Source organism: Terrabacter sp. 2TAF16 (assembly GCF_052115065.1).
In the GTDB taxonomy this organism is placed as follows: domain Bacteria; phylum Actinomycetota; class Actinomycetes; order Actinomycetales; family Dermatophilaceae; genus Terrabacter.
Genome location: NZ_JBFRFZ010000021.1, coordinates 1 through 43,386 on the forward strand (window position 1 = coordinate 1; position 43,386 = coordinate 43,386).

At 71.1% G+C, this 43,386-nt stretch carries 31 protein-coding genes and 1 pseudogene; 17 read left to right on the forward strand and 15 right to left on the reverse strand.

Translation table 11 applies throughout. The features are described 5' to 3' along the window. The first annotated feature begins 368 nt into the window (after window positions 1–368). Window positions 369–647, forward strand: a complete 279-nt coding sequence (locus AB4Z14_RS21045) for a hypothetical protein (RefSeq protein ID WP_442276931.1) — start codon at window positions 369–371, stop codon at window positions 645–647. Between the two features lie 202 nt (window positions 648–849). Here AB4Z14_RS21045 and AB4Z14_RS21050 read toward each other — a convergent pair whose 3' ends face one another. Then, the gene (locus tag AB4Z14_RS21050) at window positions 850–2,070 is read right to left on the reverse strand and encodes an amidohydrolase (RefSeq protein ID WP_442276932.1); all 1,221 of its coding nucleotides are present in this window, start codon (window positions 2,068–2,070) and stop codon (window positions 850–852) included. A gap of 434 nt (window positions 2,071–2,504) precedes the next feature. On the opposite strand from AB4Z14_RS21050, the gene AB4Z14_RS21055 reads away from it, so the two are divergent. Then, window positions 2,505–3,026 carry a hypothetical protein gene (locus tag AB4Z14_RS21055; RefSeq protein WP_442276933.1) on the forward strand — a complete coding sequence of 174 codons (522 nt, stop codon included), beginning with the start codon at window positions 2,505–2,507 and terminating at the stop codon, window positions 3,024–3,026. 655 nt (window positions 3,027–3,681) lie between these two features. On the opposite strand, the gene AB4Z14_RS21060 is transcribed toward AB4Z14_RS21055, so the two are convergent. The 6 genes from AB4Z14_RS21060 to AB4Z14_RS21085 all read right to left on the reverse strand — a co-directional run bounded on the left by AB4Z14_RS21060 (window position 3,682) and on the right by AB4Z14_RS21085 (window position 7,747). Continuing rightward, window positions 3,682–3,804, reverse strand: coding sequence for a hypothetical protein (locus AB4Z14_RS21060; protein ID WP_255358395.1), 123 nt, complete (start codon window positions 3,802–3,804; stop codon window positions 3,682–3,684). A gap of 52 nt (window positions 3,805–3,856) precedes the next feature. Then, window positions 3,857–4,939, reverse strand: a complete 1,083-nt coding sequence (locus tag AB4Z14_RS21065) for a cation diffusion facilitator family transporter (RefSeq protein WP_442276934.1) — start codon at window positions 4,937–4,939, stop codon at window positions 3,857–3,859. After that, a complete protein-coding gene (locus AB4Z14_RS21070) occupies window positions 4,936–5,322 on the reverse strand; it encodes an ArsR/SmtB family transcription factor (protein WP_442276935.1) in 387 nt (128 codons plus the stop codon). Before AB4Z14_RS21070 ends, AB4Z14_RS21065 begins: the two co-directional genes overlap by 4 nt. A 73-nt stretch (window positions 5,323–5,395) precedes the next feature. Next, the gene (locus AB4Z14_RS21075) at window positions 5,396–6,130 is read right to left on the reverse strand and encodes a GAF and ANTAR domain-containing protein (protein ID WP_442276936.1); all 735 of its coding nucleotides are present in this window, start codon (window positions 6,128–6,130) and stop codon (window positions 5,396–5,398) included. A gap of 64 nt (window positions 6,131–6,194) precedes the next feature. Continuing rightward, window positions 6,195–6,959 carry a GAF and ANTAR domain-containing protein gene (locus AB4Z14_RS21080; RefSeq protein WP_442276937.1) on the reverse strand — a complete coding sequence of 255 codons (765 nt, stop codon included), beginning with the start codon at window positions 6,957–6,959 and terminating at the stop codon, window positions 6,195–6,197. Window positions 6,960–7,279: 320 nt separating this feature from the next. After that, entirely contained in the window at window positions 7,280–7,747 is a 468-nt protein-coding gene (locus AB4Z14_RS21085) for a GNAT family N-acetyltransferase (RefSeq protein WP_442276938.1), read from the reverse strand. Between the two features lie 324 nt (window positions 7,748–8,071). Here AB4Z14_RS21085 and serA point away from each other — a divergent pair, with 324 nt between their 5' ends. The 5 genes from serA to AB4Z14_RS21110 all read left to right on the forward strand — a co-directional run bounded on the left by serA (window position 8,072) and on the right by AB4Z14_RS21110 (window position 18,863). Continuing rightward, window positions 8,072–9,274, forward strand: a complete 1,203-nt coding sequence (gene serA / locus AB4Z14_RS21090) for a phosphoglycerate dehydrogenase (RefSeq protein WP_442276939.1) — start codon at window positions 8,072–8,074, stop codon at window positions 9,272–9,274. Between the two features lie 195 nt (window positions 9,275–9,469). Continuing rightward, on the forward strand, window positions 9,470–10,141 hold the full coding sequence (locus AB4Z14_RS21095; protein WP_442276940.1) for a response regulator: 672 nt from the start codon (window positions 9,470–9,472) through the stop codon (window positions 10,139–10,141). Between the two features lie 29 nt (window positions 10,142–10,170). Continuing rightward, entirely contained in the window at window positions 10,171–11,487 is a 1,317-nt protein-coding gene (locus tag AB4Z14_RS21100) for a sensor histidine kinase (RefSeq protein WP_442276941.1), read from the forward strand. Window positions 11,488–12,019: 532 nt separating this feature from the next. Beyond that, window positions 12,020–13,051, forward strand: a complete 1,032-nt coding sequence (locus AB4Z14_RS21105) for an AfsR/SARP family transcriptional regulator (RefSeq protein WP_442276942.1) — start codon at window positions 12,020–12,022, stop codon at window positions 13,049–13,051. A 274-nt stretch (window positions 13,052–13,325) separates the two neighbouring features. Beyond that, complete coding sequence (locus AB4Z14_RS21110; protein WP_442276943.1) at window positions 13,326–18,863, forward strand: peroxidase family protein; 5,538 nt, start codon at window positions 13,326–13,328, stop codon at window positions 18,861–18,863. Between the two features lie 227 nt (window positions 18,864–19,090). On the opposite strand, the gene AB4Z14_RS21115 is transcribed toward AB4Z14_RS21110, so the two are convergent. Then, entirely contained in the window at window positions 19,091–20,842 is a 1,752-nt protein-coding gene (locus AB4Z14_RS21115; protein ID WP_442276944.1) for a copper resistance CopC/CopD family protein, read from the reverse strand. Between the two features lie 129 nt (window positions 20,843–20,971). On the opposite strand from AB4Z14_RS21115, the gene AB4Z14_RS21120 reads away from it, so the two are divergent. Beyond that, complete coding sequence (locus AB4Z14_RS21120; RefSeq protein ID WP_056772848.1) at window positions 20,972–21,541, forward strand: hypothetical protein; 570 nt, start codon at window positions 20,972–20,974, stop codon at window positions 21,539–21,541. A 2-nt stretch (window positions 21,542–21,543) separates the two neighbouring features. After that, window positions 21,544–26,235, forward strand: coding sequence for a multicopper oxidase domain-containing protein (locus tag AB4Z14_RS21125; protein ID WP_442276945.1), 4,692 nt, complete (start codon window positions 21,544–21,546; stop codon window positions 26,233–26,235). Window positions 26,236–26,242: 7 nt separating this feature from the next. Here the strand turns inward: AB4Z14_RS21125 and AB4Z14_RS21130 are convergent, their stop codons facing one another. Continuing rightward, complete coding sequence (locus tag AB4Z14_RS21130; protein WP_442276946.1) at window positions 26,243–27,478, reverse strand: helix-turn-helix domain-containing protein; 1,236 nt, start codon at window positions 27,476–27,478, stop codon at window positions 26,243–26,245. A gap of 86 nt (window positions 27,479–27,564) precedes the next feature. On the opposite strand from AB4Z14_RS21130, the gene AB4Z14_RS21135 reads away from it, so the two are divergent. From AB4Z14_RS21135 to AB4Z14_RS21150, 4 genes are all read left to right on the forward strand, one after another. Further along, entirely contained in the window at window positions 27,565–28,704 is a 1,140-nt protein-coding gene (locus AB4Z14_RS21135) for a ferredoxin reductase (protein ID WP_442276947.1), read from the forward strand. Window positions 28,705–28,746: 42 nt separating this feature from the next. Continuing rightward, window positions 28,747–29,910, forward strand: a complete 1,164-nt coding sequence (locus AB4Z14_RS21140; protein WP_442276948.1) for a fatty acid desaturase family protein — start codon at window positions 28,747–28,749, stop codon at window positions 29,908–29,910. A 234-nt stretch (window positions 29,911–30,144) separates the two neighbouring features. Then, window positions 30,145–31,446 carry a COG4705 family protein gene (locus tag AB4Z14_RS21145; protein ID WP_442276949.1) on the forward strand — a complete coding sequence of 434 codons (1,302 nt, stop codon included), beginning with the start codon at window positions 30,145–30,147 and terminating at the stop codon, window positions 31,444–31,446. Window positions 31,447–31,508: 62 nt separating this feature from the next. Further along, window positions 31,509–32,981 (forward strand): sensor histidine kinase, encoded by a 1,473-nt coding sequence (locus AB4Z14_RS21150; RefSeq protein ID WP_442276950.1) that lies wholly within the window; start codon window positions 31,509–31,511, stop codon window positions 32,979–32,981. Here AB4Z14_RS21150 and AB4Z14_RS21155 read toward each other — a convergent pair. Further along, complete coding sequence (locus tag AB4Z14_RS21155) at window positions 32,924–33,631, reverse strand: response regulator transcription factor (RefSeq protein ID WP_442276951.1); 708 nt, start codon at window positions 33,629–33,631, stop codon at window positions 32,924–32,926. The genes AB4Z14_RS21150 and AB4Z14_RS21155 overlap by 58 nt on opposite strands. 171 nt (window positions 33,632–33,802) lie before the next feature. Here AB4Z14_RS21155 and asnB point away from each other — a divergent pair, with 171 nt between their 5' ends. From asnB to AB4Z14_RS21175, 4 genes are read left to right on the forward strand one after another with little or no spacing between them, the layout of a single operon-like run. Continuing rightward, on the forward strand, window positions 33,803–36,766 hold the full coding sequence (gene asnB, locus AB4Z14_RS21160; RefSeq protein ID WP_442276952.1) for an asparagine synthase (glutamine-hydrolyzing): 2,964 nt from the start codon (window positions 33,803–33,805) through the stop codon (window positions 36,764–36,766). Further along, window positions 36,763–37,482 carry a phosphatase PAP2 family protein gene (locus AB4Z14_RS21165; RefSeq protein ID WP_442276953.1) on the forward strand — a complete coding sequence of 240 codons (720 nt, stop codon included), beginning with the start codon at window positions 36,763–36,765 and terminating at the stop codon, window positions 37,480–37,482. The genes asnB and AB4Z14_RS21165 overlap by 4 nt, the downstream gene beginning before the upstream one ends. Beyond that, the gene (locus AB4Z14_RS21170) at window positions 37,479–38,366 is read left to right on the forward strand and encodes a polysaccharide deacetylase family protein (protein ID WP_442276954.1); all 888 of its coding nucleotides are present in this window, start codon (window positions 37,479–37,481) and stop codon (window positions 38,364–38,366) included. The genes AB4Z14_RS21165 and AB4Z14_RS21170 overlap by 4 nt, the downstream gene beginning before the upstream one ends. 23 nt (window positions 38,367–38,389) lie before the next feature. Then, on the forward strand, window positions 38,390–39,703 hold the full coding sequence (locus AB4Z14_RS21175; RefSeq protein ID WP_442276955.1) for a YncE family protein: 1,314 nt from the start codon (window positions 38,390–38,392) through the stop codon (window positions 39,701–39,703). Between the two features lie 268 nt (window positions 39,704–39,971). Here AB4Z14_RS21175 and AB4Z14_RS21180 read toward each other — a convergent pair whose 3' ends face one another. From AB4Z14_RS21180 to AB4Z14_RS21200, 5 genes and pseudogenes are all read right to left on the reverse strand, one after another. Then, complete coding sequence (locus tag AB4Z14_RS21180) at window positions 39,972–40,586, reverse strand: maleylpyruvate isomerase N-terminal domain-containing protein (protein WP_442276956.1); 615 nt, start codon at window positions 40,584–40,586, stop codon at window positions 39,972–39,974. A 52-nt stretch (window positions 40,587–40,638) separates the two neighbouring features. Continuing rightward, window positions 40,639–41,136 (reverse strand): pyridoxamine 5'-phosphate oxidase family protein, encoded by a 498-nt coding sequence (locus tag AB4Z14_RS21185; RefSeq protein ID WP_442276957.1) that lies wholly within the window; start codon window positions 41,134–41,136, stop codon window positions 40,639–40,641. A 105-nt stretch (window positions 41,137–41,241) separates the two neighbouring features. Continuing rightward, the gene (locus AB4Z14_RS21190; RefSeq protein ID WP_442276958.1) at window positions 41,242–42,321 is read right to left on the reverse strand and encodes a fatty acid desaturase family protein; all 1,080 of its coding nucleotides are present in this window, start codon (window positions 42,319–42,321) and stop codon (window positions 41,242–41,244) included. 261 nt (window positions 42,322–42,582) lie between these two features. Further along, window positions 42,583–43,002 carry a DUF7144 family membrane protein gene (locus AB4Z14_RS21195; RefSeq protein ID WP_442276959.1) on the reverse strand — a complete coding sequence of 140 codons (420 nt, stop codon included), beginning with the start codon at window positions 43,000–43,002 and terminating at the stop codon, window positions 42,583–42,585. A 148-nt stretch (window positions 43,003–43,150) separates the two neighbouring features. Further along, window positions 43,151–43,386 (reverse strand): annotated as a pseudogene (locus tag AB4Z14_RS21200) (hemerythrin domain-containing protein); the annotation flags it as partial.

Consider the following 43,386-nt stretch of genomic DNA (forward strand, 5'->3'; position numbering starts at 1 on the left):
TCACCTGGATCGAAAGGACCTACCACCGCCGACGCCGACAACGACCCCTCGGCAAACTAACGCCCATCGAGTTTGAGACCATCTACGCAGCCGCACACGCGGCCTGAAACCCCACACCACGCCTGTCAACCAGAGCGTCAGCAGTCCCGTGCCAGTAGCACGTTTGCTCAGGTCAGAGGTTTGGGGCACCACGGTCAGCACGAAGCGACGGAGCCGGTTCCATCCCTGGCGTATCGGCCGACTCATCCACTTTCAGGCCTCTGACCTGCGATACGTCTCCGCAGATAGCAGAGGACTGCGCCCGTGACTGTCGCCTCCCGACAGGGCAAACGACATCCGTCCCCGGGCTGCGGTCGGTACGTTGGCGTATGGCCACCTTCTACAGGTACAGCGACCGCATCAGCGAGATCACCGGCTACGCCATCTGGGCCCCGGCCTACCGACCCGCATTGGAGGTCGACGCCGGGGCCGCCGCCAACGCGCTGGACCTCGTCATCGGATCAGATCCCAGCGGTCTCTGCGCCATCTCCCCGAGCACGTTCCCGGGCTCGGCGCACGGCGAATGGGGCATCTGGGTGCCCGAGCAACTGCACCCAGCGTTCGAGACCGAGCTGGCGAAACACGGGCACGACGTCGTGGACGGCTGACACTGAGGGAGCGGCTCTGCGGTTGGGCCAGGGGTTTGCAAGCCGCGCCTCGGCCTGGAGGGTGGGCGCGCCGCCGTGGCTCACTCCGAAGTGGCTGTGAAGGCGTGATCTGTCAGGGTGGCCAGCCGGTCACCCAGGGCCGCCAGCGTCTGTCGGCTCGCTCGGTGTGCGGCTGCTCCCTCTGGGTCGTGGAAGCCTTGGTTCAGCCGGGCTCCTTGGCGAGGTAGGTCAGGGTCGCGACGACGAGCGCCGACGTGCCCGTGTCGAGCGTGGGCTGGATCAAGGGTGCGAAGTAGGGGGAGTGGTTCGGTGGTGCTGCGGAGGCGTCGGCGAACCCACCGACGCCCCAGTAGGCATACGGCGTCCCGAAGGCGTCCGGGATCCGGCTGAAGTCCTCACTGGCCGTCACCCGGCCGAGGTCGACCACCCGGTCGGCGAAGTGCTGCTCGAAGGCGCTGCGCACCGTCGCACCGACCTCGCGGTCGTTGGTCGTGAGGGGGTACTGGTCGTAGTAGTCGAACGTCGGTGCCTGCGGTGATCCGGCAGCGTCGCACTCCGCCCGCACGATGCGTTCGATCGCCGCAAGCACCTGGGCGCGGACGTCGTCGTCGTACGTGCGGACGTTGAGCAGCAGCACGGCTCGGTCGGCGATGACGTTGCTCTTCGTGCCGGCGACGCTGCTTCCGACGGTCACGACGGCGAACTCTCCGGGTTTGGTCTCACGGGCCACGATGGTCTGCAGCCTGACCACGATGGATGCTGCGAGCACGACGGGGTCGACGCTCAGGTGTGGCATCGAGCCGTGTGAGCCGATCCCGGAGACGGTGATCCGGATGCTGTCGCCTGCTGACATCACGGGACCGATGGTCGTTGCGACGGTCCCGGCCGGGAGGCCCAGGACGTGCTGGGCGAAAGCGACGTCGGGTCGTGGGATACGTCCGGTCAAGCCGGCATCGAGCATTCCTTGCGCGCCCGAGGCCGTCTCCTCGGCCGGCTGGAACAGGGCGACGAAGGTGCCGTGCCACAGGTCGCGTCGACTCGCGAGCAGCTGGGCGGCACCGAGGAGGCACGTGACGTGGACGTCGTGTCCGCAGGCGTGTGAGACCCCGACCGTCGCTCCGGTCTCGTCCGTGGCTTTGGCCGTGGACGCATACGGAAGGCCGGTCAGCTCGGTGACCGGCAGCGCGTCCATGTCGGCCCGGCACAGCACCGTCTGTCCGGACCCGTTCGGGAGTACGCCGACCACGCCACCACCCAGCTCGTGGATCTCGAACCCCCACCCGGTGAGCCGCTGGGCGACGGCCGCGGCTGTCTCGGACTCGCGTCCGCTCAGCTCCGGATGGGCATGCAGGTCGCGGTAGAAATCCTCTTGCCAGGCACATGTGTGGTGCAGCCCGGCCAGCACCTCGTCGGCGGATGTCATTCGGCGTCACCCCTCGTGGAGTTCGAAGAGCCGGTCTCACGGCGTGGTGACCGTACCCACCCAGGCTGTGAGATGGCTCCGAGGGCCACCTGCCCGCTGAGAGCGGCCGGCTGTCTCCGACGGTTCCACAGACCACCTGGGCGCGGGTACTTCCTCGGTCCGGCCACGACTTTCATCCCTCCGCGGAACGCGACTGACCGTCCTCGGGACCTGACCAGCGGCCATGCGGCGTCGACCTCTAGAACCCTTGGCCCGTAAGGGAATTCACGGGCGCGCGTCCCGTGCGGGCGCCTCTGACCGCCTGGGCGCCTACGTGCCCGGGATGGCCGAAAAACAGAGCTTCCCGAGTCATTGACAGCCGACTGTGCCGTCGAAAGGATGACCTCGTCGCCGCGCCCGGTCAGGGCGTCGGGACAACAAGACGGGGAGAAGCTGTGGACGTTATCAGTGGTTCACGCAAGGGCCTGATGGCCAAGGGGCTCACCCTGCTGCTCGCGGTTCCCGCGGCAGCCGTGGTGACGGCTCCGTCCAGCTACGCCGCCTGCGCGGAGGTGGGCAATGTCTATTACACGACGACTCAGTCGCCGACCTACCGCGGCGACTCGGACACCCGGACGTACGGGCGGAGTGGCGGCACCCTGACCATCGCTCTCGGCGAGTCGGTGACCACCGGGGGATCCATCACCGGAACCACGTCGGCAGAGGCCGGCGTCATCTTCGCGAAGGCAAGCGTGTCGGTTGGCGTCACCATCAAGAAGGACTGGACGAGTTCGGTGACCCGTTCGTACTCCTGGAAGGTCCCCTCGACGCAGTCGACCGGCTGGATCGAGGCGGGGCACCACGCCTACAAGGTCAGCTACACGAAGAAGACCCTCGTCGCTCCGTGCAACCTCCGCACCGACAAGACCGGCACGATCGTGGGCAACACCAGCGCCATCGAGTTCACCCACTCCTGAGTCGTCTCGGTGGTCCAGGCACACATCACCACTGCAGCCCCGGCCGGACCGGCTGGGGCTGCAGTGCCTTCGTCACGACCCCAGCGAGGACGGACACGGCGCGGGGGATGCCTCTCGGTTCTCGTGGCTGTCCTCGTCGCCTCGACCTCGGCCTGCTCGACCGGCCCCACGGCAGCCACAGACCACGGATCGGCTCGGGCTTCCGTCGGGGCAACGAGCGTTGCCCCGGTCTCGAGCGGCGCGTCGACCCCCGGCCCGCCGACCGTCGCCGCGGCGCCTACTGACCCGATGAATGATCTGAGGGCCAAGCACGGTCCCGCGGTGGGCCCCAGCCCCCTGTTGTCCGAGCGCGGGACGACGGCGGCGACGTACTCGTTGACGGCGACCTCGGGCTCCGAGGCCTTCGTCTCAGTGAGCTGCCCGGGTCCGGGTCGCTACACCGTCACTGGTGACGACGAGGTCCTCATCAGCAGCGTGTGCGCAGGAGCAGCCGCGGCAGACATCAGACTGCCGCTCGGGAGCATCGGCACGACGATCTCTGTGCAGGCTCCGGGACCCTATTGGCTGGTCATCGCACCTGTCGCCTGATGCGTCGCGGACGCACTTTCGCTGGTCGGCAAAGACCCCAGCCCTGCGTGAGGTCCGTCGGCCGGCACTACGAACGTGGCTGCACCGACACCGGACCGGCATCGGCGGACATGACACGCTCCTCGAACCATTGCAGGGTCAGCAGAAGACCGAAACCCAGGACGGGCGCAGTCAGGGCCAGGGCAATCACGGCGAGCTCCTCGCATAGGAAGGTCGTGCCGACGCGCCGCCCCGCCGACGCATCACACTGGTCTGCCACCTACCCGGAACACCCCCTTTTGGGACACGCGTTCTCGTGGCGCGCCGTCCTGGTGGGCCGGGTAGGCGTGAACCACAGCTGTCGTGAGCCTGGCCGTGGTGCGCACGAGCTCGGCCTCGGCACGGTGGGCGAGGGTGTGGGCAGCGACCAGGCTCGTCGTCGCGTCGACGTCGAGCTCGGCCTCCGCGTGGATCTCGTGGCCGATCCAGCGCATTCGCACGCTGCGGACTGCGGTCACGCCCGGTACCCGGGAGAGGGTGCGCTCGGCCGACTCGACGAGCGAGGGGTCGATCCCGTCCATGAGCCGACGGAGGACGTCGCGGGCCGCGGTGCGCAGCACCAGGACGATCGCGACGGTGATGGCGAGGCCGATGACGGGGTCGGCCCAGGTCCAGCCGACTGCGACCCCACCTGCTCCCACGAGCACCGCGAGGGAGGTGAAGCCATCGGTCCGCGCGTGGTGGCCGTCGGCCACGAGGGCCGCCGAGCCGATGGCCCGGCCCTCGCGGATGCGGAAGATCGCGACGGTCTCGTTGCCGATGAAGCCGACGAGTCCCGCCACGGCGACCCATCCCACGTTGTCGACCGGCGCCGGGTGCAGGAGGCGGTCGACGGCCTCCCATCCGGCGAGCACGGCCGAGAGGGCGATCATGGCGATGACGAAGAGTCCGGCGAGGTCCTCGGCGCGGCCGTAGCCGTACGTGTAACGGCGGGTGGCGGCGCGCCGGCCGAGCACGAAGGCGATCCAGAGCGGTACCGCGGTGAGCGCGTCGCTGAAGTTGTGGATCGTGTCGGCCAGCAGCGCCACCGAGCCGGACACGTAGACGACGCCCAGCTGCGCGAACGCGGTGACGCCGAGGACGACGAGGCTGATCTTCACCGCACGGATACCGCGGGCGCTCGACTCCAGGGCCGAGTCGACGGAGTCCGCGGCGTCGTGCGAGTGCGGGGTGACCGCGTGGCGGAGCCGAGCCCACCGGCTCGCGTGCCCATGGGAGTGCCCGGGGTGCTGTCGGGCGCCGTGCCGGTCGTGTGGGTGGTCGTGGTCGTGGTCGGCGGTGTTCATCGGGACTGCTCGTTCCTGCCGATCGGGGAGATGCTCGGTCCGGCCGACCGGTGGTGAGCGGGGACGCCGTCCGACGCGTGCTCGGCATGGTGGATCGCGTCACGGACGAGGCTGGCCACGTGGTCGTTCTCGACCCGGTAGAAGACCTGGTTCCCCTCGCGCCGGGTGCGCACCATGCGGGCCATCCTCAGCTTGGCGAGATGCTGGGAGACGGAGGGCGCTGCCTTGCCGAGGGCCTCGGCGAGCTCGTTCACCGGACGCTCGACGTCGCGCAGCGCCCAGAGCAGCCGGATCCGCGTGCCGTCGGCGAGCATCCGGAAGACCTCGACGGCCAGCTCGACCTGGTCGTCGGGTAGCCCATCAGTCTGCCTATCTGCATCCATACGCAGATTGTAACGATGCCTCCATGGACGAGGACGGGGGAGGGCCGACAGGGGCACGGGGTCGACCCACCGTTCACCTCCGGGGTCTGGTGAGCGTGGGGTGCCGGTCGGGCTCGTTGACGACCTCGGTCGCGACGGCGCTCAGACCGAGGCCCGCGCCTCGTGCGTACGAGCGCAGGAGCGTGAAGGCGTCGTCGACGCTGATGCCGTGGATGCGCGAGAGGATGCCCTTGGCCTGCTCGATGCTGATCCGGCTGACCAGCGCGTACTGCAGCTGCTCGGTGAGGACGCCGCTGGCCCGGATGGAGCGCTCCTGCAGGATGCCGATCGTGGCGATGTCGGCGACGGCCTGGACGACGCGTACGTCCGCGTCCTCGAGGGGATGCGCGTGGACGCTGAGCAGCGTGAGTGCACCGATCGCCGTGCCCTGGTGCCGCAGCGGTAGCGCGTGCACCGACTGGTAGCCCATGGAGGTGGCGAGTGCCGCGAACGCCGGCCACCGGCGGTGGGCCTCGCCGTCACGCAGGTCGGTGTTGACCACCGGCCCACCGGTGTGGAAGCAGTCCTGGCACGGACCGCTCTCGCTCTGCACGGCAAGTGCCTCGAGCAGCCGGACCGACTGCTCGGAGGCCGCCACGAACTGGAGTCGCCCGGTCGGATCGCCCAGGACGATCCCGGCCGCGCTGGCCGCGCTGATCGTCGCTGCCTTCTCGGCGACGAGCTCGAGGAACTCGATGATGTCGAAGTCGGCGACGAGGGTGTCGGCGACGGCGACGAAGACGTCGGTGAGCTTGTCGAGGGCGATCACGAGCGGTCAGCTCCTTTCGGCAGGCGCGCGCGTGGGCGCGTGGTCCGCGGACGGTGTCGAGGCGTCATCGGTACTCCCCGGGATCGTGAGGGGGATGGTCCCGCTGCAGATGGAGTATGCCGTCGATGACGTCCCGGGCCACGGCAGCGATGTCCTGGCCGGCTGCGAAGGCGTGTCCGCGCAGGCGTGCCATCGCCTCGGCGGGCTTCACCCCCAGGTCGACCATGACCATCCCCTGCGCCTGGTAGACCTCCATCCGGTGGGCCAGGACGTCGTCGAGCCCCTCCGGAGCCCGGCCCTCGGAGGCCCCAGCCTGCTCCTGGAGCAGCAGCCGGAGGGCGACCTCGGCGAAGCCGTAGCCCGACGCCAGGGCTTCGGCGGAGAGCGGACCGGCCTGACTGCGGTAGATGTCGAGCACCCCCACCCGCGCCGAGCCGATCTGCAGGGGGAAGGCGAACACCGCGCCGACCCCGAGCTCGGCCGCGCGCGGGCCGTAGATCGGCCATCGGTGCGACCCGGCTCCCACGAGGTCGGGCTCGAGCATCGGCCGGCGCGAGGCATGGGCGTCCAGACAGGGACCCTCGCCCAACGTGAACTGCAGCTCCTCGAGACTGCGGCTACGAGGACCCGCCCAGGCGGCGATCCCGGCCGACCCGTGTCCCTCACCGACCAGGCTGATGCCTGATCCCGACGCCGGGAGGTGACGCACCAGGGCGGCGCACAGGCGGGTCAAGGTGCTCACGAGTCCGTCGGCTCCCGCCGGGAGAGGCTCGTCGGCGAGCTGCAGCAGGATCCGAGCCACTGCTGGGTCCGGCCGGGACGTCGTCACGGGCAACCTCGGTTCTGGGGCATGAACCACCAGCCCGCCGCCGAGGTCCGGGGTCGACCGGCCTGAGATGGCTCCACCCTACGCCTCGTCCTCCGGACGACCGTCGTCCTGACGAGGTAGGAAGGCGCAGCCCGCTCGGGTGGGGTGAGCGGGCCGCGCCGGGTGCACCAGCAGCAGGGGGGTTGCTGCTGGGGCGTGGGCGCGCCCGCCGAGACAGGGGAGCATCGACGGGCGCGCGAGAGTGAGAGTGCCACAGCAGGCTGAGCGAATCCTGCACGCCACGCCGACGGGAAAATCGCAGGTGCCGGGCCATCGCGACGTCAGGTGCGCAGCTCCATCCGGCGCTCCGGCGGCTCATCGATCGGCCACCTCTCCGGGACTCCGGTGTCGACGAAGCCGGCCCGTTCGTACGCCGTCCGCGCCCGGACGTTGTCGTGGCGGACCATGAGATAGGTCGACATCCCCTGGGCAGCAGCCCAGTCCGTCACCGCGCGGATGAGGTGACCCGCCAGTCCGGTGCCTCGCGCATCCGGGGCCACCCACATCGAGATCAGCTCGACCCACTCCGCTCCCGCGGGTTGTCCGCTGACGACACCGACGTCCCTCGTCCCGTCGTGCGCCAGGAGGGTCAGCGGAACCTGGGTCAGGCGGGACCGCCAGCGCTCGGCAGGGGCATCGACCCAGTCGGCGTACCGCGAGCCGAAGGCTTCCGGTGACTCGGACAACGACGCGAGCCGCGCCGATCGGAACCGCTCCCAGTCGTCTGCTCCGATGCGCGTGATCTCCACGCCGCGAACCTAGCAAGTGCGCCGGGCGCCCACGCGGTCATGGCGTATGCGTGGCGCTGGCTCCGCGGTGACGGCCCGTCACCGCGTCGCTCCGCCCCAGTCGCAGTAGCCCGTTCCGGACTTGCGCCCGAGTCCTCGGGACTGGCGACTCCTCCTCCACCATGCGCACGGCCTCGAGGTTTCCAACTGGTGGCCACGTGAGCCCGACCGGAGCATGCGTGACACCATCGGGTCGGTCGACCCCGGTGTGGCAGGCGCGCTCGAGCCGCAGCCCACCGACCCGCTAGCACCACAAACCGTCCTGCCCCGGACAAGGAGGCGCCCGTGAAGGTCCTGCTGCTGGAGAACGTTCACCCCGTCGCCGTCGAAGCCTTTCGAAGCAACGGCCACGACGTCGAGGTCCGGTCCGGATCCCTCACCGAGGGCGAGCTCATCGACGCTCTGGTCGGAGTCTCGCTCCTGGGGATCCGGTCCAACACGAAGGTCACCCAGCGGGTGCTCGCAGCGGCCGACGACCTCCGCGCCGTCGGGTGCTTCTGCATCGGGACCAACCAGGTCGACCTCACCGCGGCAGCCGCGCACGGGGTCCCGGTCTTCAACGCACCCTTCTCGAACACGAGGAGCGTCGTCGAGCTGGTCATCGGCGAGATGCTCGCCCTGGCCCGTCGTCTGCCCGAGAAGACCCAGCGCATGCACGACGGGATCTGGGACAAGTCCGCGCGGGGGAGCCACGAGACGCGTGGTCAGACCCTCGGGATCGTCGGCTACGGCAACATCGGCACCCAGCTGTCCAACGTCGCCGAGGCCATCGGCCTCCACGTCGTCTTCTACGACACCGCGGACCGGCTGGCGCACGGGAACGCCCGGCGCCTGGGCTCGCTGGAGCAGCTGCTCGCCGAGTCCGACATCGTCAGCCTGCACGTCGACGGTCGACCCGGCAACGCAGGCCTCTTCGGCGACGAGCAGTTCTCGCTCATGAAGCCCGGCTCGGTGTTCATCAACGCCTCTCGCGGCATGGTGGTCGACGACCAGGCGCTGCGCGCGCACATCCTCTCCGGTCACCTCTCCGGTGCGGCCATCGACGTGTTCCCGTCCGAACCCAAGGCCCAGGGCGACCCGTTCGAGTCGCCGCTGCGAGGCCTCGACAACGTCATCCTCACCCCGCACGTGGGTGGCTCGACCCAGGAGGCGCAGGAGGAGATCGGGTCCTTCGTCGCGGCCAAGCTGCTCGGGTTCGTGCAGTCCGGTGTCACCTCCCTGTCGGTGAACCTGCCCGAGGTGTCGGCGCCGCCGGCCGACGGCGGCGGCTTCCGGGCCGGCTACCTCCACCACAACGTGCGCGGGGTGCTCGCGTCGATCAACCAGACGCTCTCCGAGGCAGGTGCCAACATCACCGGGCAGTCGCTCTCGACCCGCGGTGAGCTCGGCTACGTCATCACCGACACCGACGTGGCCCTGTCGGACGAGACCCTGGAGCAGCTGCGGCAGCTCGAGGAGACCGTCTGGCTCCGGACCTGGGCGACCTGACGGACGGCTCCGCGCCGGGGCCACAGAGCTCGGTGACTCCGGCATCCGCAGAGACAGAACGAACTACCGTCCCAAGTGCCCGAATCGTCCCGGTCTGGGCCTCTGACCTGCGGATTCGTGAGACGCGGGCCCCCGCCGTCCGCATAATTTCTCAGTGAGGGGCTCGGGGGAGCCCGGAACGTGGGGGTGGGGACAATGAGCGTGACACTGGGAGTGGGGCCCGGGGTGGGGGTACTCGAGGACTACGTCCGCGTGCTCGTGGTGGACGACCACCAGGCCGTGGCGTCGGCGATGGCGCTGGCGATCGGCCTGCAGGCCGGGCTGGAGTGCATCGGGTCGGCGAACTGCGCTTCAGAGGCGCGCGCGTCCGTCGCCGCTCTGCGTCCCGACGTCATCGTCATGGACGTCAACCTCGGTGACGGGGACGGCATCGAGCTCGCTGCCGAGCTCATCCGTGAGGACCCGCGACTGCGTGTCGTCGTGCTCACGGCCGACGTCGACCAGACCCTGCTGCGCCGCGCCGCCGATGCGGGCGCGAGTGCCCTGCTGCTCAAGGACGGCACGCTCACCGAGCTCTTCGAGGCGTTGCGCGGCTGCAAGGGAGACGGGTTCGTCGTGCATCCGCGGGTCCTGCGTGACCTCCTGCGCTGCCCCCCTGTCTCGAACCACACGCCGCTGACGGTCCGGGAGACCGAGGTGCTGATGCACCTCTCGGAGGGACACAACGTCGCGACGATCTCCGGACGTCTGGGGATCACGCGCCTCACGTGCCGTGGCTACGTGAAGAACATCATGGTCAAGCTCAACGCGCACTCGCAGCTCGAGGCGGTCGTGACGGCTCGACGGTTCGGACTGATCGGCTCCTGACCGTGCGCCTGCGACCCCGAAGGTGGTCGATGGGGGACTCTCACACCGTCCGCGGCCGAGCCGTTCGACGCTTCCTGCTGTGGAGCCTCATCGCGTTGACGGCGTGCGCCGGCGGCGTGAGCCTGGCCGTCAAGGCGGCAGCCCGTGACATCGCGGTCCGTGACGCCAGCACGCACGGGATCTCCTTCGCGCGCGACGTCGTCGCGCCGCTCATCAGTGCAGCCGTCCGCCGAGGTGACCCCGGCTCCGACCGCATCCTCGACGCCGTCGTGGGCAGCCCGCTGCGTGACGACTCCCTGGTGCGGATCAAGGTCTGGGGCGTGGGCGGCCAGGTCATCTGGTCCGATGTGCACGAGCTGCACGGCGAGACCTTCACCCTCGAGCCCGAGGAGGCCGCCCTCTTCGGGACCACCTCGTCGGTGGCGACCCTCTCGGACCTCTCGAAGGAGGAGAACCAGCACGAGCAGGGGTACGACGAGCTCCTCGAGGTGTATGCCGGGGCCGTCGACTCCGAGGGCAAGCCGATCCTCGTCGAGTCGTACTGGAACAGCGACCGGATCGTCCGCGACGAGATCGTCATCTCGACCCGCATCCTGCCGCTGGCGATCGGCGCCCTCGTCCTGTTCATCCTGACGGTGATCCCGTTGGCCCTCTCGCTCGCCCGGCGCGTCGACCAGGCTCAGGCAGAACGGTCGTCACTCCTGCGCCATGCGCTGGCCGCCTCTGACGTGGAGCGCCGCAAGATCTCGCGCGAGCTGCACGACGGGCTCATCCAGGACCTGACGAGCCTCGGCTACTCGCTTCCCGCTGTCGCGGCGGAGCTCCCGGCCCAGTCGACCTCGGCTCGCGGGGTGCTCGAGTCGGTGGGCCGTCGGCTCCAGGGTGACATCGCCTCGCTGCGAGGGCTGCTCACCGACCTCTACCCGGTCGGTCTCGCCCGCGAGGGGCTCGAGGCCGCCGTCGAGCAGCTCGCGCAACCCGTCCGTGCCGAGGGGGTCGACGTCACGATCGACGTCGACCGACGCCTCAAGGAGATCTCGGCCGAGTCCACCCAGTTCGCCTACCACGTCGTGCGGGAAGGCCTGCGCAACGTCGTGAAGCACGCCCACGCCCGGACCGTGTCCGTCGTCGCGACCGTCGACGGCAGCGACGTCGTGGTGACGGTCGACGACGACGGGGTGGGTGGCCCCTTCCCGGCGCCGGCGAAGGGCCACCTCGGACTGCGCCTGCTGCAGGACGACGTCGCCGACATCGGCGGCGAGGTCAGCCTGGGCGCCCTGCCCGGTGGCGGATCGCGTCTGCGAGCCCGCTTCCCCCAGAGGTTCGCCTGGTCCTGGGCACCCTGAGGGCGTACGCCTCCGGGTCGCGGGCTGCCGGTCAAGGCGCACCCCCCCAAATAGGGGGTTGACGGCACCCCCAAGGAGGGTCGCATGCGGCCCCCTCTTCGGCACTGTTGTGGCACAAGGGTGCTCAGCACCATGGATGCATGGGGAAAGAGCAGTTCGGGTGGGGGCGCCGACAGGGGAGTGGACGACGTCGACGTGTCGCGGACGACACGTCGCCGACCCGGCGGCGCGCGTGCCGGCCCGATCGCGCGACGGAGTGCCCAACCATCACCGGGGAGTCGGTGCCGTCGTCGGCGGCCGCCGTTCTCCTGTTCGTGACCGCGGGCGCGCCCGCGGTCAGAGTCGTGACTCTCACGGCAGACGGCGTTGCGACGACAGGCGGCTCGATCTCCCCCGTCCGTCCCGGGCGTGCCGGTCACGTCACGCACTGCGCCGATGCAACCCCCTCGTGGGAGTCCCGCGGCGGCCGGTCAGGTCGGCGGTGTGGCCGTCGGCCTGACCGTGCCGCTGTCACCGTCGACGAGGCGCGGACATGAGCATCCACGTGGCGCGCACCGTCACGGTGGCGCCGACCGGCCGACGTCCGGGCACGGCCGCGGTGCAGGTGAACCTGCTCGGCGGCCTGCACGTGCGCGTCGGGACCGCTGTCCTCGGACCACGTCAGCTCGGCGGCGTCAAGCCCCGCCACCTGCTCATCGCGCTCGCGGTGGCCCGCGGCGTCCCGGTGTCGAAGGAGGCGCTGGTCTCGATCCTGTGGGGCGACGACCGGCCCGCGGCGGCGACGGCGACCCTCGAGTCCTACGTGTGTGTGCTGCGCAAGCACCTCCAGGTCCCGGGCGCACCCCGGCAGGGGACGATCATGACCCGCGCCGGGTGCTACTCGCTGGACCTGGACCAGGTCGACCTCGACGTCGCGACGCTCGCCCGTGACGTCGGACGGGTCCTGCACCCGAGCGTCCGACCCGAGGTGGCACTGCCCCTGCTGCGCCGGACTCTTGCCGTCGCCAGGACCCCGCTGCTGCCGGACGAGGCGAGCGCCCTCTGGCTGGACGCGGCGCGCGCGGAGCACGAGCGGATGACGAGCGAGTGGCTCGTCGCCGCGGCCGAGAAGGTCGTGGACCTCGCGCCCGGCGATGCGACCCGCTGGGCCCGTCAGGCCATCGAGGCCGACTCGCTCGACGAGGGTGCCTGGTACGCCTACCTGCACAGCAAGGACGTGTCCGGGCACCATGCAGAGGGCCTGAGGGCGTATGCCCGGTGCCGCAGGGTGTTCGCCGACGAGCTCGGGTGTGCGCCCGGGCCGCGGCTGCAGGAGATGTATGGGCGCTTGCTCGGAGGTCCCGACGCGGGCGACTCCGAGCTCGAGGGCCTCATCGATGCCGTCGTCCGCCTTCACCGGGTCTCTCGCGGCGGGTTCGCCGCCGGGGACGTCCCCGACTCCGGCCCCGACTCCGGGACCGGCAGGCGGGGCCCGGCTGCCGACGAGGCCCGACACGCGCTCGCCGCACTCGTGCGGTGCGCGTCCTCGGCGCCATCACGACCGATCCGTTCGGCCAGCGCATGACGCCCGGGAGCCCCGGGCGGCAGCGCTCTCCGGGAGTCACGCCGAGCCGGCAAGCGGTGCCGGCACGGCGCACTTCCAATCCGTTCCACACGCACTCATCGGGTCTGCACAGGACCACGTCGGGGACACCAACAACAACTCACAAGGCAGGTGTGCAATGAAACGCTCAACCGGCAAGTCTCCCGGGCGGACTCACGCCCGGATCCTCGGCGTGGACGCTCGTCGGTCCGCGCACCGGGCGGGGCCGCAGCCACTAGCGGTCCGGTTCCGGTGGGTGGCAGCGAGCGTCGCGTTCGTCGTGCCGTTCGCCATGGTCGTGCCGCTCGCCGTCACGTCCGCGCAGGCCGCTCCCGCACCCGCGGGCAACGGCTTCGTGGTGACGGCATCCGACATCGCCTACATCCTCAAGCAGATCAAGATCGCCGAGCGCCACTCGGCGACGGAGACGGCGTCGAACCGCTGTGGCACGCTGGTGGGCCCCGGCCCCGACCAGGTCCCCGACCGGCTGACGTCCTACGGACTCCGCACCGTCGACGGCTCGTGCAACAACCTCTTCGCCGGCCGTGAGAAGTTCGCGGCCGCCGATGTCCCGTTCCCACGACTGACGACACCGGACTTCCGTGCGGCAGAGACGAACCCGCCACTGTTCGGGCCGCCTGTCGCCACGTCGTACGCCCAGAAGAAGGGCAACGTCTTCGACAGCCAGCCCCGGCTGGTGAGCAACCTCATCGTCGACCAGACCTCGACGAACCCGGCGGCCATCGCCGCGGCTGAGTTCCCGGTCCGGGCCCAGGGCGGCAACAAGGTCATCGCCTGCACGACCGACCCGACCCCGGCGGTCCCGCTCGGTGTGCCGGCGAACTGTGTGCCTTCGCACAAGACGCTCTTCATCGAGAACGTCACGACGGACGTCGGGCTCTCCCCGCCGTTCAACTCGGTCTTCACCTTCTTCGGCCAGTTCTTCGACCACGGCGTCGACCAGACGGTCAAGAGCGGCGGCACGGTCTTCGTCCCGCTGCGCGCCGACGACCCGCTGATCACGGCGGGTCCGGACGGCATACAGGGCAACGGTGACGAGGTGCCGGCCAACCAGGCTTTCATGGTCCTGACCCGCGCCCAGAACCAGCCCGGTCCGGACGGGATCCTCGGTGACAACCCGGCCACGACCGTGGACGAGTCCGCCGACGACATCCAGAACGCGAACAACACGGACAGCCCCTGGGTCGACCAGTCGCAGACGTACACCTCGCACAGCTCGCACCAGGTCTTCCTCCGCGAGTACACGAACGTCGGTGGACGGCCCGTCTCCGACGGTCGCTTCCTCGACGGTGGACCGGTCGGAGAGGCCTACCCGGGCTCGCCCGACGGCAGCGGCGGGCTGGCCACGTGGGCCGGCATCAAGAAGCAGGCGGCAGACCTGCTCGGCCTGCGTCTCGTCGATGCGGACGTCACGAACATCCCGATGATCGCCGCCGACCCCTACGGCAACTTCCTGCCCGGCCCGGCTCGCGGTCTCCCGCAGTACGTGACGACGGCCAACACTCTCGTCGAGGGCTGCCGCACGACCGACGTCGGCTGCGCCGGCCCGGTGCCGGCACCGGCCAACGTCCAGCACTTCGACACGCCGTTCCTCACCGACATCGCGCACAACGCCGACCCGTCCGGTGGGCTCACGCCGGACACGGACACCACGCCGTCGACCGACTTCGCGCACCAGCCGGCCGGCACCTACGACGACGAGCTGCTCAACGCACACTTCATCTGCGGTGACGGACGGTGCAACGAGAACATCGCCCTGTCCTCGATCCACCAGGTGTTCCACTCGGAGCACAACCGCCTGGTCGACGACATCGCCAACACGCTGAACAACAACCCGTCGCTCCTCGCCGACTTCCAGGCCCCGCACCGCCTCACGGCCGCGGGCGCGGACGTCAGCTACGGCTACGGCGGACGCCTCTTCCAGGCAGCCCGCTTCGTGACGGAGATGGAGTACCAGCACCTCGTCTTCGAGGAGTTCGGTCGCAAGGTGCAGCCGGCGATCCGGCCGTTCCACGTCTACTCGCCTGACATCAACCCGGCCGTCCAGGCCGAGTTCGCCCATGCCGTCTACCGGTTCGGGCACTCGATGCTCGACGACGACGTGGCGCGCACGACGACCGAGGCCAACGGTGCCAAGACGGACAACTCGCTCCCGCTGCTCACGGCGTTCCTCAACCCGCCTGAGCTCTTCGCGAGAACCCACGGGGCGAGTCCGACCTCCTACACCGCGCGCGAGGGAGCGGGAGCGATCTTCATGGGCTCCTCCGACCAGGCCGGCAACGAGATCGACGAGTTCGTGACCGAGACCCTCCGCAACAACCTGCTGGGTCTGCCGCTCGACCTCCCGACGCTCAACATGGCCCGTGCCAGGGACGCGGGCATCCCGCGGCTCAACGACCTGCGCCGGCAGATCTTCGCGCAGACCAACGACGGCCAGCTCGCGCCGTACACCGACTGGACCGACTTCGGGCAGCACCTCAAGCACCCCGAGTCGCTGGTCAACTTCGTCGCGGCCTACGGACAGCACCCGTCGATCGTCGGTGCCACGACGGCAGCCGCCAAGCGCAATGCTGCCCGGGCGATCGTCAACCCGCTCGCCACCGACGTCCCGCCGGCCGACGCGGCCGACTTCATGTTCGGTACGGGTGCCTGGGCCAACGCAGGCGGTCGCACCACCACCGGTGTCGACGACGTCGACCTGTGGGTCGGCGGCCTCGCCGAGGTGACGAACCTCTTCGGCGGCCTGCTGGGCTCGACCTTCAACTACGTCTTCCAGACGCAGATGGAGAGCCTGCAGGACGGCGACCGCTTCTACTACCTGCTCCGGACTCCCGGGATGAACCTCCGCACCCAGCTCGAGGGCAACTCCTTCTCCGAGATGATCCAGCGCAACACCGAGGGGACGAACTCGCTCAAGGCCGACGCCTTCGCCACGGCTGACTGCAAGTTCCAGATGTCGTTCCTGAACGACCCGCTGAACTCCCCGAACACGCTGGTCCGCGCAGCGACTCCCGACGTGCCGGCAAGCCTGACGGGCGCCGGAACGCTCAAGGACGACCCGGCCACGGCCGACTGCGACGAGAACCTGTTGCTGCTCAAGAAGGCTGACGGCGCGATCGCCTACCGCGCGATCAACACCGTCGACCCGGCGGGCATCAACGGGCAGTCGGTCTACAACGGCACCGCCGCCGTGGACCGGATCATCGGTGGCAACGACAACGACACCTTCTGGGGTGGCCTCGGCAACGACGTCATCGAGGGCAACGGCGGAGACGACATCGCGCTCGGTGGCGAGGGCGACGACATCATCACCGACCTCGGTGGTGCGGACGTGCCCAAGGGCGGCCCCGGCGACGACGCGATCGATGCCGGCATCGGGGACGACATCCCGATGGGTAACGAGGGTCAGGACTTCATCAACGGTGGAGCCAACGACAACGAGACCTTCGCAGGCCCCGGCAATGACTTCGTCATCGCCGGCCAGGGTGCCGACGCCGTCTTCGGAGACGGTGGCGACGACTGGATCGAGGGCGGCTCGGGGCAGGACCTGCTCCAGGGCGACCACGGTGCGCCGTTCTTCGACGACCCGGCCCAGACGGCACCCGGCAACGACATCTTCGTCGGCCAGGTCGGCGAGAACGACTACGACGCCGAGGGCGGAGACGACCTCATGTCGCAGAACGCGGCCGTCGACCGCAACGCTGGCGCCGGCGGCTTCGACTGGGCCTTCCACCAGTACGACACCGTGGGCGGTGACGACGACATGGAGATCAACAACAACCTCGTCGGCGTCCCGATCCAGCTCGTCGTGAACCGCGACCGTTGGCAGGAGACCGAGGCCGACTCGGGCTCGAACTTCAACGACGTCATCAAGGGTCACGAGGTCGCTCCGTCGACCTTGGGCGGTGCCGGGTTCACCGGGTGCAACGCACTCGACCCGACCGGTGTCGCACGCATCGGCGGACTCAACCGCCTGGTCTCGACCTTCCCGAGCCAGCTGGCACCCATCGTCGCGGCCTCCGCCGCCGGCTACTGCCCACTCACCGGACAGGCCGGCACGGTTGCCGGAACCGGGACGGTCTGGGCCGAGGGCGACATCCTGCTCGGTGGCGGTGGCAGTGACACCATCACCGGCCGGGGCGCCGATGACATCATCGACGGCGACCACGCCCTGTCCGTGCGGATCAGCTACCGCACCAACCCGGCCGACCCCACCACCCAGACCGGCACGACGGACCTGATGGAGAACAAGGCGGTGCCCGCGACCACCACGAACCCGTGGGGAACCGGCACCACCGGCATGACGCTCCAGCAGGCGGTCTTCGCCGGACTGGCCGACCCGGGCAACCTGGTCGCGGTCCGTGAGATCACGGGCATGGGCACCACAGCAGCCACCGGCGCCGCAGGTGACTGCGCCCTCGGAGCTGCCGCGGTCAACTGCGACGTCGCGGTCTTCACCGGGACCTTGGCGTCCTACACGATCACGCCGAACGCCAACGGCAGCATCACCGTCGACAGCAACGGCGGAGCCGACGGCATCGACACCGTGTGGAACGTCGAGCGCCTGCAGTTCAGCGACGCGACCCTGCCTGTGGCAGTGCCCGCCGCGCCCAGCATCACGAGCCTGGTCGCAGGCAACGCCTCGGTGACGGTCAACTTCACCGGGCCTGCCACCGCGACGAGCTTCGCGATCCGGGTCTTCTCCGGGACCGACACGACCGTCGCTCCGGTCCAGACCATCACCGGGATCTCGCGCACCGCGACCTCCCGCCTCGTCACCGGTCTCACCAACGGCACGCTCTACACCTTCCAGGTGGCCGCGGTGAACCAGTTCGGCACCGGACCGGCGGCATCGGGGACGGCGACACCCGTCGCCCCGACCGCACCGGCAGCACCGACGATCGGCACGGCCACACCGGGCAACGCCTCGGCCACCGTCCGGTGGACCGCGGGAGCCAACGGAGGCTCGCCCATCACCGGGTTCTCCGTGCGGGTGGTCAACGTCGCTACCAACACCCAGGTGGGTGCCCTTCGCCCAGCGGGTGCGGCGGCGACCAGCCTGGTCGTCACGGGGCTGACCAACGGGACGGCATACCGCTTCCAGGTCGCTGCGGTGAACGCCGCCGGCACGAGCGCCCTCTCGGCCCTGTCGAACTCGGTCACGCCGGCGACCGCACCGGCTGCCCCGACGATCGGCACGCCCACCCGGGGCAACGCCTCGGCCACCGTCCGGTGGACTGCGGGAACCAACGGAGGCTCGCCCATCACCGGGTTCTCCGTGCGGGTGGTCAACGCTGCTGGAACCCAGGTGGGTGCCCTTCGCCCAGCGGGTGCGGCGGCGACCAGCCTGGTCGTCACGGGGCTGACCAACGGGACGGCGTACCGTTTCCAGGTCGCTGCGGTGAACGCCGTCGGCACGAGCGCCTTCTCGGCTCTGTCGATCGCGGTGACGCCGGCAACCGTTCCCGGCGCTCCCGTCATCGGGACCGCCACGGCCGGAGTCGCCGGTGGTGCGATCAACGCGACAGCGCGGTGGACGCCTCCGGCAGCGACTGGTGGCTCGGTCATCACCGGCTACCGGGTCTCGGCGCTGCGCATGAGTGCAGCGGGAGCGGTCCTCGCGACCACCGTCTCAGCGGTGCAGCCGAGCACGGCCCGGTCGCTCGTGATGACACTGCCGGTCGCCGGTAACTACCGGTTCACCGTCCAGGCCGTCAACGCGGTGGGAGGCGGGGCCCAGTCGGCCCGGTCGAACCTCGTGGCCGGCCGGTAGTCCGGTAAGCAAGCAGGAGGGTGGTGGCCCCGCAGGGGTCACCACCCTCCGTCGTGTGGGGGCGTGAGTGGTCCCCGCGATGTCGTGCCGCCGGCCCGGCCGTCGCCGCGACTGCCCACCGAGGGCGTATGCCGTCCGCCGGGCTCCCCGGTGCCGGTGCCCGAACCGGTGCCGGGGGGGCGGGTCGGTGCGGGTCGGCGCCGGTCGGCGCCGGTCGGCGCCGGGCCTCAGGCGTCGGCAGCGATGGGCACGGTGAAGACGACCGTCGTCGGTGTGCCCGAGGTCGGGGTGAGCACCAGACGGACCGACCACGGGCCGACGTCGTCGAAGGTGAGACCGACCTCGGTGGCGCCGTCGGCGCCGGACCCCTCAGGGCTGACCGGGAGCCGGACGGCGGCCGCGGTCACCCCGGGACGGCTGACCGACCCCGTCACCGACGAGATGGAGCGGCGGCCACCCCGGGCCGCGACCGTCACGAGCGCGACCGTGTCGCCGACGCGGGGTCGGGGCAGCTGCACCGAGACCGTCGCGCCGTCAGCCGTGATCACCCTGCTCCACGGCTCGACGTAGTCCGAGCGGGCCGGGACGATGACGACGAGGGCCGTGGTCAGGCCGAGCACGATGCCGGCCGTGAGCGTCTCTCCGGCGAGCCCCGCCCGCAGGCCCGTGGCCCCGACGGCTGCCGCCGGGACCGTGGACGCCGGAGCCCCGGCCTCTGATCGAGAAGGCGTTGGTATGCGGTGTCGCTCGACCCACACGCGCGCGCTGTTGCCGAGGGCGACGAGGACGAGCACGCCGCCGACCTTCGCGAGCAGCACGCGTCCGTAGGCGGTCGGCGTCAGGGCCGAGACGGTACCCACCTCGGACCAGGCCAGCAGGACTCCGGTGACCACGAGCGTCGCGACGGACGCGAGGGCCACCCAGGAGAAACGGGGGAGCGCCCGGCCGAGGGCCGCCTGCTGCTCGGGCTCCCCGGACCCGACGAGCAGGCCGACGAGGCCACCGAGCCAGACGACCATGGCGAGCAGGTGCACGACGTTGAGGGCGACGGTGAGCGCGGGGTGCGTCGTGGCCGCGGAGTGCCCGGCCAGCGGCCACGTCACGGCGAGAGCGAGGGTCACGGCGACGGCGGCGGACCGCAGGCCGAGCAGGAGGCGCCCCGTCGCTCGCGGCCCGAAGCTCAGGGCGGCCACGAGCAGCGCGACGAGGGCGACGAGGAGGAAGGCCCGCACCGAGTGGACCGTGTCGAAGGTCCGGGAGTGGGTGTCGAGGGAGCCGGGGTCGGCCCAGAGCGCACTGAACGGCTCGCCACTGGCATAGACGCCCTGCACGACCATGCTCCCCACGGTGGCCGCAGCGAGCAGGCCCGCACCGATGCCGAGGAGGCGACGGGTCCGGGGTGACGAGAGCCCCTCGGGCCACAGCCAGAGGACCATGAGCAGCAGGCCGGGGGCGAGGACCATCCCGACGTACCCGAGCCAGCGGAGGGGGCCCAGCACCGCTCCCGCGAGGTCGTTGTGGCTGTCGTCCGGTGGAGTGCCCTGGACCGGGGTCGGGGCGCCGACCGAGAAGCGGAACGACCCGGTCACGGGATGGGTGTCGGCCGAGCTCGCCTGCCACACCACGACATACGTGCCCTTCGCCAGTCCGGGTCGCAGCGGGACCCGGAGCGAGTCGGACGTGCCCTCGACGGCGAGAACCTGTCCCTGGTCGACGCGTTCGTAGTGGTCGTCGTAGACGTGCGCTGCCCCGTCCGCGGCCGCCACGGGCTCGGCGAAACGCAGCGTCACCGCCGTGGGCGCCGTGGCGACGACCGAGCCGGCCGCCGGGTCCGAGGACCGGAGGCGCGTGTGGGCGCCGGCCGGGCCGGACGTGACGAGGACGACGGCAAGGGTCAGGAGGGCGACGAGCGCTCCGCGCCGACGTCGTCCCGGGCTCCCTCCGAGGCCTCCGCGCGAGCGGGGCCTGCCCAGCGTCATGGTCCGAGAGTAGGACGGGAGCTGTTGCGCCCGGGGGAGATTGGAGCCGGTCGCCCGCGAAAGGCGTGGTCGTGCTGTGCAGTGGCGGACCCCAAGGTAGGTCGAAGGTCGCCCTGCGACGCTGGTCGGATGAGAAGCCTGCGCCCGGAACCGCGTCGGGGACGCACCATCGTCCTCGCGCTGCTGGTCGCCGTCGGGCTGGTCCTCGGGGGGTGGCACACCCGTGCCGTCCTCGCCGGGCCGCCCGACCCGACGGTCCTCACCGTGGGTGGGGTGTCGTTCAGGGTGACGGGCGCCGAGGAGGTGACCGGCCTCTCCGACGCCGACCTCGGTGGGATGTCCCACGGGGTGAACGGGCTCGTCACCAGCGACAAGGCCCTGGTCCGGGTCGTGCTGACCGTGACGGCGGGCGACGTCGACACGACGTACGACGCGACCGCCCTCAGGGCGATCGCCTCGGGACAGCCGTCCGGCGCGGCCCCGCTGGCCGGGTCGCTGCCGCTCCGGGGCCGTCTCGCGGCCCACGCCCACCTCGAGGGGTCGTTGTCCTACGTCCTGCCCCGTGACGGCTCGCACGTCGTGCTCGGCGCTGGCCCGGGCACGCCACGGGTGCCCCTGCTCTACATGTCGACTGCCGGCGGCTCGCCGGGCGACACGCACGACTCGCACGTCGCACCGAAGCCTTCCCAGAAGGAGTGACCATGGCCATCCCGTCGCCTACCACCCGAGCGAGCGCGAAGCGGCACGTCACCGTGGCCGACCTCGTCACGGCGCTGGCGATGGGGGTGGTGGGCGGGCTCTGGCTGTCCTGGCTCGACCTGCACGACGTCGGCGCGGGTGTCGTCCAGGGACCCGTGGGTCACTCGACCACCGTGGTGGCGTTCACCGTGCCCCTCGTGCTCGTCGTCCACCCGGTCCTGGCGGCGTCGCTGCGCCGAGGACTGCGCGAGTCGGCGGTCCTGGCGCGGTGCATCCTCGCGGTGGCGGCCTCGGTCGCGGTGGGCAACCAGCTGCGGCTCGTGGCCCTGGACGAGCCCCGGGACGGCCTGCCGGTGATCGGCCTCTTCGGGGACGCGACGACGGTCCTGATCGTCGTCGTGCCGGTGGTCGTGGTGGCCTCGTCGCTCCGGTCCCTCGCCGGGACCCGACGCCACCGGAGCCTCTCGCGGTCCCACCGTCGTGCCCACGGGGCACGTCTGCTCGCGGTGGGTACCGGGGTCATCGGCGTCGTCGCCGTGCTGGCCCTCGCACCCGTCGCCGAGGCGTCGTCGCCCACCGTGGCCCTCGCCGGGACGCCGGGCTGCCTGGACGGGGGGACCGTGAACCGCTCGTACGACGTCACGGCCATCGACGTCAACATCCCGCTCAACCGGTTCGGCGACCACGATCCCAAGGGCAAGATGTACGTCCTCACCTCTCGGCTCGCCGCGGTCCGGGCCCAGGAGACCTCGCAGAAGGTGTCCGTGGGCCTGCGCGACGACGCGATCCAGCCCCTCGTCATCCGGGCCAACGAGGGTGACTGCGTCTCGATCCGTCTGACCAACGCGGCATCGGGCGGTCCCTACGGCCTGCACATCGACGGGCTCGAGTTCGACATCAGCTCGTCGGGCGACGAGGTGGGCCAGAACGACCCGTCCGACGTCGCGGCGGGACAGAGCCGCACCTACCGTTTCGCCATCCCGCTCGACCGTCGCCTCGAGGGCGGCCACTACATCCACCCCGGGCCCGGCTACCGCGCCGCGGTCGCGCACGGGCTCTTCGGCGCGCTCGTCGTCGAGCCGCCGGGGTCGACCTACTGGAACGCCTCGGTCGCCGGTCGCCAGCTGGACTCCGGCTGGGAGGCCATCATCAAGCCGGCCTCACCGAGCGCCGCCTGCGTCCCATCGAGCGCGATGCCGACGTGCGGCTTCCGCGAGGGTGCCCTGCTGCACCACGAGATCGGCAACGACAACGAGCTGATCAAGAACGCCGCCGGCGCCGACATCCCGCTCGTCGACTCGACGACCGGCTCCTACCGGCCGGGCGCCTTCGCGCTCAACTACCGCTCGGAGCCGTTCCGCAACCGGCTCCTCGCCTTCCCCAAGGAGAAGTCTCACGCGTACAGCTCGTACACCTTCGGCGAGCCGGCGACGCCGATGATGCGCGGCTACCTCGCCGACCCGACGAAGATCCGGCTCATGCACGTGGGCAGCGAGAAGTTCCACGTCTTCCACCTCCACGGCGGGGGTGACCGGTGGCGCTTCAACCCGGTCGCCGACACGTCGTTCAACTACGCCGACACGGGATTGCGCAAGGACCCGCCCACCGTGCTGTCGCCGTCGCAGCGGCTCGACTCCCAGTCGATCGGCCCCGGTGAGTCCTACGACCTCGAGATCGAGGGCGGCGCGGGCGGGGTCCAGCAGTCTGCCGGCGACTTCCTCTTCCACTGCCACATCGCCAAGCACTACAACTCCGGCATGTGGGGCCTGTGGCGCGTCTACGACACCCGTCAGCCCGACCTCGTGCCGATCGCCGACCGAGCCCTCCCGCCGACCGCCGTCGACTCGCGCGGCCTCATCGGGCGCACCATCAACGGCACCCTGATCACGGCCACCAACCTCGACTCCTGGATCCGCCCGCAGCTGCCGCCCGCGGGGGTGCCGCGCAACGGACAGGACGCGACCGTCTGGAACTGGAAGGTGACGGGCACGGGGTCGCAGCAGCTCTACCTCGGAGCCCCGGCCGACCCCACGGTCTTCGCCGACTCCCCGAAGGTCGTGTCCGGCCAGCCGAACCTCCTCGCCGTCGACGTGGGGCGCATCGTGACGGGACGACCGACGATCCTGTTCAACCCGCGCAACGGACGGCCGGCCTACCCGCTCTTCCGCACGAACATCGGCAAACGACCACCCTTCACGCCGGCCGGTCACACCGGGACACCGTGGCTCGGGGCGATGACAGGCCAGACCTCCGCGAGCACCAGTCCGTGGACCAACCGCTCGGATGCCCTGTGCCCCAAGGGGAGACGGGTACGCACCTTCAACGTCGTCACCATCGGCAAGTCGATCCAGCGCACGCCGACGCAGGTCGACCCAGACGGCAAGCTGTTCGTCCTGGCCAAGGACAAGCAGGCTGTGGCGAGTGATCCGCGCCGCTCCGACCCGCTCGCGATCCGTGCCAACCAGGGCGACTGCGTCGCGATCACGCTGACGAACGAGATCCCGGACGCGTCCGCCTTCGACAACTTCTCCAAGAGCTCCATGCACATCCACCACGTCCAGTTCGACGTGCAGGGGTCCGACGGGGTGAGTGCGGGCTACGCCTACGAGCACTCCGTCCGGCCCTACCGTGTGGTCGACCCGCGCCTCAGCGCGGCGGCCGCCAAGGGGGCCCGGACGCTCGTCCTCAGCAGCGTGGCCTCGCTCGTCGGCGTCGACGCCGGCGGCAAGGCCACGAGACCGTGGATCGCCGTCGGTGAGGGCCTCGAGTCCATCGAGACCCACCAGGTCGTCGCCGTCAACCAGACGACCCGCACCGTGACCCTCGACTCGGCGTTGGTCGCCGCCCACGCGTCCGGGGAGTATGCCGGGAGCGAGTTCATCCAGTACCGCTGGTACCCCGATGCCCTGCTCGACAACGTCTTCTGGCACGACCACGTCGACGGGATCCACGGCTGGGGCCACGGCCTCGTCGGCCAGCTCGTCGTCGAGCCTCCCGGCTCGACCTACCACGACCCCGTGACCGGGGCCGAGGTGGACTCGGGCACCCTCGTCGACATCCACACGACGAGCGCCCTGTCCCCGGGACTCGTCAACGGCAGCTTCCGTGAGCTGGCGCTCTGGACGATCAACGACAACGACGCGGGGGCGTACTCCACGCTCAACCTCAAGGCGAACCCGCTCGCAGACCGCCCGGACACGGCGCACCAGTTCAGCTCCTGGACCTACGGCGACCCGGTGACACCCCTGCCCCGGCTCTATCCCGACGACCCGCTGGTCGTGCGCACCATCAACGTGTCACCGACCGTCGACACCCTGCACCTGCAGGGGGGCCGCACCCTGCTCGAGCCGCGCTACACCCACGACGACGGGTCGGGCCCGAGCCCGGCCGGATCGATCATCGACACGATCCACTACGGCGTCAGCGAGAAGTTCACCCTGGTCTTCAACGGCTCGGCACCCGACATGCGGATGAGGCCGGGTGACTACCTCTACGCCAACGGCGTCGAGAAGCACACCCAGCAGGGCGCCTGGGGCGTCGTGCGGGTGCTGCCCGGAACCGTCGACGACCTCCAGCCCCTCCCGGGGGTGGCGCCGCCGAGCACCGCCTACGTGCCACCGGTCACCACCGGTGGACCGCCTCCGGCAGCCGAGCCCCAGGACAGCCCGTGCCCGCCGACGGCGCCGACGCGCAGCTTCAACCTCAGTGCCGTCGACAAGTCGCAGAGCCTCAACGGTGCCCGGACGGCCTTCGTCCCCGACGGTGACGTCCTCAGCATCAAGAAGGGCCTGAAGAGCCCGGTACCGCTCGTGCTGCACGTCGTCGCCGGCGAGTGCGTCTCCGTCCGCCTCACGAACACCCTGACCACCCCAGCGGGGTTCTCGGTGGGCAAGCTCGACCGCGCCTCCGACTCGGGCGGTGTCGACGTCGGCTTCGCGCCGGAGCAGAACGTGGCTCCGGGGGCCGTACGCACCTACACGTACTACGCCGCCACCGACCGCCTCGGCACCGCCGTCATCTCGGACCTGGCCTCGCCGGGCTCGGCCAAGAACGGTCTCTACGGCGCGATGGTCGTCGCCCCCGCGTCCAGGGTCGACGGTCTGCGCACCGAGTTCAGCGACCCCGTCACGGGACTCGCGAAGGACATCGGCGCCCAGGTGATCGTGCACGTACCGGGCGGCGACGTCACCGACTACCGCGACTTCACGGTGCTCCTCGCCGACGACGACACGCAGATCGGGCAGGACTTCATGCCCTACCCGACGAACGCCCGGGCGGGACGGTCGCTGCTCAACTACGCGGCGGCTCCGGCCGGTGACGGTCCCGGCGCCTTCCGTGACCCGGGGCAGGTGCCCTTGCTGACGGCATACGCCGGTGATCCGGAGGTCATGCACGTGGTCGTGACGCCCGGGAGCGAGAGCGCCCACTCCTTCAGCCTCGGTGGGCTGCACTGGCCGCAGGACCCCCGGATCGGTGACGCGGACTCGACGACCACGCAGGGCATGGGGCCGTGGGAGTCCTTCGACCTCGACGTCGTCGGTGGTGCGGGCGGCACGAGAGCGGCACCCGGCGACTACTTCTACGGCGACCTCAGGAGGCCGTTCACCGCGGTCGGGCTCTGGGGCCTGCAACGGGTGCTGCCCTACGCGTCCCCGACGTGTCCGATCCTCCGCGTCGACGGGAGCACGTGCTGACGGGCGCTCAGGACCCGTCCGCGGTGGGAGCCGAGAGCGCCACCACGAGCTCGCGCACCGCGGACGGGTCGAGGAGCCGGTCGCCGTAGAGCTCGCGCACCTGGCCCATCCGGTAGCGGACGGTCTGCGCGTGCACGTGCAGCTCGGCAGCGACCGCGTCCCGACGTCCCTGGTGCAGCAGCCACGACAGGAGCGTCTCCGCGAGCCGGTCACGGGTGCCGGGAGGCAGGTCGGCGAGGGGCGCGAGAGCGAGGTCGCGCAGGTCGGCGAGCGCGTCCGGGTCGGCTGTGAGGACGAGGTCGGTCAGGTGCCGCTCCGTGTCGACGGGGGCCCCGCTGCGTGACGGCCGGACGAGTCGCGCCGTGCGCGCGGCGCGGTCGTAGGACGCACGGGCGTCGTCCCACGGGCGCGGCGGGCCGACGACGGCATGGCGGCCGGCCAGCACCCGCAGCACGTGGACGCGGCCCGGCCCGTCGGCGTCCGGCACGAGCAGCAGCGTCAGCGGGTGGTCCGGGTCGACGTCGTCGATGCCCGGCAGGTCCTCGCCGACCTGGAGGGTGTCGGCCCCGAGCGAGGCGAGGGCGCGGCGTCCCTGGGCCGCCGGCAGCAGGACGGCGGTCAGCGTGGCCGGGGGAGCCCACTCGGCGCGGGCCGCCGCCGCGGTCAGCGTGTCGATGCCGGCCCGGGCCAGCAGGTGCTGACCGAGCCGTTCGCGGTAGCGGTCCCGCACCCGTCCACTCGTCGTCAGCTCGTCGGTGTGACCCGCGACGCTCGCGGCCGACAGCTCGTCGATGTAGGCGAAGAGCAGCTCGGCGAACTTCGCCATCGTCGCCGCCGGCAGCCCGGCGTCTCCCGCGGCCCGGGCGAGCTCGCGCCACGACACGCGGGCACCGACCCGGTATGCCGCGAGGAGGCTGTCCATCGACCGTCCCCCGCGCGCCTCGCCGCGTCCGAGCGCGTAGGCCCCTTCGCGGGTCGGGCCGAGCGGGGTGCTCGCGTCGACGTCGCTCCCGCCGCCCGCGAGCTTGAGGAAGCCGGCGATGGCCATCTGCACGGCGCGCTCGATCGTGTCGCCGGCGACCCCGCCGAGGGCGCCGCGGTAGTCGGGGACCTCGTCGACGACGGCGGTGACCGTCGTGGACGCGATGGACGGCAGCCGCTCACGCAGCACACGGAGCACCGCGTGGTCCAGCTGCAGGTCAGCAGCGCCACGGACCGTGGCGCTCGTTGTCTCTGAGGCCATCGACTGTTTCCTCCGCACAAGAGTTCCCGAACACTTCACGCCCTGTGGTCAGGATCTTACCCTTGGGTGTCAGTCATGCTGGGGGCATGAGCCTGACCGCGCCCTCGAAACCCTCGACCCGAGCCGCCCGCCCGTCCTTGCGACGACGGTTCCTCCAGCTCGCCGAGCGCGCGACCTCCCCGCTGTTGCCCGCCGACTACCTCGACCTCTTCGACCCGTTGCGCCCCGGCGCCGACCTGCGCGGACGCATTGTGGACGTCCACCCCGAGACGGCCGACGCGGCCACCATCGTCATCCGCCCCGGCGCCGACTGGGCGGGCCACGTGCCGGGACAGTACGTCCGCATCGGTGTCGACGTCGACGGCATCCGCCAGTGGCGGGCCTACTCCCTGACCCACGGCCCGCGCGCCGACGGCAACATCTCCATCACCGTGAAGGCCGTGCCGGACGGGCTCGTCAGCACGCATCTCGTGCGCGAGTCGCGACCCGGCACCCTCGTGCACCTCGAGCAGGCCCAGGGCGAGTTCGTGCTCCCCACCGACGGCGGGAAGTTCCTCTTCGTCACCGCGGGGTCCGGCGTCACCCCGGTCATCGGCATGCTGCGCAACCTCTTCCCCGTGGCCGACGACGGCGTCGTGCGCCTGGCCCGCTCGGCGGCATACGACATCGTCGTCGTGCACGTCGCCCCGAGCGAGCCCCACTCGATCTTCATCGACAACCTCCGCGCCCTCGACCAGGCCGGCCTCATCCGTCTCGTCGCCCGCTACGACGACGAGCACGGTGTCCTCGACGTCGCCGACCTCGAGGCCCTCGTCCCCGACCTGCTCGACCGGACGACGCTCGCGTGCGGTCCCGGCGGGCTGCTCGACGCGCTCCAGCGCCACCACGACGAGCGCGGGCTCGACCTGCTCACCGAGCAGTTCCGCGCCACGACCCTCGTCGTCGGCGAGGGCGGCACGGTCGACTTCACCGGCTCGGGCACGACCGTCGACGCCGACGGCGCCACCCCCATCCTCGACGCCGCCGAGGCCGCCGGCGTCCTCATGCCGTCCGGGTGCCGCATGGGCATCTGCTTCGGCTGCGTCCTGCCCCTGCGCGAGGGAGCCGTGCGCGACCTGCGCACCGGAGCCGTCACGACCGCCACCCCCGGCGAGACCGAGGGCCAGGGCGTCCCGATCCAGACCTGCATCTCCGCAGCCGCCGGCGCCTGCGTCATCGACCACTGACCTGTTCCACAGACCCCCGACCCCCTGACCAGAGGAGTCACCATGACCGTCCTGCAGAAGAAGACCCACAACCCGATCGCGCACCTGACGCCCGAGGACGTCGAGCAGATCGGCGTCGAGCTCGACGCGATCCGCCAGTCCGTCATCGACACCCGCGGCGCCGACGACGCGGCCTACATCCGCAAGGTCATCGCCACCCAGCGCAAGCTCGAGCTCGGTTCTCGCGCAGTCCTGCTCGTCTCGATGTTCCCGCCCGCCTGGGTCGTCGGCACCGCCGGCCTCGCGGTCGCGAAGATCATCGAGAACATGGAGATCGGGCACAACGTCATGCACGGCCAGTGGGACTGGATGCGCGACCCGAAGATCCACTCGACGACGTGGGAGTGGGACAACGCCAGTCCGTCGGAGCAGTGGAAGCACTCGCACAACGAGCTGCACCACACGTACACGAACGTCATCGGCAAGGACAACGACCTCGGCTACGGCATCATGCGCGTCGATGAGGACCAGCGCTGGGTGCCGCTCTACGCCGCACAGCCGCTGTGGAACTTCGTCAACGCCTGCTTCTTCGAGTACGGCATCGCCGCCTACGACCTCGAGCTCGGCAAGAACCTCGCCACCAAGGAGCGCCGCCAGGACCCCGACTTCCGGGCGCGCGCCAAGGTGACGCTGAAGAAGATCCGCAACCAGATGACGAAGGACTACGTCATCCACCCGCTGCTCTCGGGCCCGTCGTTCCTCAACACGCTCGCCGCGAACGCCACGGCCAACCTCATCCGCAACCTGTGGACCCACTCGGTCATCATGTGCGGCCACTTCCCCGAGGGCGTCGAGACCTTCGAGCGCCGGTCGATCGTGGGGGAGACCCGTGGCGAGTGGTACCTGCGCCAGATGCTCGGCTCGGCCAACATCAGCGGCAGCAAGGCGATGCACTTCATGACGGGCAACCTCAGCTTCCAGATCGAGCACCACCTCTTCCCCGACCTGCCGAGCAACCGCTACCAGGAGATCGCCCCGCAGGTGCAGGACCTCTTCCGGCGCTACGGCCTGACCTACACGACGGGCTCGCTGCCGCGCCAGGTCGGCTCGGCCTGGAAGAAGGTCATCCGGCTGTCCCTGCCGAACGACTTCCTGGGCCGCAACAAGGGCGCGTCCGTCACCGACCTGCCGACGTCCGGGCCCGCGCGGGAGCACGCGGCCGCCTGAGGTCCCGGCGCCTCGCGTCAGGGCGCTGCTGCAGGCGCCTCCTCAGCGTGCCCTCAGTGTGGTTGCGACATCGTCGTGACGCCGGGAGATCCTCTCCCGGCGTCTCGACGTCCTGACACACGCGGCCACCGACGGCCGTGTCGCGCGCTCCACGAGGGCCGACCGACGGCGCCACGCCGGGTCGCCCCGGACCGGGAGGACTGTCGAGACAGCTCTCTCCGTGGAGGATCCCGCATGTCTGACCACCAGACGTCCACCGTCCCTGGGACGGCGGCTCACCAGGCGCCTCGCCCTGTGTCCGCCCAGCTGCTCAACAAGGTGCCGGCCATCACGGCCACCTTCTGGCTCATCAAGATCCTGTCGACGACGATCGGCGAGACGTTCGCCGACTACCTCGCCGTGCAGGTCGGCCTCGGGACGCTCGTCACGGACGCAGCCATGATGACCCTCCTCGTCATCGCCCTGGTCGCCCAGCTGCGGACGCGGCGCCTCGTGCCGTGGCTCTACTGGCTCACAGTCATCCTCGTCAGCATCGTCGGCACCCAGATCACCGACTTCTTCACCGACACGCTGGGCGTCAGCCTCTACGTCAGCACTGCGGTGTTCGCCCTGGTGCTGGCCGCGGTCTTCACGGTGTGGTGGCGCCAGGAGCGCACCCTCGCGATCACCGCGATCGACACGCCGCGGCGCGAGCGGTTCTACTGGGGCGCGATCCTCACGACCTTCGCGCTCGGCACGGCCGGCGGTGACCTCGCCACCGAGGCGCTGTCGCTCGGCTTCCGCAACGGTGTCCTCATCTTCGGTGGGCTCATCCTCGCCGTCTGGGTCGCTCGTCGCGCCGGACTCAACGGGGTCCTCGCGTTCTGGATCGCCTACGTCCTGACTCGACCGCTCGGTGCCTCGCTCGGTGACCTGCTCACGCAGAGCCGCGACTTCGGAGGTCTGGGTCTCGGCGCCAGCCTGACGAGCCTCGTCTTCCTCGCCGTCATCGTCGTGCTCGTCGCCCGCGAGCAGGTCAACGTCAACCGTCACGGCATCCGCGCCAAGGGTGAGGCCCCGGCCGTGCACCCGCGCCGCGACTACGCCTGGGCGGCCGCAGGCGCCGTGGCCGTCGTCGCCACCGCCACGGCTCTTGCGCCGACTGCCGCTCCCGCCTCGGCCACTCAATCCGGCACGACCGCCGGTGCATCGTCCGGTACCCGGGGCAGCGCCACGCGGGCCAACCCGTTGGAGACGGACGCGACGTCGCCCATCGGGGACCTGCGGCCGTTCGCCGTCATCGTCGACGACGTCGCGGCGAAGACCCGGTCGGGCGACCTGTCCTCAGCAACGACGCGGATCAAGGACCTCGAGGTCGCCTGGGACGACGGAGAGGCCGCGATGAAGCCGGCGTCGCCCGACGACTGGCACACCATGGACTCCGCGATCGACGGTGCGCTGACGGCGCTGCGGTCGACACCGCCCTCCAAGGCGGACAGCGCCGCTGCGCTCAAGGCTCTCCAGTCGACGATCGGCTCACTGGAGAAGAAGGCCTAGCAGCCCGATCGGGCAGAATCGTGGTGGCACCCACCGTGCCGCCCCAGACCGGAAGGAGCCCGATGACGGCCCGCTTCCGACTGCCCACGGGAGTCCGGGGACAGGCGACGGTCGCCGCCGCAGCCGTGGTGGCCGTCGCCCTGCTCCTCGGCAGCGCCGTGCTCGTCCTCGTGCTGCAGGGGGCCCTGACCCAGACGCTGCAGGAGAGCGTGACCTCCGTCGTCGACGAGGACGCCACCGTGCTGGCCGTCGACGGGACCGCAGGTCTCGCGCGAAGCGAGCGCGACGAGGGTCCCGACAACGTCATCGTCCAGGTCATCGGGTACGAGGGCGGAGCGGCGCACGTGGTCTACACCTCGAAGGCGTCGCGGACCGAGCCGATCACCGACGCGCGGCCGGCGGCCGGTCAGACCGTGGTCACCGGCCGCTCCTCTCTCCCGCTGCCGCTCGACCTGCGGGACCCCCTCGTGGTCGCACGCGGGGTCGAGGTGGGTGGTGACACGTACGTCCTCGCGGCACAGGCGTCCCAGGAGGCGCGCGAGCAGGCCGTCCGGACCACGGCCATCCTCCTGGCGGTCGCCCTGCCGTTCCTCGTGGCCCTCACCGCGATGATCACGTGGTGGCGGGTCGGGCGCGCCCTCAGCTCCGTGGAGGCGATCCGCTCCCACGTCGAGCGCACGAGCGCCTCCAGGTTGCAGGATCGCGTGCCCGTGCCGCCCACCCACGACGAGATCGCTCAGCTGGCCGTGACGATGAACTCGATGCTGAGCCGGCTCGAGGCCTCGCAGCGCGCCCAGCGCCGCTTCGTCTCCGACGCCAGCCACGAGCTGCGGTCGCCGCTCGCGACCATCCGGGCGTCGCTCGACGTCGTCAGTCCCGACGATCCCGAGACGTCGTGGGAACAGCTCGACCCGATCCTGCGCGGCGAGACCGAGCGGATGAGCCGGCTCGTCGACCACCTGCTCCTGCTGTCGCAGGCCGATGACCACGCCCTCACGGTGAGCCGCCGCGACGTCGACCTCGACGACCTCGTCGACCGTGAGGTCCGGCGACTGCGCCGGCTGACCCCGTTGGCGGTCCGTCTGACCAACGCCGCCGTGCGGGTCCGCGGCGACGAGCACCAGCTCGAGCAGGTCCTGCGCAACCTGCTCGACAATGCCGCCCGCCATGCGGTGGGCACCGTGGACGTCACCGTCGAGCGGGGTGGCGCCAGCGCCGCGGTGCGGGTCGAGGACGACGGACCCGGCATCCCCGTGGCCGACCGAGCGCGCGTGTTCGAGCGCTTCGTGCGGCTCGACGAGAGCAGGTCACGCCACTCCGGGGGAGCCGGCCTCGGTCTCGCCATCGCCCGGGAGCTCGCCGTGGCACACGGCGGGAGGCTCTCGGTGCGCGAGTCGCCGTCCGGTGGCGCCTGCTTCGAGCTGACGCTGCCGCTGCCCTCGTCGGCGCCACCGGCCGGCGGGTCGGGAGCCGCGGATCAGGCCGGCTCGACCGGTTCGGCAGGTTCCGCAGACTCAGCCTCGAGCAGTCGGTAGCCCACGCCCCGCACGGTCTCGATGCTCGCCTCGGCGAACGGGGCATCGATCTTACGGCGAAGGTAGCCGACGTAGACCTCGACGATGTTGACGTCGCCGTCGTAGGCCGGATCCCACACGGCATCGAGGATGGCGGCCTTGGTGACGACCTCACCCGCGTGCATCATGAGGAAGGTCAGGAGCGCGAACTCCTTGGGAGTCAGGGCGATCTCGGATCCGTGTCGCAGCACCCGCCGTCGCACCGGGTCGAGCGACAGGGAGCCGTTCGTGAGGACCACGGGACGTTCCGGGGCGCCCCGCCGGATGAGCGCCCTGAGCCGGGCGACGAGCACGACGAAGCTGAACGGCTTCGTGAGGTAGTCGTCCGCACCGAGGTTGAACGCCTCGGCCTGGTCGTGCTCACCGTCGACGGCGGTCAGCATGAGCACGGGCGTCCACACACCCGCCTCGCGCAGTCGTGCGATCACCTGGTAGCCGTCGAGCCCGGGCAGCATGATGTCGAGGACGATGACGTCGTACGCGGACTCGGTGGCCGCCCACAGCCCGTCCTGGCCGTCGTGCATGACGTCGACGACGAACCCTTCGCGCGTCAGACCGCGTCGGACGACCTCCGCGAGGGACGTCTCGTCCTCGACGACGAGCACGCGCACCGCTCAGACCTGCCGGGCGTCGAGGCCGAGGCCTGCGGGTTCGCGGATGGCGCTCATGGGCCCGAGCCTAGGTCGGCGAGCCTGAACACCGGCTGAGAACCGGCCTCAGGGTCCTCTCAGCGGCGTCGTCGCACGATGGCGGGTCAGACGACCGTCGTCGGAGGGATGCGCATGTGTGGAATCGCCGGGTACTTCGGCCTCGAGGAGGACCGTGGGCTGCTGGACCGGATGAGCGCGGCCCAGCGTCACCGTGGGCCCGACGACTCGGGTACCCACCTCGACGGCCCCGTCGGGCTGGCCCACCAGCGACTGTCGATCATCGACCGCGAGGGCGGGAGGCAGCCGATGGCCACGCCGGACGGCAGGTACGTCCTCGCGTACAACGGTGAGGTCTACAACTACCGCGCCCTGCGGGACGAGCTCGCTTCGGCGTCACGGACGTTCGTGACGCACAGCGACACCGAGGTCGTCCTGCAGGCGTATGCCGCGTGGGGACGTGAGGCGTTCGACCGCCTCAACGGGATGTTCGCGATCGCGGTCTGGGACCGCGACGAGCAGACGCTGACCCTGGCCCGTGACCAGTTCGGCATCAAGCCGCTCCACGTGAGCCGGGTGTCGGAGGCGCACGGAGGCCGAGGCGGCCGCGGAGGCTCGTGGCTCTTCTCCAGCGAGATCAGGCCGATCCTCGTCAGCGGCCGCCACGACCGGGCGCCCAACGAGAGGAGCCTGTTCCGCTATCTGCGCCATCGGGTGCACGATGACGGTGCCGAGACCTTCTTCGACGGCATCGAGCGGTTGCTGCCGGGTGAGATGGCGACGATCAGCGCTGACGGGTTCGAGCGTAGGCGCTACGGCACCCTGCAGCACGACCTCGAGCGCGCTCGTCCCGCCGCGACCGGTGCGGGCGCGGAGGAGGTCGCGGCCCTGCGCGACGGGCTGAACGAGTCCATCGCGCTGCGGCTGCGCTCGGACGTGCCGGTGGGAACGTCGCTCTCGGGTGGGCTCGACAGCTCGACCATCGCCGTCGGGATCGACCGGCTGCTCACCACGCACGACACGTCGGCCGAGGCCGTCGGGCCTCGGCAGCAGACCTTCTCTGCGGTCTTCCCCGGCTACCGCAACGATGAGGAGCGCTGGGTGGATGACGCCGTCGACGCGTGCTCGGGTCCCGTCCAGTCACACAGGATCCGGCCGACCTCCGACGACCTGCTCGCCGACCTCACCGACTTCGTGCGCACCCAGGAGGAGCCCGTCGTCTCGACCGGACCGTACGCGCAGTACCGCGTCATGAAGGAGGCGAGCCGGCACGTCACGGTGATGCTCGACGGACAGGGGGCGGACGAGATGCTGGCGGGATACGTCCCCCAGACCGTCACGCACCTGCGCAGCCTGGTCTCCCGGGACCGACGTGCCGGCCTCTCGGAGATCGTCGCCTCTCGCGACATCCTCGTCGGTCAGGTCCGCTCGCGGCTCCGGACCCGGCTGCAGGGCGGGGGATCGGTGAGCCAGCTCCTCCGACGGGACTTCAGGGCCGCCCACGCGGACGACACCTACGCCGTGGAGGGGGCGACCCTACGACAGCGCCTCGTCCACGACCTCTTCGTGGCCTCGCTGCCGGCTCTGCTGCGCTACGAGGACCGCAACTCGATGCGCTTCTCCGTCGAGGGTCGGGTGCCCTTCCTCGACCCCGACCTCGTGCGCACGGTCTTCGCGATGCCCGACGACGCGATCATCCGGGACGGCTGGAACAAGCACGTCCTGCGCGATGCCGAGGAGCACGTGCTTCCGGCCTCGATCACCCGACGGCGCAACAAGATCGGCTTCACGACCCCGCAGAACGAGTGGTTCCACGAACAGCGCGAGTTCATCTACCGGGTGTTCCTCTCCGAGTCGTTCGCGAGCCGGCCCTACTTCGACCGGACCGAGGTCCTCAACGCCTTCGAGCAGTGGCTGAGTGGTCGGGGCTCGCTCGACTCCATGGCCTTCTGGCGCATCCTCAACGTCGAGCTCTGGCTGCGCGAGTTCTTCGACGCGCGAGCCGAACCCGCCGCCGACACGGCCGACGCCAGGTCCGACCCGGCCGACGCCGGGTCCGACCCGGCCGACGACGCGAGGTCGGGCGCGGCCGGCCCCACGCGCGGAGCGGCCCGTGGGGCAGGCTCCCTGACGGCCCCCGTCACCAACGAGGGGAAGCACCTCGACATCGAGCTGCCCGACGGCACACGGGTCCGTCGCCTCCCGGTGCGCACCCCGCAGGTGGCCGACACCGACGACCTCGTGGCCCTCGTGGTGGACCGGGTCCGCGCGCACGTCGACGCGCTCGGTGACGGCCGGTCCGTCGCGGGAGCGGGGTTCAGCCGCTGGTACGTCTTCGTCTCGGAGAAGGTCGTCGCGATCACCCAGCACCGCTCGTTCTTCATCTGGGACATCCCCGTCAGCCGAGCCGCGCGCGTGCTGAGCCGTCACGTGACGCGGACCTCCGCAGGCATCGGTCTCGGGTCACCGTTCACGATGCAGCTGGCGATCGACGAGGCGGGCCTCCCGCGGGTGCTGCTCGCCGCGGCCGCGGGAGCCGCGGGCAAGCTCGTCGGACGGCGGGGCCTCTTCTACACCGTCGTCGGGGGCGACGTGCGCGCCATCGACGGACCGACCGAGTACTCCGTCCACCCGGCCAACCTGTCGGCCAAGCTCGCCCCCGAGGATCCCGACCGCGTGTCTGCGACCATCTCGGCGGCGATCCGCGCCGCACTGCCCCAGGGCCTTGCCGACACCTTCGGTGGCACCGTCGTCATCGACGCGAACGACCTCGGCTGCAACGTCCTCGGGAGCGACGCCGCGGGTGACCGGACCCGGATGGAGCAGATGTTCGCCGACAACCCGCTGGGCCAGGGGTCACAGCGCACCCCGGTGGCGCTCGTCCTCGACGAGCTCCGGCTCCTGGACCCGAGCCCGCCGACGCCCCCCGACACGGCCCCCGACACGGCCCCCGACACGGCCCCCGACACGAGCCCCGACACGAGCCCCGACACGAGCCCCGGCACGAGCCCCGACGCGGGCCCGACCCCGGCCGCGGACCCGACGACGCTCGTGACGGCATACGCCGATCCCACCCGGGCGAGCGGACGGTTCGCATGACCACCGTCGTGACCTCCGAGCCGGACACGGCGAAGCGCCGGCGGGCGCGTCGGCGGGCCTGGGTGGTCTGGGGGATCGCGCTCCTCGGCGTCGGTCTCGCCCTCGGCTTCGCGGTGACGGCCGTCGGCGCCTCCCGGACCGGCGAGCTGGGGCTGGACGTGCTCCTCTCCGGACACCGCGACCGTCTGCTGACCGCGGCCGCCCAGGTCGTCGACGTCGGCCTCGGCACACGCATCGCCCCGGTCCTGCTGCTCGTGGGCTGCGGACTCGTCTGGACGAGAGACCGGTTCGCCGCCGTGACCATCGGGGTCCTGACGGTCGTCGGCTGGCTCTCGGTCGAGGTCGGCAAGGTCCTCGTCCACCGGCCTCGGCCCCCTGCCGCCGCCGTCCACGCCCTCGTCGCGGAGACCGCCGCTGACAGCTATCCGAGCGGACACACCGCGTTCGCCGCGGCGACGGTCTTCGCGGTCGTGGCGGCACTGGTCCTGACCGGTCGGTCCACCCGGGTCGCCTGGGTCGTCGGCCTGCCCATTGTGGCCGTCGTCGCCCTCTCGCGGCTCTACCTCGGGGTCCACTACGTCACCGACGTCGTCGCCTCGGTCGTCTTCGCCGGCGCATCCGTCCTCGTGGTGACGGCCCTCGCCGCACCCGCCATGCCGTGGCTGCGGACGCGGCTGAGTCCTCGCGCCGGCGAGCCGGAAGGGAGGGACGCATGACGCCACGAGAGCCGGCCCGCGACCAGCCCGACGCGGTGCCCGTCCTCCGTGGTGGCACGTCTCGGAGAGCCGTGCTCGCCGCGGCCGCCGGCGCTCTGGGGTCGGCTGGTGTCGCTGCGTGCTCGCCGGCCCCGGAGACCCCGCCGCCCGCGGCGCAGGGAACGCTCCGGGGGACCCGCGCGCCCGCGCCGACCTCCGGCGTCCCCGGCTCGGCACCTCCGGTGGCCACCGGGTCATCGGCGGCTCCCACCACGTCGACCGAGGCCGACACGGTCCTCGGGTCCGTCGGCCCCGACATCCGGTCGGGCTCGTCCGGCCGTCACGAGGTCGCCCTGACCTTCCATGGCGCCGGACCCGCCTTCCTGACGGCGACCGTCCTCGACATCGCCCGCGCCCACGGCGCCCGGGTCACCGTCTTCGCCGTGGGCCAGTGGCTCCATGCCAACCCGGCCCTGGGCCGCGCCGTCCTCGCGGGAGGCCACGACCTGGGCAACCACACGTGGAGCCACCGACCCATGCGCAGGCTCGCCGCCGCCGAGGCCGACGCCGAGGTGAGCCGAGGGGCGGCCGAGGTGGCTCTCGTGCGCGGCTCGGCCGGGCTGCTCTTCCGGCCGTCGGGGACTCCGACGAGCACCGCCGTGATCCGGGCGGCCGCCCGCGCCTCCGGCTACGCGCGTTGCATCTCCTACGACGTCGACCCCCAGGACTACCTCGACCCCGGGACGGCCGCTGTGCGCGAGCGGACGCTCGCCGACGTCCGGGCCGGGAGCATCGTCAGCCTCCACCTCGGTCACGCCGGCACCGTGGCCGCCCTGCCCGGCATCCTCGCGGGGCTGCGCGCCCGTGGTCTGCGTGCGGTCACGGTCAACGAGCTCCTGGCGTGAGACCGCCTCGCGCTCGTGCCGCCGTGGGACCGCTTCGCGGCGTCGTGGTCCTGCTCGCCCTCACGGTCACGACGAGCGCCCTGCTGGCCGACTGCTCGACGTCCCGGACTGCCGCGGCCGGTGCTCCGAGTCCGTCGTCGCGGGTCGTCGCCCCCCTCGGGCCGAGCTCGACGGCCCCCGTGCCCACCTCGTCGGCCCCCGCGCCGACCTCGTCGGGCTCACCCTCGCCGCGTCCGCCCGGGTCCGCGCCGCTGGACGCCGGGACGACGCAGCCCTATGCGTTCACCGGCGCGGGGAGCCTCGCCGGAGAGGCCCGCCGGGCGCGTCCGCTCGTCTACGTGCCCGAGCAGCTCGCCGGGACGGTCCAGGTCATCGACCCGAGGACGTATGCCGTCATCGCCACCCGACGCGTGCCGCGCTCGCCCGAGCACGTCGTGCCGTCCGCGGACCTGCGCCGCCTCTGGGTCAACAGCGACGCGGGCAACGCCCTGACGCCCATCGACCCGCGCACCGGTGCCGTCGGCACCCCCGTGGCGGTGCGCGATCCCTACAACCTCTACTTCACCCCCGACGGCAGGAGCGCGCTCGTCATGGCCGAGCGGCTCCGTCGGGTCGACGTCCGCGACGCTCGCACCATGGCCCTGCGGCGTTCCCTGCCGGTGCCGTGCGCTGGGCTCAACCACGCCGACTTCACGGCCGACCTGACGAGGATGCTCGTCAGCTGCGAGTTCAGCGGCGACCTCGCCGAGCTCGACGCGTCCGCCACTCGGGTCGTCCGGATCGTCGACCTCAACCGCATCCGGACCCCGGGAGCGACCCGCCCGGCCGATGCCCGGTCGATGGGCGGTCCCGCGGCCATGCTCGCGTCGGGCGCGACGTCGATGCCCCAGGACGTGCGTCTCTCTCCGGACGGCCGATCCTTCCTCGTCGCCGACATGCTGCGCAACGGCATCTGGGTCATCGACGCGACGACCTTCCACGTGACGCGCTTCGTCAGGACGGGCCTGGGCGCGCACGGCATCTATCCCGCCCGGGACGCGCGACGCGTCTTCGTGAGCAACCGGGGCGAGGGGACCGTCAGCGTCCTCGACGGCGGCACCCTGCGCCGGCTCGCGACGTGGCGGATCCCCGGCGGGGGATCCCCCGACATGGGAGGGGTGACGGCCGACGGGAGCGAGCTGTGGTTCTCCGGTCGCTACGACTCCTGCGTCTACGTCATCGACACCGTGACGGGCCGTGTCACCCACCGCATCCGGGTGCGACCGGGGCCGCACGGCCTCCTCGTCTGGCCGCAACCGGGCCGCTTCTCGCTGGGTCACACGGGCAACATGCGATGACCTCGTGGCCGGACGTCGCGCGGTCCGGAGATCCGCTGAAAAACCGTGTCATGAAAACGCAGGCTGATCGTCTACAGGGGGAAGGGACGCCCCCGGGCGTCCTGGCAACAGCCTCGGGTGTTCGTGGAGGGGTACCCCGGGCTGGCCCGTCGGGGACGGGCAGCACCGAACAGAGCCCCCGCTCGCCCACCTGAGCGGGGGCTCTGTGCTGCTCCCGGCTCTCGGGGCCACCGGCGGCGCGGTCAGTGACTCGAGCGACTCGAGCGACTCAGCTCCGCACCGTCGGGTCCCAGCGCCACGTCTCGAGATGGGGCCGGTCCGCGAGGACGCCGCGACCGCAGCACCACAGCAGTACCTCCGTCGGGTCCCCGTCAGGTGCCTGCGGGAAGAGTCGCGCCAGCGCCCCTGCCGTGAGCTCCTGCGGCGGCACCCACCCGAGCCCCAGACCGCGGGTGACGTCGTGGGTGTGCACCAGCACCTCGACGACGCCCATGGCCGCGAAGCCCTCAGCGTCCGCGACGCCGGCCGGGTGCCAGGCCCGCAGCCCGGCCGGCGCGGCCCGGCAGGCCAGGTGCAGCAGCTCTGCGCACGTGACGACCGAGGCGACGAGACGGTCGGGCGTCGCGGCGTCCTCGACCACGAGCTCCATCGGCAGGTAGGCCGCGTCCGGCTGCGCGACGACCTGGCCGGCATACGAGAAGAGCACGTCGGCCACGTGGGCCGCGGTGCGCCGGCACGACCACTCGAGGTCACCGGCCGGCATGCTCCACTCGCGGTCGACGGCGGCATCGAGGACGCTGCGGCACACCGCCGCCACGGAGGGGATGAGATCGGTGATCGGCCGCGGATCGGTGAGAACCCCGGGACTCGTCGCTGTGGTCATGACCCGACCGTGCCACCGGATCCGGACGGTCCCCGACCGGGAAGGCGCGGACTCAGGCGCGTTGCCGGCGCTCGCGTTCCAGGACCAGCTCCTCGACGGCGCTCGGCAGCGTCGTCTCGAAGTCGATGAGCTTCGCCCACGTCGGGGTCACGACGATCCGGACCATCCCGTCGTAGAGCGAGCGGACCTCCGCCTCCCACCCGACCCGCTGCTCGGGCGTCATCGTGTACGTGCCGTTCATCTGGAGATACTCCTCCGGGATGCCGTCGACGACATCGAGCTCGGCCGTGCCGCGGACGAGCAGCATCGTCGGCGGGTGCACCTCGGTGTCGATGGTGAGCGCGACCACCGGGTCGCGACGCAGGGCAGGCAGCTTCGGCGCGTTCTTCGTGGTGCACATGACCAAGTGGGTCCCGTTCCAGGTGAAGGCGATCGGGATGACGCGCGGTGTGCCGTCCGTGGCGACGTAGGCCAGGCGGGCCACGTCACGCGTGAGCATCTGCTGGCTCCCGGGCCGGTTCAGGACCTCGGTGATCTCGTTCGGTTGCACGGTCGACCTCCGTGTTCAGGTGGGCCTCCGGGTGGCTGCCCTTCACGGGTGGGACGGAGCCAGCCCGCGTGTCTCGACATCGGACCGCTGGCGAGCCGGTGACCATCAGGTGGCGTCCGCCACGGTCACCGCGCGTCGGCTCGCGACGAGCGGGCACAGGAACGGGTCGTTGTCCTTGAGGCCGACGGCGTTGAGGTGGCTGATGACGCTTCCGTATGCCGTCCAGAGCGTCGTCTGCGTGTAGCGCACCCCCTCGGCCGCGCAGTAGGCGACCACGAGCGGCTGCACCCGCCGCAGGTGGGGCCGCGCCATCGACGGGAAGAGGTGGTGCTCGGTCTGGTGGTTCAGCCCACCGAGGAGCACGGACATCCACCGACCGCCACTGATGTTGCGGCTCATGAGGACCTGGCGGTTGAGGAAGTCGAGCTTGAGCCCCGGCGCGACGAGGGGCATGCCGATGTGGTTCGGGGCGAAGGAGAGGCCCATGTAGAGGCCGAACAGCGCGAGCTGGACGGCGAGGACGGCGACGACCTTGGCCGGCGACATGACGAGGAGCAGGAGCACCGGCAGCCCCGCGAGGCGGGTGGTCAGGAAGGCCAGCTCGACCCACCGGCGCTCGACCCGACGACGGCCGGCGACCCGGTGGATGCCCTCCCAGTGCAGCGACAGTCCTTCGAGCAGCAGCAGCGGGAAGAAGTACCAGCCCTGGTGGGCCACGAGCCAGCGCACCAGTGGTCGATGGGAGCGGTGGGCCTGCCCGGGGGTGAAGGCGAGCACCCCCGACGCGATGTCGGGGTCGTAGCCGACCTTGTTGGGGTTGCCGTGGTGACGGGTGTGCTTGCTCTGCCACCAGCCGTAGCTGATGCCGACGAGCAGGTTGGCCACGACGAGGCTGACCCAGTCGTTGAGTCGACCGGAACGGAACATCTGGCGGTGCGCGGCGTCGTGGCCGAGGAAGGCGATCTGGGTCATCAGCACCGCGAGGACCGCACCGGGCGCGAGCTGCCACCAGCTGTCACCGATCCACACGACGATGAGCACCCACCCCGCCATCGCCACGACGGCGCCGACGAGTCTGGTCCAGTAGTAGGCGTACCGCCGACGCATCAGTCCCAGGTCGTGCACCTGGCGGGTGAGCGCCGTGAACGAGCTCCCGGTGGTCTGGTCATGGTGGGTGCTGGTCACGGCGATCGATCTCCTTGGGCCACGGTGTTTCCCGTGGCCACGGGCGTTCGCGAGAACGACGCGGGGGCTCCACGGGCATGTGAGGAGTGACCGGCGCGGGGACGGCGGTGCCGGACGACGCACGACGTCACGTTCACGGGAGGGACGCGACCGGGGTCCAGGGACTCGCCTACCACCCCGAGTGTACGCGTCCGGGGCGGCCGGCACCGCCGCGACGACCGTCAGCGTCAGGACCCGAGGGGCGATGAGCGCGGGCCGGCGTCAGTAGCCGACGTCGTCGGCGAACCCCGCGGTGCACAGCGCCCAGATGACGAGGGCGTTGAGCGTCAGCAGCACGATGGACCAGACCGGATAGACCGGTATCGAGGCGAAGTTGAGGACCATCGCGAGCGACACGGGGACCAGACCGAGGATCCGGCCGATGGGCCGCTCGGCGAGGATCAGTCCTCCGACCACGACGAGGACGATGCCCCAGACGAGGTGGATCCAGCCCCAGGCCGTGGTGTCGAAGGCGAAGATGTACCGGGGCGTGTTGACGTAGAGCGTGTTGTCGAAGAGCGCCGACAGCCCACGCAGGAACTCGAGGATGCCGGAGATGAGCAACACCGTTCCCGCGAAGAGCACGGTCCCGTACCTCCAACCGTGCGGGCGGGTCGGAGCGGTGATGGGCGAGCTGGTCATGCGTCCTCCCGGGCTTGGCGATGCCTCATCGTCGCCCGGTCCGCCGTAGACCGTCCTCACCCGGTCGGCATGAGATCGCCAGCTCTCTTGGCTGAGGGACGGGTGCCGAACGAGATCGACTGACCTCGTCAGGCAGAGAGCCGGACCCTCAGGAGACGACCGCGTCGATGGCCTTCTTCATCGCGCTGGGCTGCTCGGGACGGCGCGGTGCCTTCTTCCGGGCAGCGAGCAGCTGCTCGCCGAGCTCCTGCAGCTGCTTGCGCCCGAGGCCCTCGCGGACCTTCGGGAACCAGTCCTGCTCCTCCTCGGCCATGTGGTGCTCGACGTTCTCGATGAGCACCGTCGTCTTGGCGTCGAACCGCTCGTCCGTGGCATCCATCGCTG

What these genes read in the sequence shown, in the direction of transcription:
- AB4Z14_RS21045 (WP_442276931.1), top strand. Translation starts at nt 369, where the DNA reads ATGGCCACCTTCTACAGGTACAGCGACCGCATCAGCGAGATCACCGGC.
- AB4Z14_RS21050 (WP_442276932.1), bottom strand. Translation starts at nt 2,070, where the DNA reads ATGACATCCGCCGACGAGGTGCTGGCCGGGCTGCACCACACATGTGCC.
- AB4Z14_RS21065 (WP_442276934.1), bottom strand. Translation starts at nt 4,939, where the DNA reads ATGAACACCGCCGACCACGACCACGACCACCCACACGACCGGCACGGC.
- AB4Z14_RS21070 (WP_442276935.1), bottom strand. Translation starts at nt 5,322, where the DNA reads ATGGATGCAGATAGGCAGACTGATGGGCTACCCGACGACCAGGTCGAG.
- AB4Z14_RS21095 (WP_442276940.1), top strand. Translation starts at nt 9,470, where the DNA reads ATGAGCGTGACACTGGGAGTGGGGCCCGGGGTGGGGGTACTCGAGGAC.
- AB4Z14_RS21100 (WP_442276941.1), top strand. Translation starts at nt 10,171, where the DNA reads ATGGGGGACTCTCACACCGTCCGCGGCCGAGCCGTTCGACGCTTCCTG.
- AB4Z14_RS21105 (WP_442276942.1), top strand. Translation starts at nt 12,020, where the DNA reads ATGAGCATCCACGTGGCGCGCACCGTCACGGTGGCGCCGACCGGCCGA.
- AB4Z14_RS21115 (WP_442276944.1), bottom strand. Translation starts at nt 20,842, where the DNA reads ATGACGCTGGGCAGGCCCCGCTCGCGCGGAGGCCTCGGAGGGAGCCCG.
- AB4Z14_RS21120 (WP_056772848.1), top strand. Translation starts at nt 20,972, where the DNA reads ATGAGAAGCCTGCGCCCGGAACCGCGTCGGGGACGCACCATCGTCCTC.
- AB4Z14_RS21125 (WP_442276945.1), top strand. Translation starts at nt 21,544, where the DNA reads ATGGCCATCCCGTCGCCTACCACCCGAGCGAGCGCGAAGCGGCACGTC.
- AB4Z14_RS21130 (WP_442276946.1), bottom strand. Translation starts at nt 27,478, where the DNA reads ATGGCCTCAGAGACAACGAGCGCCACGGTCCGTGGCGCTGCTGACCTG.
- AB4Z14_RS21135 (WP_442276947.1), top strand. Translation starts at nt 27,565, where the DNA reads ATGAGCCTGACCGCGCCCTCGAAACCCTCGACCCGAGCCGCCCGCCCG.
- AB4Z14_RS21140 (WP_442276948.1), top strand. Translation starts at nt 28,747, where the DNA reads ATGACCGTCCTGCAGAAGAAGACCCACAACCCGATCGCGCACCTGACG.
- AB4Z14_RS21145 (WP_442276949.1), top strand. Translation starts at nt 30,145, where the DNA reads ATGTCTGACCACCAGACGTCCACCGTCCCTGGGACGGCGGCTCACCAG.
- AB4Z14_RS21150 (WP_442276950.1), top strand. Translation starts at nt 31,509, where the DNA reads ATGACGGCCCGCTTCCGACTGCCCACGGGAGTCCGGGGACAGGCGACG.
- asnB (WP_442276952.1), top strand. Translation starts at nt 33,803, where the DNA reads ATGTGTGGAATCGCCGGGTACTTCGGCCTCGAGGAGGACCGTGGGCTG.
- AB4Z14_RS21165 (WP_442276953.1), top strand. Translation starts at nt 36,763, where the DNA reads ATGACCACCGTCGTGACCTCCGAGCCGGACACGGCGAAGCGCCGGCGG.
- AB4Z14_RS21170 (WP_442276954.1), top strand. Translation starts at nt 37,479, where the DNA reads ATGACGCCACGAGAGCCGGCCCGCGACCAGCCCGACGCGGTGCCCGTC.
- AB4Z14_RS21180 (WP_442276956.1), bottom strand. Translation starts at nt 40,586, where the DNA reads ATGACCACAGCGACGAGTCCCGGGGTTCTCACCGATCCGCGGCCGATC.
- AB4Z14_RS21195 (WP_442276959.1), bottom strand. Translation starts at nt 43,002, where the DNA reads ATGACCAGCTCGCCCATCACCGCTCCGACCCGCCCGCACGGTTGGAGG.